This window comes from Paenibacillus sp. DP01 (assembly GCF_044784315.1).
GTDB classification, from domain to species: domain Bacteria; phylum Bacillota; class Bacilli; order Paenibacillales; family Paenibacillaceae; genus Paenibacillus; species Paenibacillus polymyxa.
This window is the reverse complement of the sequence record NZ_CP173059.1, coordinates 3359388-3417058: the sequence shown is the minus strand read 5'-3', so window position 1 is coordinate 3417058 and position 57671 is coordinate 3359388. Positions and strand designations below refer to the sequence as shown.

At 45.9% G+C, this 57671-nt stretch carries 61 protein-coding genes, 1 riboswitch and 1 other annotated feature (2 of these 63 cut by a window edge); of the genes, 55 read left to right on the top strand and 6 right to left on the bottom strand.

Annotated features, from left to right (window positions below; translation table 11 throughout):
* The 3 genes from ACH59B_RS15070 to lipB all read left to right on the top strand — a co-directional run.
* Positions 1–748, top strand: the 3' portion of a protein-coding gene (locus ACH59B_RS15070; protein WP_016822271.1) for an alpha-ketoacid dehydrogenase subunit beta. It extends 239 nt beyond the left edge of the window; only the last 748 of its 987 coding nucleotides appear in the window; its start codon lies beyond the left edge, outside the window; the stop codon is at positions 746–748.
* 89 nt (positions 749–837) lie between these two features.
* Positions 838–2229: a dihydrolipoamide acetyltransferase family protein gene (locus tag ACH59B_RS15065; RefSeq protein ID WP_330707609.1), complete on the top strand. Its 1392-nt coding sequence runs from the start codon at positions 838–840 to the stop codon at positions 2227–2229.
* Between the two features lie 45 nt (positions 2230–2274).
* Complete coding sequence (lipB, locus tag ACH59B_RS15060; RefSeq protein WP_016822269.1) at positions 2275–2973, top strand: lipoyl(octanoyl) transferase LipB; 699 nt, start codon at positions 2275–2277, stop codon at positions 2971–2973.
* 123 nt (positions 2974–3096) lie between these two features.
* On the opposite strand, the gene prli42 is transcribed toward lipB, so the two are convergent.
* Entirely contained in the window at positions 3097–3201 is a 105-nt protein-coding gene (gene prli42 / locus ACH59B_RS15055) for a stressosome-associated protein Prli42 (RefSeq protein ID WP_016822268.1), read from the bottom strand.
* Positions 3202–3286: 85 nt separating this feature from the next.
* Between prli42 and ACH59B_RS15050 the strand changes: the two genes are divergently transcribed.
* Positions 3287–4420 carry a tripeptidase T gene (locus ACH59B_RS15050; RefSeq protein WP_404301967.1) on the top strand — a complete coding sequence of 378 codons (1134 nt, stop codon included), beginning with the start codon at positions 3287–3289 and terminating at the stop codon, positions 4418–4420.
* Positions 4421–4488: 68 nt separating this feature from the next.
* Here the strand turns inward: ACH59B_RS15050 and mciZ are convergent, their stop codons facing one another.
* Positions 4489–4632, bottom strand: a complete 144-nt coding sequence (gene mciZ, locus ACH59B_RS15045) for a Z-ring formation inhibitor MciZ (protein WP_016822266.1) — start codon at positions 4630–4632, stop codon at positions 4489–4491.
* 133 nt (positions 4633–4765) lie between these two features.
* On the opposite strand from mciZ, the gene ACH59B_RS15040 reads away from it, so the two are divergent.
* The 7 genes from ACH59B_RS15040 to ACH59B_RS15010 all read left to right on the top strand — a co-directional run bounded on the left by ACH59B_RS15040 (position 4766) and on the right by ACH59B_RS15010 (position 10387).
* Positions 4766–5377 (top strand): NUDIX domain-containing protein, encoded by a 612-nt coding sequence (locus tag ACH59B_RS15040; protein WP_164964876.1) that lies wholly within the window; start codon positions 4766–4768, stop codon positions 5375–5377.
* 4 nt (positions 5378–5381) lie between these two features.
* Entirely contained in the window at positions 5382–6578 is a 1197-nt protein-coding gene (locus tag ACH59B_RS15035) for an endonuclease Q family protein (protein WP_404301964.1), read from the top strand.
* 200 nt (positions 6579–6778) lie between these two features.
* Positions 6779–7432 carry a stage II sporulation protein M gene (gene spoIIM, locus ACH59B_RS15030; RefSeq protein WP_016822263.1) on the top strand — a complete coding sequence of 218 codons (654 nt, stop codon included), beginning with the start codon at positions 6779–6781 and terminating at the stop codon, positions 7430–7432.
* Positions 7433–7533: 101 nt separating this feature from the next.
* Positions 7534–8031, top strand: a complete 498-nt coding sequence (locus ACH59B_RS15025; RefSeq protein ID WP_016822262.1) for a Fur family transcriptional regulator — start codon at positions 7534–7536, stop codon at positions 8029–8031.
* A gap of 167 nt (positions 8032–8198) precedes the next feature.
* Entirely contained in the window at positions 8199–8441 is a 243-nt protein-coding gene (locus tag ACH59B_RS15020; RefSeq protein ID WP_017427515.1) for a YqzK family protein, read from the top strand.
* 104 nt (positions 8442–8545) lie between these two features.
* Positions 8546–9484 carry a site-specific tyrosine recombinase XerD gene (gene xerD, locus ACH59B_RS15015; protein WP_290402714.1) on the top strand — a complete coding sequence of 313 codons (939 nt, stop codon included), beginning with the start codon at positions 8546–8548 and terminating at the stop codon, positions 9482–9484.
* 78 nt (positions 9485–9562) lie between these two features.
* Complete coding sequence (locus ACH59B_RS15010; protein WP_016822259.1) at positions 9563–10387, top strand: purine-nucleoside phosphorylase; 825 nt, start codon at positions 9563–9565, stop codon at positions 10385–10387.
* Positions 10388–10510: 123 nt separating this feature from the next.
* On the opposite strand, the gene ACH59B_RS15005 is transcribed toward ACH59B_RS15010, so the two are convergent.
* Positions 10511–11722, bottom strand: coding sequence for an O-antigen ligase family protein (locus ACH59B_RS15005; RefSeq protein ID WP_404301961.1), 1212 nt, complete (start codon positions 11720–11722; stop codon positions 10511–10513).
* A gap of 201 nt (positions 11723–11923) precedes the next feature.
* On the opposite strand from ACH59B_RS15005, the gene ACH59B_RS15000 reads away from it, so the two are divergent.
* From ACH59B_RS15000 to ytfJ, 20 genes are all read left to right on the top strand, one after another.
* Positions 11924–13564 carry a glycosyl hydrolase family 28-related protein gene (locus ACH59B_RS15000; RefSeq protein ID WP_404301959.1) on the top strand — a complete coding sequence of 547 codons (1641 nt, stop codon included), beginning with the start codon at positions 11924–11926 and terminating at the stop codon, positions 13562–13564.
* A gap of 223 nt (positions 13565–13787) precedes the next feature.
* Entirely contained in the window at positions 13788–14981 is a 1194-nt protein-coding gene (locus tag ACH59B_RS14995) for a D-alanyl-D-alanine carboxypeptidase family protein (protein ID WP_016822256.1), read from the top strand.
* Between the two features lie 96 nt (positions 14982–15077).
* Positions 15078–15431 carry an anti-sigma F factor antagonist gene (spoIIAA, locus tag ACH59B_RS14990; RefSeq protein ID WP_016822255.1) on the top strand — a complete coding sequence of 118 codons (354 nt, stop codon included), beginning with the start codon at positions 15078–15080 and terminating at the stop codon, positions 15429–15431.
* On the top strand, positions 15428–15883 hold the full coding sequence (gene spoIIAB, locus ACH59B_RS14985; RefSeq protein WP_013310781.1) for an anti-sigma F factor: 456 nt from the start codon (positions 15428–15430) through the stop codon (positions 15881–15883). The genes spoIIAA and spoIIAB overlap by 4 nt, the downstream gene beginning before the upstream one ends.
* An 11-nt stretch (positions 15884–15894) precedes the next feature.
* Complete coding sequence (gene sigF / locus ACH59B_RS14980) at positions 15895–16650, top strand: RNA polymerase sporulation sigma factor SigF (protein ID WP_016822254.1); 756 nt, start codon at positions 15895–15897, stop codon at positions 16648–16650.
* Between the two features lie 178 nt (positions 16651–16828).
* Positions 16829–17470 (top strand): stage V sporulation protein AA, encoded by a 642-nt coding sequence (locus ACH59B_RS14975; protein ID WP_016822253.1) that lies wholly within the window; start codon positions 16829–16831, stop codon positions 17468–17470.
* Positions 17467–17889: a stage V sporulation protein AB gene (locus tag ACH59B_RS14970; RefSeq protein WP_016822252.1), complete on the top strand. Its 423-nt coding sequence runs from the start codon at positions 17467–17469 to the stop codon at positions 17887–17889. The genes ACH59B_RS14975 and ACH59B_RS14970 overlap by 4 nt, the downstream gene beginning before the upstream one ends.
* A gap of 26 nt (positions 17890–17915) precedes the next feature.
* The gene (locus tag ACH59B_RS14965) at positions 17916–19610 is read left to right on the top strand and encodes a spore germination protein (RefSeq protein WP_016822251.1); all 1695 of its coding nucleotides are present in this window, start codon (positions 17916–17918) and stop codon (positions 19608–19610) included.
* Positions 19611–19720: 110 nt separating this feature from the next.
* Entirely contained in the window at positions 19721–21088 is a 1368-nt protein-coding gene (gene lysA / locus ACH59B_RS14960) for a diaminopimelate decarboxylase (RefSeq protein WP_016822250.1), read from the top strand.
* A gap of 162 nt (positions 21089–21250) precedes the next feature.
* On the top strand, positions 21251–21685 hold the full coding sequence (locus ACH59B_RS14955) for a peptidylprolyl isomerase (RefSeq protein ID WP_013310775.1): 435 nt from the start codon (positions 21251–21253) through the stop codon (positions 21683–21685).
* Positions 21686–21940: 255 nt separating this feature from the next.
* Positions 21941–22954, top strand: a complete 1014-nt coding sequence (locus tag ACH59B_RS14950) for a 2-oxoacid:acceptor oxidoreductase family protein (RefSeq protein ID WP_016822248.1) — start codon at positions 21941–21943, stop codon at positions 22952–22954.
* On the top strand, positions 22954–25242 hold the full coding sequence (locus tag ACH59B_RS14945; RefSeq protein WP_016822246.1) for a thiamine pyrophosphate-dependent enzyme: 2289 nt from the start codon (positions 22954–22956) through the stop codon (positions 25240–25242). The genes ACH59B_RS14950 and ACH59B_RS14945 overlap by 1 nt, the downstream gene beginning before the upstream one ends.
* Positions 25243–25461: 219 nt before the next feature.
* Positions 25462–25929, top strand: a complete 468-nt coding sequence (locus tag ACH59B_RS14940; RefSeq protein ID WP_016822245.1) for an IDEAL domain-containing protein — start codon at positions 25462–25464, stop codon at positions 25927–25929.
* Positions 25930–25997: 68 nt separating this feature from the next.
* A riboswitch (FMN riboswitch) is annotated at positions 25998–26170 on the top strand.
* 330 nt (positions 26171–26500) lie between these two features.
* Positions 26501–27166 (top strand): riboflavin synthase, encoded by a 666-nt coding sequence (ribE, locus tag ACH59B_RS14935; protein ID WP_016822244.1) that lies wholly within the window; start codon positions 26501–26503, stop codon positions 27164–27166.
* A gap of 74 nt (positions 27167–27240) precedes the next feature.
* On the top strand, positions 27241–27924 hold the full coding sequence (ribB, locus tag ACH59B_RS14930) for a 3,4-dihydroxy-2-butanone-4-phosphate synthase (RefSeq protein ID WP_016822243.1): 684 nt from the start codon (positions 27241–27243) through the stop codon (positions 27922–27924).
* A gap of 29 nt (positions 27925–27953) precedes the next feature.
* Positions 27954–28418 (top strand): 6,7-dimethyl-8-ribityllumazine synthase, encoded by a 465-nt coding sequence (ribE, locus tag ACH59B_RS14925; RefSeq protein WP_025366264.1) that lies wholly within the window; start codon positions 27954–27956, stop codon positions 28416–28418.
* A gap of 173 nt (positions 28419–28591) precedes the next feature.
* Entirely contained in the window at positions 28592–29386 is a 795-nt protein-coding gene (locus tag ACH59B_RS14920) for a ScpA family protein (RefSeq protein WP_017427525.1), read from the top strand.
* Positions 29355–29963 (top strand): SMC-Scp complex subunit ScpB, encoded by a 609-nt coding sequence (scpB, locus tag ACH59B_RS14915; RefSeq protein WP_019687880.1) that lies wholly within the window; start codon positions 29355–29357, stop codon positions 29961–29963. Before ACH59B_RS14920 ends, scpB begins: the two co-directional genes overlap by 32 nt.
* Positions 29964–30105: 142 nt before the next feature.
* Complete coding sequence (locus ACH59B_RS14910; RefSeq protein WP_404301950.1) at positions 30106–30819, top strand: DUF2953 domain-containing protein; 714 nt, start codon at positions 30106–30108, stop codon at positions 30817–30819.
* A gap of 98 nt (positions 30820–30917) precedes the next feature.
* Positions 30918–31406 (top strand): GerW family sporulation protein, encoded by a 489-nt coding sequence (gene ytfJ, locus ACH59B_RS14905; protein WP_016822238.1) that lies wholly within the window; start codon positions 30918–30920, stop codon positions 31404–31406.
* Positions 31407–31497: 91 nt separating this feature from the next.
* On the opposite strand, the gene ACH59B_RS14900 is transcribed toward ytfJ, so the two are convergent.
* Positions 31498–32220 (bottom strand): hypothetical protein, encoded by a 723-nt coding sequence (locus tag ACH59B_RS14900; RefSeq protein WP_044785218.1) that lies wholly within the window; start codon positions 32218–32220, stop codon positions 31498–31500.
* Between the two features lie 212 nt (positions 32221–32432).
* Between ACH59B_RS14900 and ACH59B_RS14895 the strand changes: the two genes are divergently transcribed.
* From ACH59B_RS14895 to ACH59B_RS14870, 6 genes are all read left to right on the top strand, one after another.
* Entirely contained in the window at positions 32433–33695 is a 1263-nt protein-coding gene (locus ACH59B_RS14895) for a D-alanyl-D-alanine carboxypeptidase family protein (RefSeq protein WP_404301947.1), read from the top strand.
* A gap of 63 nt (positions 33696–33758) precedes the next feature.
* Positions 33759–34502, top strand: coding sequence for a nucleoside recognition domain-containing protein (locus ACH59B_RS14890; RefSeq protein ID WP_044785216.1), 744 nt, complete (start codon positions 33759–33761; stop codon positions 34500–34502).
* 7 nt (positions 34503–34509) lie between these two features.
* Positions 34510–35040 carry a spore maturation protein gene (locus ACH59B_RS14885; RefSeq protein WP_014599983.1) on the top strand — a complete coding sequence of 177 codons (531 nt, stop codon included), beginning with the start codon at positions 34510–34512 and terminating at the stop codon, positions 35038–35040.
* Between the two features lie 78 nt (positions 35041–35118).
* Positions 35119–35877 carry a pseudouridine synthase gene (locus ACH59B_RS14880; protein ID WP_013371714.1) on the top strand — a complete coding sequence of 253 codons (759 nt, stop codon included), beginning with the start codon at positions 35119–35121 and terminating at the stop codon, positions 35875–35877.
* 109 nt (positions 35878–35986) lie between these two features.
* Complete coding sequence (locus tag ACH59B_RS14875) at positions 35987–36703, top strand: response regulator transcription factor (protein WP_013371713.1); 717 nt, start codon at positions 35987–35989, stop codon at positions 36701–36703.
* A 1-nt stretch (position 36704) separates the two neighbouring features.
* Positions 36705–38159 (top strand): ATP-binding protein, encoded by a 1455-nt coding sequence (locus tag ACH59B_RS14870; protein ID WP_044785215.1) that lies wholly within the window; start codon positions 36705–36707, stop codon positions 38157–38159.
* A 204-nt stretch (positions 38160–38363) separates the two neighbouring features.
* Here ACH59B_RS14870 and serA read toward each other — a convergent pair whose 3' ends face one another.
* Positions 38364–39956 (bottom strand): phosphoglycerate dehydrogenase, encoded by a 1593-nt coding sequence (gene serA / locus ACH59B_RS14865; RefSeq protein WP_017427532.1) that lies wholly within the window; start codon positions 39954–39956, stop codon positions 38364–38366.
* Positions 39957–40218: 262 nt separating this feature from the next.
* Positions 40219–40469: a binding site (T-box leader), on the bottom strand.
* A gap of 186 nt (positions 40470–40655) precedes the next feature.
* Here serA and ACH59B_RS14860 point away from each other — a divergent pair.
* Together ACH59B_RS14860 and ACH59B_RS14855 are read left to right on the top strand one after the other, a co-directional pair.
* A complete protein-coding gene (locus ACH59B_RS14860; RefSeq protein ID WP_017427533.1) occupies positions 40656–41243 on the top strand; it encodes a type II CAAX endopeptidase family protein in 588 nt (195 codons plus the stop codon).
* Positions 41240–41581 carry a hypothetical protein gene (locus ACH59B_RS14855; RefSeq protein ID WP_017427534.1) on the top strand — a complete coding sequence of 114 codons (342 nt, stop codon included), beginning with the start codon at positions 41240–41242 and terminating at the stop codon, positions 41579–41581. The genes ACH59B_RS14860 and ACH59B_RS14855 overlap by 4 nt, the downstream gene beginning before the upstream one ends.
* A 147-nt stretch (positions 41582–41728) precedes the next feature.
* Here the strand turns inward: ACH59B_RS14855 and ACH59B_RS14850 are convergent, their stop codons facing one another.
* Positions 41729–42655 carry a polysaccharide deacetylase family protein gene (locus ACH59B_RS14850; RefSeq protein WP_044785213.1) on the bottom strand — a complete coding sequence of 309 codons (927 nt, stop codon included), beginning with the start codon at positions 42653–42655 and terminating at the stop codon, positions 41729–41731.
* 93 nt (positions 42656–42748) lie between these two features.
* Between ACH59B_RS14850 and ACH59B_RS14845 the strand changes: the two genes are divergently transcribed.
* The 16 genes from ACH59B_RS14845 to ACH59B_RS14770 all read left to right on the top strand — a co-directional run.
* Positions 42749–43126 (top strand): hypothetical protein, encoded by a 378-nt coding sequence (locus ACH59B_RS14845; protein WP_013371707.1) that lies wholly within the window; start codon positions 42749–42751, stop codon positions 43124–43126.
* Between the two features lie 196 nt (positions 43127–43322).
* Positions 43323–43937, top strand: a complete 615-nt coding sequence (locus ACH59B_RS14840) for a genetic competence negative regulator (protein ID WP_016822229.1) — start codon at positions 43323–43325, stop codon at positions 43935–43937.
* Positions 43938–44021: 84 nt separating this feature from the next.
* Positions 44022–44717, top strand: coding sequence for a glutamic-type intramembrane protease PrsW (prsW, locus tag ACH59B_RS14835; RefSeq protein ID WP_016822228.1), 696 nt, complete (start codon positions 44022–44024; stop codon positions 44715–44717).
* 263 nt (positions 44718–44980) lie between these two features.
* Positions 44981–46366 (top strand): germination protein YpeB, encoded by a 1386-nt coding sequence (ypeB, locus tag ACH59B_RS14830; protein ID WP_017427535.1) that lies wholly within the window; start codon positions 44981–44983, stop codon positions 46364–46366.
* A 165-nt stretch (positions 46367–46531) separates the two neighbouring features.
* Positions 46532–47191, top strand: a complete 660-nt coding sequence (locus ACH59B_RS14825; RefSeq protein WP_044785212.1) for a flagellar brake protein — start codon at positions 46532–46534, stop codon at positions 47189–47191.
* 129 nt (positions 47192–47320) lie between these two features.
* Positions 47321–48028, top strand: coding sequence for a (d)CMP kinase (gene cmk / locus ACH59B_RS14820; RefSeq protein ID WP_017427536.1), 708 nt, complete (start codon positions 47321–47323; stop codon positions 48026–48028).
* Positions 48025–48618: a 1-acyl-sn-glycerol-3-phosphate acyltransferase gene (locus tag ACH59B_RS14815; RefSeq protein WP_017427537.1), complete on the top strand. Its 594-nt coding sequence runs from the start codon at positions 48025–48027 to the stop codon at positions 48616–48618. The genes cmk and ACH59B_RS14815 overlap by 4 nt, the downstream gene beginning before the upstream one ends.
* Before the next feature lie 118 nt (positions 48619–48736).
* Positions 48737–49963 carry a 30S ribosomal protein S1 gene (gene rpsA / locus ACH59B_RS14810; RefSeq protein WP_013371699.1) on the top strand — a complete coding sequence of 409 codons (1227 nt, stop codon included), beginning with the start codon at positions 48737–48739 and terminating at the stop codon, positions 49961–49963.
* A gap of 147 nt (positions 49964–50110) precedes the next feature.
* Entirely contained in the window at positions 50111–51433 is a 1323-nt protein-coding gene (gene der, locus ACH59B_RS14805) for a ribosome biogenesis GTPase Der (protein ID WP_013371698.1), read from the top strand.
* Between the two features lie 11 nt (positions 51434–51444).
* On the top strand, positions 51445–52053 hold the full coding sequence (gene plsY, locus ACH59B_RS14800; protein WP_044785211.1) for a glycerol-3-phosphate 1-O-acyltransferase PlsY: 609 nt from the start codon (positions 51445–51447) through the stop codon (positions 52051–52053).
* Entirely contained in the window at positions 52046–53086 is a 1041-nt protein-coding gene (locus ACH59B_RS14795) for an NAD(P)H-dependent glycerol-3-phosphate dehydrogenase (RefSeq protein WP_013371696.1), read from the top strand. Before plsY ends, ACH59B_RS14795 begins: the two co-directional genes overlap by 8 nt.
* A gap of 166 nt (positions 53087–53252) precedes the next feature.
* Positions 53253–53528: a stage VI sporulation protein F gene (locus ACH59B_RS14790; protein ID WP_016822222.1), complete on the top strand. Its 276-nt coding sequence runs from the start codon at positions 53253–53255 to the stop codon at positions 53526–53528.
* A gap of 178 nt (positions 53529–53706) precedes the next feature.
* A complete protein-coding gene (locus ACH59B_RS14785) occupies positions 53707–54357 on the top strand; it encodes a hypothetical protein (protein ID WP_016822221.1) in 651 nt (216 codons plus the stop codon).
* Positions 54358–54399: 42 nt separating this feature from the next.
* Positions 54400–54750: a 2Fe-2S iron-sulfur cluster-binding protein gene (locus ACH59B_RS14780; protein WP_016822220.1), complete on the top strand. Its 351-nt coding sequence runs from the start codon at positions 54400–54402 to the stop codon at positions 54748–54750.
* A gap of 424 nt (positions 54751–55174) precedes the next feature.
* Entirely contained in the window at positions 55175–56653 is a 1479-nt protein-coding gene (gene spoIVA, locus ACH59B_RS14775; protein WP_017427540.1) for a stage IV sporulation protein A, read from the top strand.
* Positions 56654–56821: 168 nt separating this feature from the next.
* Positions 56822–57671, top strand: the 5' portion of a protein-coding gene (locus tag ACH59B_RS14770) for a sugar ABC transporter substrate-binding protein (RefSeq protein WP_017427541.1). The gene runs 266 nt beyond the window's last position; only the first 850 of its 1116 coding nucleotides appear in the window; its start codon is at positions 56822–56824; its stop codon lies off the right edge, out of view.

The following is a 57671-nucleotide window of genomic DNA, read 5'->3' as shown; positions in this document are numbered from 1 at the left end:
AATGCAATATTCGGACTTCATGTTGCCAGCGACGAATCAGATTATTAGTGAAGCGGCTAAAATCCGCTACCGCTCCAACAACGATTGGAATTGCCCTGTGGTGATCCGCGCACCTATCGGTGGCGGTATTTTTGGTGGTTTGTATCACTCTCAGTGTCCGGAATCTATCTTTTTTGGCACACCGGGTCTAAAAATTGTTGCTCCATTTACCCCTTATGACGCCAAAGGATTGCTGAAAGCAGCCATTCGTGACCCTGACCCAGTGCTGTTTTTTGAAAATAAAAAATCCTACAAGCTGATTAAGGGTGAAGTGCCTGAGGATGATTATATCGTTCCAATCGGCAAGGCTAATCTACTGCGTGAGGGTGACGATATTACGGTCATCGGTTATAGCCAGCCATTGCATTTTGTTATGCAGGCAGCTGAGGAATTGGAGAAGGAAGAGGGCATTACCGCACATGTTGTGGATTTGCGCACACTCCAGCCATTGGATCGCGAAGCCATTATCGAGGCTGCACGACATACAGGTAAGGTCTTAATCGTTCATGAGGACAACAAAACGGGCGGTATCGGTGCCGAGGTATCAGCTATTATTAATGAAGAGTGTCTGTTCGAACTGGATGCACCGATTGAGCGTCTGTGCGCTCCTGATGTGCCAGCCATGCCGATCAGTCCACCAATGGAGAAGTTTTATATGTTAAACAAGGATAAAGTGAAGGAAGCCATGCGCCGTCTCGCCATGTATTAATATAGAGCAGATTCGGGCGAAAGTATTCCAAAAGAGTAGTGGGGCAGCGATAAAACGCGCCCTTCTATGATGTTAAGGAGTTGAAAAAAATGTCAGACCAAACACAATGGAACGACGTGACCATGCCGCAATTGGCTGAATCACTCGTATCGGCAACAATTGCCAAATGGCTCAAACAACCTGGTGACACAGTAGAGCAATTTGAGCCAATTTGCGAGGTCATTACAGATAAAGTGAACGCTGAAATCCCATCCACATTGGATGGCATTATGGGTGACCTGTTGGCGGAGGAAGGTCAGACGGTAGCGGTAGGCGAGTTGATTTGCCGTATCCAGACGAAGTCGGCTGCACCTACAGCACCAACAGGAGCGGCACCAGCGGCATCAGCATCTCAAGGCAACGTACAAGCACAATCCCAGCAGAGTGCTGGATCGGATCAGTCCATGCGCGGACGTTTTTCTCCAGCAGTTCAAACTCTGGCTGCTGAGCACAATGTGGACCTAAGCAGGGTGCCAGGCACAGGCATGGGGGGAAGAATTACTCGCAAAGACGTGCTGAATTTTGTTCAGCAGGGCGGCTCAGCTCCAACTGGAGTGACTGACCAAACGACTGGGACGACCCAAGGTCAAGGATCTCCTTTTGCAGGAATACAGCAGTCCGCCGCTCAGCATAGTGCACCAGTTCAAAATATGGACCCTACAATTCCGGTGCGCAACAGCGGCATTCATTTAACGGAAGCACCGAAAGTTCCTATGATTGAAGTTGAGGGTGGGAACAATAACAGATCCGAGTATTTTATTGATGTTACACCTATTCGTAGTGCAATTGCCCGTAATATGCGGCAAAGTGTTTCGGAGATTCCTCATGCCTGGACGACGATTGAAGTGGATGTGACCAATCTGGTGATGCTCCGCAACAAGATCAAAAACGAGTTCAAGCAAAAAGAAGGCATCAATATTACGTATCTGGCTTTTCTCATGAAAGCAGTCGTGAATGCAATCAAAGAATATCCGATCATGAATTCGGTGTGGGCAGTCGATAAAATTATCATCAAAAGAGACATCAATATTTCGTTGGCCGTAGGCACGGAGGACTCTGTTCTTACTCCTGTTATTAAAAAAGCCGACCAAAAAAATATTGCTGGTTTAGCTCGTGAAATTGACGATTTGGCACGTAAAACTCGCGAAGGTACACTCAAACTGGACGACATGCAGGGTGGAACGTTCACCGTCAACAACACCGGTTCCTTTGGTTCCATTTTATCTTATCCGGTGATTAACTATCCGCAGGCTGCAATTCTTACCTTTGAATCCATTGTCAAAAGACCAGTGGTCATTGATGATATGATTGCGGTGCGCTCGATGGCTAATCTGTGTCTGTCGCTGGATCATCGTATTTTAGACGGAGTGATTTGCGGACGATTCCTGCAACGGGTTAAAGAAAATCTAGAAGGCTACACCTTGGATACGAAGCTGTACTAATCATCCGAACAGTTAGGTAAATGGACGGAGAGGAAGTGACAGGCCGTGAACAGACGACCGCTTGATGTAACCTATACGAATAGGATGGAATATGCCCATGCTTGGGATGTTCAGAAGGAGATTGTGGGAAAGCTGGATGCGGGGGAGGCGAGAGAAACGCTTATGCTTCTCCAGCATCCGCCAACCTACACCATTGGTTCCCAGAGGCATCCTGAGCATCTGCTCCTCACACCAGAGCAGCTGAAAGAGCAGGGCATCAGCGTCTTTCAAATTGATCGTGGGGGAGACATTACATATCATGGACCAGGGCAACTTGTCGGATATCCCTTACTTGTGCTTGGCAACCGAGAGGCGTTAAATCTGCACGGATACCTTCGAAGTTTGGAAGAAGTGATCATTCAGTTGCTGGCATCTTATGGGATTGAAGGGAGTCGTAAGCCTGAATATACGGGGGTATGGATCGGGAATCTTAAAATTGCGGCCATTGGTGTCAAATTTAACAAGTGTAAGCACCGTCGGGGCTTCGTAACCAGCCATGGCTTTGCCTTTAACATCAAGTCAGGAATACAGCATGAAGGTTTTGAAGGCATTGTTCCATGCGGAATTCAGGAATACGGTGTGACATCATTAGAGGACTGTACACAGCAGTCTTTTTCGGTAGAGCAGATTGCGAGGGAAATTGTGCCGTACTTTGAACAGCAATTTTCATTTGCTGCGCAATGGCAGACGCATTCCTTCCAATAAAAGGTCAGGCGGGCAATTGTGTGATTGACACGGGAGCCCGCCTGTTTGTTTGCTTGTGCAGCAGCTCGTCCACACATAGCTTGTAACGGATCTTGGGTAGCCCAAACTTGAGCGGTGTAGTTGTTATAGTGGCATAATAAACGGCTCAATCACCATGAACAGCGTAGAACCAATCATAGCTGCGAGCATAACGTAGACGAAAAAACGAACCCATTTTTTGTTAGACATGTGTAACTCCTTTAGGATAGGTTTAAGTCATAGATAAGAACATCTATCCGTATTGTAACGTAATCGGGAAAGAGAGGAAAGTTTAATGACAGTAGAGATAGTAAAAGATCGAATCGTACAGGAATTTATGGAACTCGTACAGGTGGACAGTGAAACAAAGCATGAACAGGAAATATCACGTGTTCTGAAAGAAAAGTTTAATGCACTTGGACTGGAAGTCGTAGAAGACGATTCCCGCGAAAGAACGGGACATGGTTCGGGTAATTTGATTGTTACCTGGAAAGCGGAAGGTGTGGAGCAAGCACCCAAAATATTTTTTACCTGTCACATGGATACCGTAACTCCAGGTAAGGGTATCCAGCCGCAGTTGGGTGAGGATGGCTGGATTCGCAGTGATGGTTCAACAATTTTGGGTTCGGACGACAAGGCTGGGATTGCTGCTTTGTTCGAGGCGATTCGTGTCGTGCGCGAGCAGAACATTCCCCATGGTCAAATTCAGTTCGTGATTACGGCTGGAGAGGAATCTGGTTTAATGGGTGCACGGGCGATGAAGCCGGAAGTGCTGGATTCTGACTTCGGATACGCTTTGGATTCGAACGGTGAGGTGGGTTCTATTTGTATAGCTGCTCCCACACAGGCACGTATTGAGATGAGAATTACTGGGAAGTCTGCACATGCGGGAGTCAATCCTGAAGACGGCATCAGTGCCATTCAAGTCGCTTCTAAAGCAATTTCTAAAATGAAATTGGGACGCATTGACAAGGAGACAACCGCTAACATCGGCAGTTTCGAAGGCGGCGGCGCGACGAATGTGGTCTGCGATTTTGTATTGATCCGTGCGGAGGCTCGCAGTATTGTACAGGAAAAGGTTAATCATCAAATTCAGCATATGCGTGAAGCGCTCGAAACCACTACGCGTGAATTTGGTGCCCAGGGAGAGTTCCGTAGTGAAGTCATCTATCCAGCATTCAGCTTTACAGAGCATGATGAAGTTGTACAGGTTGCTCAGCGTGCTATTCAAGGGCTGGGACTGGCAACATCAATCTTCCATTCGGGTGGCGGCTCAGATGCTAATGTATTCAACGGGCTTGGAATTCCAACGGTGAATTTGGCGGTGGGCTACCAGAACATCCACACAACAGAGGAAAAGATCAAGGCCGATGATCTAGTGAAGGTTGCTGAAGTAGTCGTAGCTCTGATCCAAGAAACTACAAAGTAAGACTTACTTTTTACATCTACAATATACGAAAAAGGGTTCAGGCTAAAGAAAGGAACGGTGTTCCTCCTTTAGATCTGAACCTTTTTTGGAACAATTAGCGAAGCAATAGTAGCTGTAGGTCCATATTCCTTTTGCCATTGACGCAGGAGGGCTTGAATCTGCCAGGCTTTGCCGACGATATGGAGAGTGGTTTCAGTCCGGTAGCTTTTCATGTTCTGAAATCTCCTTATAACAGAAGTTTTGATATACTACCCCCAGCATATGTTCCAAGTGGACAAGTTAGACCAATGTTGGAGATAATTAATAATGAAAGAAAGATAGAAGACGAAGGAGGAAACATGCCTGATGAACGACCAAACGAACGAACAAGTGAACAATCCAACAAGCCATGCAATTCGCAAGCCTTATTCCAATCCTGCGCTGGAGGAAAAGACCGTATCCACACAGCCTATCTTTGAAGGAAAGGTCATTACGGTACAGGTAGACACGGTAGAGCTTCCCGACGGCTCAACTGGAAAGCGTGAAATCGTCAAGCATCCAGGTGCAGTGGCAATTTTGGCTCTGCACGAGGGGAAAATGCTGGTGGTGGACCAGTACAGACAAGCTATGGGGCGCTGTGAGGTTGAAATCCCCGCAGGCAAGCTGGAGCGAGGTGAAGACCCGATGGAAGCAGCGGGACGTGAATTGAGAGAAGAAACAGGCTATACAGCCAAATCGTTGAAGCTGCTTCACTCTTTTTATACTTCTCCTGGCTTTGCGGATGAAATCATACATTTGTATGTGGCCGAAGAACTGGAGCGAGGTGAGATGGAACCAGATGAGGATGAATTTCTGGAGCTATTTGAGGTGACGCTGGAAGAAGCACACACACTTATTCGTGAAGGGCGCATTAGTGATGCCAAAACGATTCTGGCCGTCTATGCGTGGCAACTTCGCCAACAAACAGGGAGCTTCTAAGCGGATGGACACCAATATAATAGAACTTAACAACTACTTTGCAGACCTGCATATTCATATTGGCAGAACGGAGAAAGGAGCTCCAGTCAAAATTAGTGGTAGCCGTGACCTAACGTTTGCCAATATAGCTAAGGAAGCATCCGGTCGCAAAGGGATTGGGCTCATTGGGATTATTGACTGCCATGCGCCTAATGTACAGGAGGATATTCGTCGCTATTTGCATACAGGTGAAATGGAAGAAATCAGCGGTGGTGGTATCGCATACAGGGATACAGTGATTCTACTTGGCACGGAGCTGGAAATACGGGCTGAAGGTCGTCCCGAAGCACACGTACTGGCCTATTTTCCTGATCTGGCGGCGATGGAGGATTTTACCCAATGGCTGAGTAAGCATATGAAAAATGTCAATCTCAGCTCACAACGGATCTACGCACCGCCACGTGAGTTGCAGCAGCAAATTTACGGACATGGAGGCATTATGGTGCCTGCGCACGTGTTCACTCCGCATAAGGGCATTTATGGCAGTTCTGCAGCCCGTATGGAGGAACTGCTGGATATGGAGTTCATTAGTGGGGTGGAACTGGGGCTGAGCGCAGATTCATCTATGGCAGGCTTGATTTCGGAACTGGATCGCTTCAGCTTCCTCACGAATTCAGATGCCCATTCACTTGGGAAAATTGGACGAGAATACAACAAATTATCACTGGCGAAGCCGAGTTTTGATGAATTCAGGATGGCTTTGGAGCGACGTGAAGGACGACGGGTGTGTGCCAACTACGGTTTGAATCCCAAACTTGGAAAATACCATCGCTCTTACTGTCAGAGCTGCGGTACGATTATTGATGAGCAACAGATGGCGGACGAACGCTGCCCTAACTGTGGCCATACCAAGCTGGTGCGGGGTGTGCTTGATCGAATCTGGAGTATTGCCGACCGTGAACAGCCCGTAATTTCCTCCCATCGTCCTCCGTACATTTACCAGATTCCGCTGGAATTTATTCCAGGCTTGGGTAAAGCCAAGCTGAACCAGCTGTTAGCAGCCTTCGGAACAGAAATGAATATTTTACATGAGGTTACGCAGGAGGAACTGTCAGGGGTCGTCGGTAAAGTGTTGGCAGAGCAGATTGTGCTTTCACGCGAAGGACGCCTGGCGCTTGTATCCGGTGGTGGTGGAACATACGGAAAAATAGCAAAATCCTAGTAAAGTGTCCTAGTCAAGTCTTGTCTCCGTAAAAGGCATATCAGCGTCTGCTTGTTCATAACCATAAAATATCTCTGCCGTTGGCTTGGCGCATCATTCGTGATGTTAGATTTGCAGCGGAAGCTGCCCCATTCTAGCCATCAGCCGTCGGATTACGGTTGTTTTTTGGACAAACAAGCAGATGAAAGGGGCAGGACTCGATGCAATGGTTTCGTCATACGTTAAAGGACCAGACGTCATATTACGTTTTCTTGGCTGTGCTGTTTCTTGTAGGAGTTGTTTTTGGCGCACTCATGGTAAATGCGCTCTCCCTAGAACAGTTACAGGATTTGTCCCGTTACCTGAAGGATTTTTTTGTGACGGTCAACCAAAACAAGCAGGGCTTTGCTGATTCGCAGGCGGCCTCAACCTTTTGGGACAGCGTATCTCTACATCTTAAATGGGTGGGCCTCATTTGGGTATGCGGGCTTTCGGTCATTGGACTCCCAGGTATTCTTGTGCTGAATTTTCTCAAGGGTGTGCTGATCGGATTTTCTGTAGGTTATATGGTAGGGCAATATTCGTGGAAAGGACTATTATTTTCATTGGTTTCCGTTGCCCCACATAACCTGCTCGTGATTCCGATACTGCTCGTCTGTAGTGTGGCTGCGATGACTTTTTCCATTCATATGATCAAAACTAAAATACTTGCTACTCGACCATCAGACGGGATGTTGCGTCCGTTGCTTTCTTACGCAGGATTGACTGCTGTGATGATGGTGCTGCTTATCGGCAGCGCGTCCTTTGAAACTTGGGTCACCCCGGTTATGATGCAATGGGTCACTCCTATGCTGACGGCTTCCGTGACATCTTGATCTCATTTCAAAATGTTTGACTTTATTTGTATAGACCCCCTATAATAATAGGAGTGAAAAAAAGTGCAGTAGGCAGTAGCTTTGCAGGGGGAGGGAGACACATGGAAGCACGGATCGAAAAAATTAAGCAGCAGCTGCAATCCCAGGGCTACAAACTAACGCCTCAGCGGGAAGCCACCGTCAGAGTTTTACTTGAGAACGAAGATGATCATCTGAGTGCGGAAGATGTATTTATGCTCGTCAAAGAGAAAGCTCCCGAAATCGGTCTGGCAACCGTATACCGTACCCTAGAACTGCTAAGTGAACTGCATGTCGTGGAGAAAATTAATTTTGGCGATGGCGTTGCGCGGTATGATTTGCGCGGCGATACAACCAAACATCACCACCACCATTTGATATGTGTGCAGTGCGGCAGTGTAGATGAAATACTGGAAGATTGGCTTGGACCGTTAGAGGAGCGTTTGGAACGGGAATATAATTTTACTGTAGTGGACCATCGTTTGGACTTCCACGGTATTTGTTATCGTTGTAAGGCGAAGAACGATACGACCGCCCAAAAATCCTTGGGTAAAACCAAGAAAAACAAATCACAGGATTAATAAGCTGACTACCCAAGCTCTCACCGACGAAGACGCGTTCGGGAGAGCTTTTTTGGTTCGGAATTTGCTGTATGGGATCATGTGGTATAAAACAGAATAGCTTGTCATACCCTTCCATAGAGAGCCCTAAATAGGGACTACATTTTGGGAAAAGGCGGCTGATCCACATGGTACTATCATTGCGGAGAGGACTACAATGGCTGCGCTTGCTGATCTTGTTCGGGGTGTTGGCATGTATGTTCTTTTATAGCCTCAGGCTGTTTACAGATTGGATATCACCTGTAGATCATTACCGAATACCGGAAGGACATGCAGTTAAGGTATTTGGCGGACAAACAGTGAATGATGGGTCCGAGCAACGAGTAGCGGTGTTGGAACGTTTACGTTTCTTTTATTGGTATGGTGAGTAGTTTATGTAATCATCTTAATGAGATGATGATATGAAGGTCGCACATGAAGAAGCAGGCGCAACAACGGAATCGCTGTATGCAGGACAAGGAGAGTTTTGGAACTCATGAAAATGTATATTCAACCTTTCGTTCAATATATGGAAGAGGAAAAGGGATTGTCACGCAGCACATTGGAAGCGTATCAACGGGACGTACAGCAGTTTACTGAGTTTGCAGAAAGCTGTGGTCTTGAGCAGCCGGATAATGTACAGCGGTCACATCTAGTGCTGTATTTGGGGCGTCTGAAGGAACAGGGAAAAGCCGCGGCGACAATTTCACGTAGCGTCGCCTCTATACGCTCCTTTTTTCATTTTCTCATTCGGGAGGGAATCGCGATCCATGATCCTTCCGTTCTGGTGGAACTGCCCAAAGCCGCTAAAAAGAAGCCCTCGGTGTTATCGCAGGATGAAATAGATCGTTTACTGGCAGCGCCGGATGTGAGTGCCCCGCAAGGGGGACGAGATAAGGCGATGCTAGAGTTGCTGTACGCGACGGGCATCCGCGTATCAGAACTGATTGCCCTGAACGTCTGTGATGTGCGCATCGATTTGCGCTTTGTGCACTGTGGCGGCGAGGCGGGCAAGGAGCGCGTTGTACCGATCAGTCGTGAGGCATCACAGTGGGCACAAGCCTACTTGGACGAGCAGCGTCCAGCGTTGCTGCGACCCGGGCAGGGTGAAGAGGCTCAAGCAGAGCAGGAAGCCTTGTTCTTGAATGTATCGGGTCAGCGGCTCAGTAGACAGGGCTTTTGGAAAATAATTAAGAAGTACGCTCAGGAAGCAGGCATAAGCAAGGATATCACGCCCCATACGCTGCGACACTCCTTTGCGGTACATATGCTGGAGGGCGGAGCGGACTTACGCTCTGTACAGGAAATGCTGGGTCATGCTGATCTGTCAACGACGCAGGTATATGCGCAGACAGCTAGACGCAACATGAAGGAAGTATATGAAATGCATCACCCGCACGGCGGTAACCGCACTTCTCATGAAAGCAATGATTAAACGTAACGTCGCTTTGCTGTCATAGAAAATGTGATAATGACTATAACTTTACGATTGTACAAGTCAGGAGAGATATGAATGTCAACAGCCAACCAAGCTACAATTCAGGAAGCAGCAGACTATATCCGTGCTAAGAGCGGAATAAGCCCAGAGATTGGTCTTATTCTGGGATCGGGCCTCGGTATATTGGCCGATTTGATTCAAGATGGAGTTAGTATTCCTTATCAGGATATTCCCCATTTTCCCGTATCAACGGTAGAAGGCCACGAGGGGGAGTTACTGTTAGGCACAATTGAAGGTCGCGCTGTTGTCATGATGAAGGGGCGCTTTCATATGTATGAGGGCTACGGTCCACAGCTGACAGCTTTCCCTGTTCGGGTAATGAAGCAACTGGGGATTCAAAGCCTGCTGGTGACGAATGCCGCAGGTGGTGTAAATACTTCCTACAAAGCAGGCGATCTGATGGTCATCTCGGATCATCTGAATTTGACCGGACAAAATCCGTTGATTGGCCCGAACGATGCTGCTCTGGGTGTTCGTTTCCCAGATATGTCGGAGGCGTACAGCCGCCGCTTACGTGAAATTGCCAAACAAACGGCTACCCAACAAGGCTTCAGCCTGCAGGAAGGTGTATATGCCGGATTGCTGGGACCCAACTATGAGACGCCTGCTGAAATCGTTATGCTGCGTACACTGGGAGCAGACGCAGTAGGGATGTCGACCGTGTCTGAAGTTATTGTAGCTCGTCATGCGGGGATTGAGGTACTAGGCTTCTCCTGTATCACCAATATGGCTGCAGGCATTCTCGACCAGCCTTTGTCTCATGGTGAAGTGATGGAGACGGCAGAGAAGGTACGTGAACAATTTTTGAAATTGGTACTGGCGATTATTCCACAAATGTAGATGGAGTATAATTTTCCATTCGAAACGGTGGGCATCTCCAAAGAACCCCATATCCGAGCGCCTTTTAATGGCGTGGGATACGGGGTTCTTTTTACATTCTGCGGTTGAACTGAGTATGATCGCCTAGTGAAGAGGGCGTGTGCTCCAAGTAGCTGTATTCGCTTTTTCTGCTACAGTTAGTCTATGTCGCTCTTGCACTTTGATCACAATGACCATGAAAATAATCCAGTAAATGGCTAATGAGTTTAGAAAACGGCTATCCGTTATATTGTTCAATACGATGAACAGGAAAAAAACAGCTGCCGTCAGCCATGTATACATATCTGTTTTGCCAATTCTGATTTTAAATAAGGTAGTTACGACGAGTATAACCGTTGCAAGTAGTCCTATAAGGCCCACGTCGATCCATAGATCTCGAAAGCCGCTATGGCTGCTCGTCAGATCAAAACGGATGCCGTTCGCATAAATGCTGGGCCGGGCTGCCCAGAAGGAGCCGTAACCATGTCCGAACCAGTAGTGGCTCTGAATAGCACCATCAATTCCCTGCCAGATTTCCGTTCTTCCGGTTAAGGTTGTTGTTTTTCCGAATTCCGAGGCAATCGCATCTCCATAGGTAAAGGTAAGTGCCAAACCCAACAGAACAAGTAAGCAGGAACAGCTAACAAAGAACCCCCGCAACGCGATGCTTCGAATTCTTTTAAATAACAATATAAATAAAATAAATACGAAGAGTGAAGATGTCAGCACCAATGAGGTGGTAGACTGGCATTCGATGAGCAATAAGGCATTGAGTAAGATGAAGCCAATATGTAAGGCTTTGCGTGTGCCCTTGAAAAAATATATGACATGTGAAACAAAACTTAACAGCGAGAGGGTTCCAAGTGTATTTTTATGACCAGAAATTCCCTTCCACAGTCCAGCATGCTCTACACCGCCATGAATGGCAAAGGAAGGAACGAGTACGACGGCAAGTAGATTGAGTACGCTCAGGATACTTAATGTAACGACTAAGAGGCGTATGCAGCCCTGTGCTGTATAATGGGTGACCAGATAGAATCCAAAGGTAGAGAAGGCAAGAAATTTAACAACCATTAGTACAGAAGAAGTTTGCTCTTGTTCAGCCCATAAACAGGAAGCGGCGATGTACATCATAAGTAAGGTCAGCAACGGATTATCAGCTAGGATTGCGATTAATGACTTGAGTGAAGGCAGAAGCATGGTGTAGCTGAACAACAAGATAAGCAGGGAAATCGTGATCACTCTGGGAGACAAACCCTGACAGGCAAAGGGAATCGAGAAAGCCAGTAAACCGGCTACTGTGAGTATGTGTTTCACGGTTTCACCGCCTAGATACGTTATGTATCTATAATATACAAAATGTATCTTCTTGTACAATCATAATAAAATATTTATTTTCATTTTTCGCGACCTAGAGCAAGCCTTATTGTGCATATACTCAGTCCATGCTAAGAAAATGAAGAATTCTTCGGTATAGTCTGAAAGTATTTTCACGTTTTTAACAATGGGGGTGTTTGGGTGGCGGATTTTACAGACCGTTTGAAGTTGAATTTGAGTGGTACGGGCAAAGAGTTAACGCCTCAGCAATTAAATGACAATTTTAAAGCCATTGAAAAAGAATTCATGGAACGCAGTGTAAACGTAAGCTGGTTTGGAGCTGCTGGTGATGGTATTCAGGACGACACGGCAGCTTTGCAAGAATTGATTAACAAGACTCCCGATTACTCCATTCTTCACATCCCCAGTGGTCGATACAAAATAACATCTACCCTTCAGATTCGCAAGCAGGGTGTGCGCATTTTTGGGATTCATAAGGGCAGATACCGACAGGGTAAGGGAGTCACTTCGATTGAATATTATGGTACGGGTCCTTGTTTCCAAATTGGAGACGAAAGTCTGCCATCGTTTAGTGGCTTTCAAAATGTGCAGTTCCATGACTTATCGATCCGGTACGAAGGGACCGACAGAGCCACCTTAAATAATCCGTTTTCGCAGTCAGTGAAGCGCGGGTATTATGGCAAAGGGACTATGGGCATTCAGGACTGGAAGGGCGGCGGCGTTGTCCTGGATAACGTGTTGATTGAGCATTTTGAAACGGCTTTTTGGGGCTATGAAAGTGATGTGAACTTATTTAAATGCACGGAGATAAATTACAATAAAATAGGGATTCACTTGCAGAACAGAAGTTCACAGTTTACAAGCATTGCGCTTTTTACGCTCGGGAACGATACGGCGCTGGATCTGAATAGTTCTAACGGGGCGAGATTCATGGCTAGTCAGCACATTAAGGATGGGAGCTCCAGTGATATTCCCATTTTAATAAATGATTTTATGAATGCAGAATTTTTAGGCTGCTGGTTCGAAGGACTAAGCAGAGAACACAAGATGACAGTACCTTCTTTTATTCAAATTGGTGCTACGAAAGAAACCAAAAATGTTGCCCTGCGCGACTCTATTTTGGCGATAGCAGACAAATACGATGACACCCAATCGGTGTGCAATTATTTTGTGGATGTGGTCATTGGCAAAAAAGTTTTGGTGGACGAGGTGGGCGGATATCCCCGTAATCTCAAACAGCTTATTTGTTTCTCTGGCAGCTCCTCCACACAACAGGTGACACTTCGCTCACATTTGGATTTTAGCTATAGCAATCATCGTTATGACGAGAATCATGGGACAGGGCAAGCTTTGTTGCTCGTAGAAAAATATTCGAATAACGGTATAGAACATTTGAATGAAACCTTTGTCAAAGCCTATCTTGGTTCAAGGCAAAATATCCCTGCAGGTAGCTGGCAGAAAGTAAGGTTTAATCAAATTAATCATGATGAGTTGACCGAATTCGATGGTTCGAATAGCCGATGGCGAGCCAAGCGAGCTGGGAAATACAGAATACAAGTCTACATTTCGACCGATCCCCAAGTAGATGGTAACCGGACACGGCTGGCACTTCACTTGAATGATGAGCAGCTAACTGGAAGTTCTGCCTATGCTTATCTCGATGACAGGGTGATTGGCGGACTGAACTATGGTGCATTGAATGGAGCAATGGAACTTAGACTCGAAGCGAATTCTTTTATTGATATACGGGTATTTAGTCAAAATGCAGTGGATATTTTACCGGGTGGGGGTATTACATATCTTACCGTTAGCCGGATTTAGACGATTTTTATAGGTCATTTTTACAGACGATAGATGTTGTGTCGTATATATATCGGGAAATACGCACCATGCTGGCTCAGCTTGGTGCTATTTGATGTTTTTATTCATATGGAATATTTTTCTTTCATTCTGACGACAATGGTTAGCAGCACGCGAATAGACCGGAGAGATCAGTAAATGGGCTCCGGCTCTTTACGCCAATATGTTGAGGAGGGGACCGATTGTGAAGAAAAAAGTGGTGGCGTTCATCCTGGCTTGTCTGGTAGCCTTGACTGCCGTCCCTGTCGGCGGTTGGGCCGAAGAAAGCAGACCTGAAAGCAAAACCAAAGTAGGTTCAGCAGCTGAGCTGGCTCCCGAGGCCCTTTCGGCGATCTTGATGGATGCAGATACAGGCACAGTCATCTATGAAAAAAACAGTCGTGAAAAGCTTCCTCCAGCAAGCATCACTAAGATCATGACGATGCTGCTAACAATGGAGGCCATTCATGATGGCAAGCTCAAGCTGACCGATAAAGTACGGGCCAGTGAGTATGCGTCTTCAATGGGAGGCTCGCAAATTTTCTTAGAGCCGGGAGAAGAAATGACGGTCGATGAGATGCTGAAGGGAATTGCGATGGCTTCGGGCAACGACGCCTCTGTAGCGATGGCTGAGAAAATTGCAGGTTCTGAACAGGCTTTTGTCGAGATGATGAACGCCAAGGTGCAGCAGCTTGGACTCAAAGATACGCATTTTGCCAATTGCAACGGTTTACCCGTAGAAAATCACTATTCCTCTGCGCATGATATTGCGGTTATGAGCCGGGAACTGTTGAAATATCCGCACATTACGAAATATACGGGAGCTTATCAGGACTATTTGCGCAAATCCTCGGTCAAGCCCTTTTGGCTGGTGAATACGAATAAGCTTGTTCGCTTCTATACCGGAGCAGATGGTCTGAAAACGGGCTATACGTCAGAAGCAAAGTTCTGTCTTTCCGCTACGGCGAAGCGTGATGGCTTACGTGTCGTAGCTGTCGTACTTGGTGAGCCGAACACGAAGATACGCAATAATGAGGTTTCTTCCATGTTCGATTACGCATTTTCTCAATATACAATGAAATCCATATATAAGCCAGGTGAAAAGCTGGGCAGTGTAAAAGTTGAAAAAGGTGTATTGCCAGAGCTGGAAATTCAGGCTGACCGTTCTTACAGTGTGCTGGTGAAAAAAGGCGGCAACAAACAAACGCTGCGTCACGAGCTACAGTTGACCCCAAGCCTTAAAGCTCCTGTCCGGGTGGGTGACCCCGTTGGTAAGCTGGTCGTCTATCAGAATGGACAACGTCTTAAGGAGTTTAATATCACTTCGCCTGTGGCTATCGAGAAGGCCGGCTGGTGGAAATTGTTTAAACGTACCATGTCGAACCTATTTTCTTTGTAGATTTAACGGGGTTTTCTTCTAGTTTTGTCGGAGGGCAGGAATCGTCTGCGACTACGTAGAAATCCTTGTCCAAGACCGGGAGGAGAGTGAGTAAGCATGAACCTGCAAATTGAAATGGAGCATCACCGGGGAGTACTTATTGTAAGGCTGTCTGGTGAACTTGATCACCATACGTCGGATATGGTCCGTATGCAAATGGATGAGGCGATTCAGCGCCGGCAATGCGAGCATATCGTGCTCAGTCTGAAGAATCTTCAGTTTATGGATAGTTCCGGCCTTGGCGTTATCTTGGGACGATACAAACTGATCAAGCAAAAGGGCGGGAAAATGGCAGTCTGTGATGTCAATCCGCCGGTACATCGACTGCTGGATATGTCAGGCTTGTTTAAAATCATGCCCATTTATGACAACGAGGTAAATGCGCTCACGGAACTGGAGGTTGTGTCATGAGAGAAGGCACGGGAAACAATTTCATGAGCTTGCAGTTTGCCGCAAAATCGGAAAATGAAGCATTTGCCCGCGTGGCTGTGGCAGCCTTCATTTCCAGGCTTGATCCCACAATGGATGAGCTTAGCGATTTGAAGACCGTTGTGTCTGAAGCGGTGACAAACAGTATTATTCACGGCTATGACAGTGATCCGTCAGGTGTCGTAACGATTAAAGTCGGAATTGAAGCGGACGTGATCACGTTGGTCGTTGAGGACGCAGGACGGGGAATTGAGGATCTGGAGCTGGCCAAGCAGCCTCTCTATACGTCCAAGCCTGAATTGGAACGTTCCGGCATGGGCTTTACGATTATGGAAAATTTCATGGATGAGTTCGAAGCAGTCAGTGAGCCGGGCGGAGGCACGTCGGTCCGGATGAAGAAAAGGATTGAATCCAAGAAAGCTTTATATAATTAGGAGTTGATCCTATGGAAGCAGGAGGAAAAAAAACTTCGCACAGCTATTTGGAGGATACAGAAGTCAAGCGGCTTATTGCACTGAGTCAATCTGGTGATAATGATGCTCGTGAGACACTGGTCAATAGTAATATCCGGCTCGTCTGGTCTGTCGTGCAGCGCTTTATGAACCGGGGGTATGAACCTGACGATCTTTTTCAAATTGGTTGCATCGGATTGTTAAAATCGGTGGATAAATTCGATCTCAGCTACGAAGTCAAATTTTCAACATATGCAGTACCAATGATTATTGGTGAGATTCAACGCTTCCTTCGAGACGATGGTACACTCAAGGTTAGCCGTTCCTTGAAGGAAACAGCCAATAAGGTCCGTAAAATGAAGGACGAGCTGTCCAAACGGCTCAATCGCCTGCCTACAGTCAAGGAGGTTGCTGATGAGCTGGGAGTGACACCGGAGGATGTTGTTTTTGCGCAGGAGGCCAATAAGCCACCTACCTCCATTCACGAAACAGTGTTTGAAAATGACGGAGACCCGATTACACTTATGGATCAGATTGCCGACGAATCGCAGGAAAGATGGTTCGACAAGCTGGCGCTGAATGAGGCCATTGGCGGATTATCTGAACGGGAGCGATTGATTGTGTACCTGCGTTATTACCGGGATCAGACTCAGTCAGAGGTTGCAAGTCGTCTTGGCATTTCTCAGGTGCAGGTATCACGATTGGAAAAAAAGATTTTACAACTGATCCGCGATCAGATTGCCCAATAATGAAGACAGGATTTTAGTGAGTGAAATCCTTATACTAACGCATTCTAAAGAGTATTCCAAAGCCATTTTAATGGCCAGGAGTACTCTTTTTTGCGTGTGACAAAAGACAATACACAGAATAGGTTTGCTTGCTTCGCCCCATACTAATCGGTAATTACGAGGATAAGGAGGGAATCGGATGAATCATAGTCCGGCTCCTATTGTCTACTTGCGGCTCCGCAGCCGTGTGCGTATGATCCAAGGGCAGGATTTACATTTGGGCGATGTAGCCCACCTGCTGACGGAGCCCGAATGGGAAAAGGATCTGCTTGAGCTTGTTCTCAAGCGGCCGCAGAAGCAGGACGGTAACCTGATACTGGTGGACATGCTACAAATCATATCAAAAATTAGAGATCATATTCCGGGAGTCGTAGTTGAATCTCTCGGGAAACCGCATGTACTTGTGGAACTCGTGGAAAGACCCCGTAAGCCATCCAAAATACTGTTCGTGTTAGTATGGTTGCTGCTGTTTTTTGGCTCTGCGCTGACGATTATGAACTTTCATGCTGACGTTAGCATGATGGAGGTACAGGTTCGGATTGTGGAGATGATTACGGGACAAAAGGATGAGCATCCGTACTTGTTCCAAATTGCTTACTCGATCGGCATCGGCTTTGGCATGATCGTATTTTTTAATCACTTGTTCAAGAAAAAATGGAATGAGGAGCCGACCCCCCTGGAGGTGGAAATGTATCTGTATCAGGAAAATGTGGATCAGTATGTTGTGGCAGAGGAGTATGAAAAGATGGCTCGTTTGCAGACAAAGGATAAGAAACCATGATATTTGTACAGGCTGCACTTCAGATTATTTTGGGTATCGCTGGGGGGCTGGCGGTAGGTAGCGGTGTGATTGCTTTTTTTATTGTGCTGGATATCATGCCGCGATTAGCACAACTCACCCGGACGTATAAAAAATCACGTGCATACGAAAAGGCGATGATTTTAGGTTCAGTGGTGGGAACCGTGGCCGATTTTTGGAACATTTGCTTGCCATTACCGGGCATGTTTACATGGATACCCGGGCTATTTTGCGGAGTGTTTATTGGCTTGCTCGCCGCGGCTCTGACAGAGGTGCTGAATCTCCTGCCCATACTGGCCAAGCGACTCCATATGACTGTATACATGTTCGGTCTGTTAATGGCAATGGTGCTTGGCAAGGTAACGGGTTCCTTATTTGATTGGTTTGTATACAACCGTTAATAGCGAAGAAGAAGGGGGCAAGAGATATGGATCACAGAACGGATCAGGATCAGCAGGAGCATTATCATGGAGACGGAGCAATAGGAAGGGAAAATAAGACTGATGGGGAAAGTTCGGGCTCCTGGAAGCAAAAGCAGGAGCAGGAAGCCGCTCGTCTTAAGCACAAAAAAGAAAGCGAGCGTTCTGATAATGTAGAGGAATCCATTCGTTATTGGCAGGTTGAGGATGATATTTCTCCAAAGATGAAGGAAAATCGTGAAACTCTTAAAATGGTATTGGGTTTGGGAGAGACCTTTGATGTTGTGTTCAGGGAAATGACAACAGGTGGCCGCCATATTGGGTATCTGTTCCTGAATACCTTTGCCAAGGATCAGATCATGCTTGAGGTGCTAAAGCGGCTTACCTATCTGACGCCGGATGACATGACTTCAGCTGGACTCCAAGCGTATTTTGAAAATTTTATTCCACATATACAGGTGGAGAAGACGGATAAGATGTCCGTCGTCATAAACAAGGTGTTGACGGGAATGAGTGCTCTCTTCATGGAAGGCGAGCGTTTTTCTGTTATTCTGGATACTCGTAATTACCCGGTACGGAGTCCAGAAGAACCTTCCTTGGAGAGAGTCGTGCGCGGTGCACGCGATGGTTTTACGGAAACGATGCTTACGAATGTAGGTTTAGTGCGTCGGCGTTTGCGAGACCCCGGACTTAAATTTGAGGCTATGCAGGTCGGACGCCGAACCCGAACAGATGTATGCTTAGGCTACATTGATGATATTGTGGATAAGGTCATGGTGGATACGGTACGAGACAAAATTAAAAATGTTAATCTGGATGGTATTCCTCTGGCCGATAAGCAATTAGAGGAGACAATTATCAATAAAGGTTGGAATCCATATCCATTAGTACGATATTCAGAGCGACCAGATGTTGTGGCTTCGCATATTATGGAAGGAAGGCTCGTTATTTTCGTTGATACCTCACCCAGCGTAATGATTTTGCCTACCACTTTTTTTGACCTGTGCCAGCATGCAGAAGAGAATCGGCAAACCGCTTTTATGGGTAGCTATTTACGCTGGGTGCGTTTTTTAGGCATATTCGCCTCAATGTTTCTGCTTCCGATGTGGCTGCTAATGGTCATCAATCCCGAGTTAAAACCGGCGTTTCTCGATTTTATTGGTCCTCAGAAGGAAGCTCATCTTCCGCTGATTGCCCAATTTATCATTGTGGAACTAGGGGTCGATCTTATGCGAATGGCAGCTGTGCATACCCCGACACCACTGGCTTCCGCTATGGGTTTGATCGCAGCCATTCTGGTTGGCGATATAGCAGTTCAAACGGGACTATTCGTAAATGAGGTCGTCTTGTACATGGCTGTTGCTGCCATAGGGATGTTCGCAACACCGAGCTATGAGTTGGGACTGGCGAATAGACTGATTCGACTATTCCTGCTGGTTGCTGTTGCTATTTTTCACGTACCAGGCTTTGTCGTCGGCACGACACTGATCATTTTGATGCTGACGCTGCATCGGTCATATAATTCTTCGTATTTGTGGCCGTTCATTCCTTTTAATGCTAAAGCGTTAGCTTCCATCTTGTTCCGTATGCCTGTGCTTGATGCGCCTAACCGCCCGTCATTTAATAAAACGAGGGACAATACGCGTATGCCCCATACGGATGCCAACACAGATTCGAACTCAGGCAATGGACAGGAGCATTAATATAAATGATCTGCATAAAAATCCATTGTTCTTGATGTTTTTTTTGCTATACTGGTGTAAACATTCGATGGAATATGACTAGCTTGTTCCAGAAAGAGAGGCGCCAGAACATGTATTTGCATGGAAGCAGTAAAATTAACAGCAATGGACATTTGGAGATTGGTGGATGTGATACCACGCTTTTGAAAGAGCGTTTTGGCACGCCGCTATATATTGTAGACGAACAGTTAGTCCGCCGGCGTTGCCGGGAATTTATAGAAGCATTTCGTGAGACCGGTTTAAAGTTTCAAGTGGCTTATGCAAGCAAAGCATTTTGTGTTATGGCCATGTGCGCTTTAGCTGCTGAAGAAGGAATGTCGCTTGACGTTGTTTCCAGCGGAGAGCTGTTCACAGCGCTGCAAGCAGGATTCCCGGCAGAACGAATCCATTTTCATGGCAATAACAAGACGCCGGAAGAAATTGAAATGGCGTTAGAGGCGCACATTGGCTGCTTCGTCGTTGATAGCAAGATGGAATTGCATTTGTTACAGGCTCTCGCCTCTGAAAAAGGACAACAGGTCAATATTTTACTGCGGGTTACGCCGGGGGTTGAAGCGCATACGCATGAATATATGGCCACAGGTCAAGAAGATTCAAAATTTGGCTTTGACATTGCGAATGGTACAGCCCGTCAAGCGGTGGAACAGGCTATCAAGCTGGATCATCTTAATCTGCTGGGAGTACATTCTCATATCGGTTCGCAAATCTTCGAAGTCAATGGCTTCCAAATGGCTGCCGAGCGGGTCGCAGCTTTTTGCAGAGAGATTAAGGAGCAGCTTCAGTTTTCCTTCAAGGTGATTAATCTTGGTGGTGGATTTGGCATCCGTTATACAGAGGAGGACACACCGCTGAAACTATCCACCTATGTACAGGCTATCGGCGAAGCGGTGAAAACTCATTTTTCTGGACTTTACGATGAGCTTCCAGAAATTTGGATTGAGCCGGGACGAAGTATTGTAGGTGATTCAGGTACAACCTTGTATACGGTAGGAAGCATCAAGGATATTCCGCAGGTTCGTAAATATGTTTCCGTAGACGGCGGAATGACAGATAATCCACGTCCTGCACTGTATCAGGCCAAGTATGAAGCGATGCTGGCTAATCGAGCACAAGATGCGAACGAAGAAACAGTGTCTATTGCAGGCAAATGCTGTGAGAGCGGCGATATGCTTATTTGGGATGTAGAACTGCCTCGCCCGAATAGCGGAGACTTGCTCGCTGTAGCCTCAACCGGAGCTTATAATTACTCCATGGCGAGCAATTATAACCGGATACGCCGACCAGCAGTTGTATTTGTTAACAACGGTGAGGCTGAGCTGGTAGTGCGTCGGGAAACCTACGAGGATATTGTTCGCAACGATGTTTTGCCACAGCGCTTGGTTCGTGATCAAGCCAGCTCAGTGGTTCAGCCCAATGCCAAGATTACGGTTTCGTCCTGATTGTGGAATTCTAAAATCAAGCAGGCCATTGCGTCGGTAATCATAAACCGGGGACAATGGCCCCTTTTTTTGGACAAGGCTTTGCTAAGCGCGCCAATTCATAGTAAACTGGAACTTGATGTTATTTAGTTCTCAAAACAGGTTGAAAAGGAGATACAAACAATGAAAAAAGGTAGAATAGATCTTGAAAACGGCGGTATCGTCGAAATTGACTTTTTCCCAGAAGAAGCTCCAAACACCGTTGCTAACTTTGAAAAGCTGGCAAACAGCGGTTACTACAACGGATTGAGCTTCCACCGCGTCATCCCGGGCTTTGTTGCTCAAGGTGGTTGTCCGATCGGTAATGGTACAGGCGGTCCTGGCTACACCATTGACTGTGAAACAGCTACGAATACAACCAAGCATGCCAAAGGCGTTCTGTCCATGGCTCATGCAGGTCGCAACACAGGTGGCAGCCAATTCTTTATTTGCTACGCTCCACAGCCGCATTTAGATGGAGTACATACTGTATTTGGTAAAGTAACCAAAGGTATGGAATTCATTGATGCTGTAAAACAAGGCGACAAAATGAAAGAGGTTAAAGTATTTGACGTGTAATTTACCATTACATGCATGATTTAAATTTCTTTAAATAGTGTTGTACTTAAGCCGTTCTGTCTTTGGACAGGGCGGCTTTTGTTGTCTTTTGTTTGACGGTTTGCTGATTTTTACAATCACGTAGGTATTACAGTGCGTAAGATCACATTCGAAAAGTAAGTGTTGTGATAGCCTTTTCATAAGAATGCATTTTCCATTTATTTTATATGAGTATTCAAGCTCAGTAAGAGTTGGAAAAGAAGGGGGCTTATCACATTGTCTATTTTAACGCGCACAAATCGACTCGGATTTTTTGAAATCCGGCTGGAATCCATTGGTGGACTCGGCGCTAATCTGGCTGGCAAAATGTTAGCCGAAACCGGGGTGCTTGGTCTAGGGCTGAATGCTTCAAATTTCTCATCCTATGGTTCGGAAAAGAAGGGAAGCCCGGTTAAAAGCTTTGTTCGCTTTTGTGAGCCGGAGGTGGATATTCGGGATCACAGTCCGATTGAGCAACCGCATGTGGTAGGCATTTTCCATGAAACATTATACAAAACGGTAAATGTGATCAGCGGACTGCCAGCGGATGGGATTGTAGTGGTCAATTCCACACGTCCGGCAGAAGAAATACGGGCTGATTTGGGACTGGTATCTGGTACATTAGCAGTGGTCGATGCAATGGGGATCGCACTGGAAGAGCGGACCAAACTAAATACGTCCATGCTAGGTGCCTTGTTCCGTGTCTGTGATTTCCTGGACCCGGAAGCAATGAGATCGGTTATTCGCAGTACCTTTGAAAAGAAAAATCCACAATTAGTGGAACCTAATCTGCGTACGTTTAATCGTGGTTTTGAAGAAATGCAACTACATGTATATCCGGTTACTGCTGATGCGCAGGATCGGGTTTTTGAACGTCCGCAGCCTTTGCTAGGGTACGAAACTCAATTGCTGGGGGGCGTTATTGCAACTCAGGGCAACAGCATGACGAAAGATGTTAGTGGTTCACGTCAGGGTTATGTGCCTGAATATGAAGCTGATAAATGTACCCATTGTGCCAAGTGTGATTCGATCTGCCCGGATTACTGTTTTGTATGGGAAGAGCAAGCAGACAAACGCGGAAGAATGATGCCGTTTTTGCAAGGGATTGATTACCAGTATTGCAAAGGATGTCTGAAATGTGTAGATATTTGCCCATCGGGGGCGTTAAGCTCGCGTCGCGAGCAATGGGGCTGGGCGGAGCAGCATCGTGTTGCCCACCAATTTCCGGTATATGAAGGAGGGCGTGCGTAATGGCAAAACTGGAGGAGGAACTCAAACAGACGGGCGCCGCACAAGTGACAACGTTCGAATCCGGTAATGAAATGGCAGCTACGGCGGCTGCGCAGATCAATTATCATATGATGGGATATTTCCCGATCACTCCATCGACCGAGGTAGCGCAGTATCTGGATCAAATGAAAACGCGTGGTCAGCATAATATTAAACTGGTTGCAGCCGATGGAGAACACGGATCGGCAGGGATTTGTTATGGAGCTGCGGCAGCTGGAGCGCGGGTTGTGAACGCCACCAGTTCGCAAGGTTTCCTGTACATGCTGGAGCAGTTGCCTGTTCAGTCAGGTACCCGTTTCCCTATGGTTATGAACCTGGTGACAAGAGCTGTCAGTGGTCCCTTGGATATTCGGGGGGATCATTCGGACCTGTATTATGGTTTGAATACAGGCTGGGTCATTTTGACGGCAAGTACGCCACAGGCTGTGTATGATATGAACATCATGGCCCTCAAAATCGCAGAGCATAGCGATGTACGGTTGCCTGTAATGGTCGCATACGACGGTTTTTATACATCTCATCAAAAACGTAAAGTGCAATATTTTGCCGATGCAGAGACCGTGCGCGATTTTGTAGGCCCCAATCCGAACCTGAATTATCCGAATATTACGGATTTTGATCATCCTGTCACTGTGGGTGCGCATATGAACGGTGATGACCTGACGAATAATCACGTTCAACTGTCCGAAGCGTTGAAGCTTTCAGAAGGAGTATATGAGCAGGTAGCAGCAGAATATGCTGCTTTATCCGGTCGGGAATATCCGATTTTGGACCTGTATCATATGGAGGATGCTGAGGTTGCGGTATTTCTGCTGAATTCGGCGGCTGAATCGGCCAAGGATGTGGCGGATCAACTCCGTGCGCGTGGCATTAAAGCTGGTGTGATTCGTCCGAATATTATCCGGCCGTTCCCAGCCGCACAACTGCGGGAGGCGTTGCGCCATGTCAAGGCGTTGTTGGTGGGTGAACGTGCAGATTCGTACGGATCAGATGGCGGTAATTTGACGCACGAAATTAAGGCGGCGTTGCAGGAGGACCCACTGAATCAAACCCTCGTATTGAGCCGTATCTTTGGCTTGGGAGGAAAGGATTTTTATGCGGAAGATGCAGAGGCGTTCTTCCAGCTTGCGATTGAGGCGGTAGAGGCTGGACGAGCGGAGAAGCCCTTTGATTATTACGGGATTAATCCGGGTTCAGCGGACAAGGTGATGCCGCAAGTCATGCAGCCACCACGTGGCAATGCATACCGTACGGGTCTGATTCAGGTTACGCCGGATGAGGCGACCGGGAAGCTCAAAGTCAAGGTACCACCTCTGCGTTCGTTAACAACCAAACCACGCCGTCTTACTCCGGGTCATGGGGCTTGTCCTGGTTGTGGAGCCTTGTCTGCACTAGAACTGTTTTTTAAAGGGATTGAAGGCGACATTGTTGTACTGTTCCAGACTGGCTGCGTATATGTGGTGACGACAGGGTACCCATACACATCACACAAGCAACCGATGATCCATAATCTTTTTCAAAACGGGGCCGCTACCCTTTCAGGAGCGCTGGAAGCTTACATGGAGATGAAGCGACGTAATGAAATTGAGATGTCGGATGATCCGACCTTTATCATGATCAGTGGTGACGGCGGGATGGATATTGGTATGGGTTCTGCGATTGGTGCGGCTCTGCGTAACCATAAACTGATCATGCTGGAATATGATAACGAGGGATACATGAATACAGGCTCTCAGCAATCGTACTCCACTCCAATGGGGCATATGACGAGTACGTCGGGTGTAGGGAAAATGCAAAAAGGGAAACAAGGGCATCATAAGGATACTGTGCAAATTATGGCCGCCTGTAACATCCCGTATGCCTTTACAGCAGCCGAAAGTCATCCGCAGGATATGCTGCGCAAAGCCGCCAAGGCTCAATGGTACGCCAACAACGTGGGTACGGCATATGGTAAAATTCTGTGCGCCTGCCCACTCAACTGGAAATCCGAAGACAGATTGGGTACTAGCATCGTGGGCGCCGCAGTCGAGTCTTGCTTCTTTCCTTTGTACGAAATCGAACAAGGGAGCACGACGATTACGTACAATCCGGAAGACAAGGGAAAACGGATTCCAGCCGCAGAATGGCTAAAATTAATGGGTAAAACGAAGCATCTTCTCAAAGAGGAAGCAACGCTGGCTACCTTTGAGCAGGAGATTGAGCGTCGCTGGACTATCCTGAAAAAGAAACATGAAATTTCGGAGTTATAATTCTGTTTTTTGCATAATAATCGTGTAACATTGTTAGCCGCTGTTTCGGCACCGGTTCGATTGAGATTCCTAGCGCTTGCTGCGCCAGGAATCTTTTTTTGCGTTTATGGGTTGAAGCATAAAAAAACAGGTAATGATTTCCGATATAGGAGTGGAGGCCTATAGAAGGTATGTTATAAAGTCTTCTTCTGAATTTTAAGATGCAATGAGGTGCAGGTAATGATTAAGCTGAACACAGTTGAAATAATTGAAATTATAAAGAAGCAAATCCCCAAGGTTATGAACATCACGCCAGTGGAACTCAAGTTTACGGATGATTTTGGACGGGCATCGCTGGCGGCAACAGAACACAAATTCACGCTGACGAACCAGCATTATTCTGCCAAGGTGATGGATTGCGTGTTAGAAACACAAGTGCGCCCTATTTTAATGTGTGAAATTATTTATTTTCTAAAATGCGAGTTTATTGATGGGCATGTGGATGTAAGACTGGATTATGAAGCATGTTCTGAGGGAGAGCGAGGACCTGTTGCTTCAGCTGTCATTACCTTTGATCATGATACGCAGCTTGGAGTCGACGAACTGGCCGATCTGATTGACCTGGCGCTTCATATGAATGATAAAACCTGGTTTGAGGAACTCTCCACTCAATATGTCAAAAGCAAAGCAGGGGCTTCGATTAGATAACTTGCTTTTTTTAGAAGTCGGTGCTAATATACGTAACAAGTTTAATGTTAATTCAATTAAATAAGAGCAAGATCCTTCGGGGCGGGGCGAAATTCCCCACCGGCGGTGATGACATGTTTGTGAATCGCTTCTGCGAACACAGCATGGCTTAGTCCGTGACCCGGATGCTGAACAATCAGCAGAAGGTGGACCTGGTGCAATTCCGGGACCGACAGTATAGTCTGGATGGGAGAAGGATACGAAGCGCATGTGCATGACGTGACATGTGCCAATTTTTAGCATACGTAAAAGTACGTACGGCTTATTTCGTTGTAGGACAGCATCGGACGACAGCTTTTATTAAGCTTTCTTTTCGATAGTGTTCTGAGCGTAATTGGCTGTATTGTCATCATGCTTTCTTTTGGCAGACCTATGATTTCATGTCATTTTAATACATGTATGAACTGCGCTTGTATACTACATATGTGACTCTCATCACCCCCATGACGGATTGAATCCTGACTGGGGGTTATTTGCGCTTACAGCTGATGAATTAGGGATAAACTGAAATGTAGTGGAAAGGAGTGAAAGCATGTTTACCGGATTGGTCGAGGAAGTGGGTCGCATTCAAAGTATTTCCAAAAGTGGTGAAGCGATGGTGCTGGGTATTTCGGGTTCTGTGGTATTGGACGATTTGAAAATAGGCGACAGTGTCTCGGTGAATGGTGTTTGCCTGACGGCAATACAGATTGGTACTAAAGATTTTAAGGTTGATGTGATGCCTGAGACTTTTCGCAGCAGTAATCTAAGGGAACTCAGATCCGGCAGTCGAGTCAATTTGGAGCGGGCGATGGCGGCGAGTGGAAGATTCGGAGGACATATCGTACAGGGACATGTGGACGGGACGGGTACGATTCGCGGAGTGACATCAGAGCAGAATGCGGTAGTGTTCGAAGTTGAGCCTTCTGATCAAGCATTATTTAAATATGTTCTTCTCAAAGGGTCAATTACAATTGATGGTATCAGCCTCACAGTCGCGCAGCGGACGAGAAATAGCTTTGCTGTATCTATTATCCCCCACACCTTAGCCGAAACGGCCTTACAAGCCAAACGTGAGGGAGATACCGTGAATATTGAATGCGATATATTGGGCAAATATGTGGAGCAACTTTTACATTACAGAGGTTCAGCGTCGATGGAGAGAGCCGATCAAGCCCCACTTAGTTTGGACTATTTGGCGAAACACGGCTTTGCCTGATACAGCCTGTTACAGAATAATAGAAAAATTGGTTCAGGAGCATTCGTGACACAAGACATAAGGAGGAGAGGGTTATGGATAGAGGCATCCAAACAAGTGCAACGACAAACATCATGGAGCAGGATGAGTTGCACCACGACGAAGAGATTCGATTGGATTCCATCGAAGAAGCATTGGAGGATTTAAAGAACGGCAAAGTCGTTATTGTAGTGGATGATGAACAGCGGGAAAATGAAGGCGACTTTATCGCTTTGGCTGAAAAAGCATCGCCCGAGGTGATCAATTTCATGATTACAGAAGGTCGCGGATTGGTCTGTGTGCCGATCACACAGCACCGAGCCAAGGCATTGGAATTGCATCCTATGGTAGAGCAAAACACAGATTTTCACGGTACCGCCTTTACGGTATCGGTAGATCATATGAAGACAACAACGGGGATTTCAGCGGCCGAGCGCTCTTTGACTGTTCGTGCCTTAGCCGACGAAGCAATCACGGGCAGCGATTTTCGCAAACCTGGTCACATGTTCCCGCTAATTGCTCGCGATGGTGGGGTCTTGCAGCGTGCCGGTCATACTGAAGCGGCTGTCGATCTGGCCCGACTCAGCGGCTTTAAGCCTGCCGGGGTCATTTGCGAAATTATAAAGGAAGATGGTTCGATGGCCCGCTTACCTGATTTGGTCGTGATCGCCAAGCGACATCAATTGAAGCTGATTAGCATTCAGCATTTAATCGACTACCGTCGTCGTTTGTCATTGTAAATAATTCAAAAAAAGAGAGGTTGATAAGCATGGCACGTTTTCTGGAAGGTAATCTCGTATCGAATGGTTTAAAGTATGGTATTGTGGTGGGCAGATTTAATGAATTTATTACAAGCAAACTGTTGAGCGGTGCACTTGATGCACTTCAACGACATGGTGCACAGGAAGATGAAATTGATGTAGCGTGGGTGCCGGGTGCATTTGAAATCTCGCTTATCGCACAAAAAATGGCCGCAAGTGGAAAGTATGATGCTGTCATTACGCTTGGCACGGTTATCCGTGGTTCTACTTCACACTATGATATCGTCTGCAATGAAGTGGCCAAGGGTGTGGCGGCAAGCAGTCTGAAAACGGGTGTCCCTATTATTTTTGGTGTAGTGACTACGGAAAATATTGAGCAGGCCATAGAACGGGCAGGTACAAAGGCTGGTAATAAAGGTTGGGATTCTGCGCTGGCTGCGATTGAAATGGCCAATCTCGGTAAGCAGTTCTAATGATATAAATGGCTGAAAGAACGGCATAAACTGCAAAGTGGAAAAGGGATTAGATTGTTAAGCAAGGCGATGACGTATATACTACAGAAAGAGGGATTGATAACGTAGAGCATAAGTGCTAATGGGGAAAGGTATTGTTGAATGATGATTGGAGTAAGGCAGGGGGAAGCACATTGACAGTCGTAAATTACAAGCTGGAAACATTCGAGGGTCCGCTGGATCTACTGTTGCATCTGATTGATAAAGCCGAGATCGACATTCAGGATATCCCGATTAGCGATATTACTGATCAGTACATGGCTTTTTTGCACAGTATGCAGGAGCTGGAGCTGGACATTACAAGCGAGTTTCTAGTGATGGCGGCGACGCTCTTATCCATTAAGAGTAAATTGTTGCTTCCCAAGCCACCTGTGATGGAATATGACGATTTGGATTTTTATGAAGAAGAAGACTATGATCCACGCGAGGAACTGGTTCGCAAGCTGGTGGAGTATCGTAAATACAAAGGGATTGCTCGCCATCTGAGCGAACGGGAGTGGGAACGTAGTCTGATTTATGGCAAGGAGCCGGAAGATTTGAGCGCATTCCTGCCAACCGAACCCGCAAATCCGGTGCATGGGCTGCATGCGAGCGATTTGGTCGCGGCCTTTCAGCGTGCATTGCGCAAAGCTGAACGACGTACGACGGTAACCCGTGTTCATCGGGACGAAATTTCAGTCAAGGACCGTATCCGGCAAGTTATCGGGGCGTTAGAGAAGGTGGGGAATGGAGGACGGCTGCTGTTCTCCAAGCTGATGCATGAGGATATGTATCGGCATGAGGTGGTTGTAACCTTTTTGGCTATCCTTGAATTGATGAAAATGAAGCAAATCTTCTGTTATCAGGAGAAGCTTTTCGATGATATTGTAATGGAGTGGAGAGGGGATTTACGGGTTAATGGATTATCTGAAGCTGAAATCAATTATTGAGGGGCTGCTGTTTCTCGCGGGAGAGGAAGGGTTGTCCACCAAGCAGATCGCCGACATTGTAGAACAGCAGCAAGAGCTGGTTGAAAAGTGTCTGGAGGATATGAAACAGGATATGGAGCAAGGAGGAAGAGGCCTGCAGCTTGTCCGTATTGCTGGTCATTATCAGCTTGCAACTTTATCCGAACATGCACCTTATTTTGAAAAGCTCGCCTACTCTCCGGCACGTGCCTCATTGTCTCAAGCTGCTTTGGAGACACTGGCCATTGTGGCCTACCGCCAGCCCATTACAAGAGTTGAAATCGAAGAGATTCGAGGTGTCAAATCCGAGCGGGCCATACATACACTGGTCAACAAGGAGCTCATTGAAGAGAAAGGTCGAGCTGAGGCCATCGGACGACCAATATTGTACGGAACGACGAAATCATTTTTGGATTATTTCGGTCTAGGCTCTCTTGAAGATCTACCGCAACCGGAGCAGTTCGAGGATTCAGACAATTTAGAAGAAGAGACACAGCTATTGTTCGAGCGTCTGGAGAGTAGCCAGCCTACGGAGAACGATTCGGATCCGGAATCTTAAATTCAAAAAATTCAAAAGACAGCCAGTCCTTACGTCGTTGAGGGCTGGCTGTTTGGCATTTTAAGATGCATGATTTCCCGCTGAAAGGTCATACTATTTTTGCCATGATATTCTATAGCAAAAAGGTAGGGAGGACTCGCCAGTGTGGAAATGGATCAGTATCGCCATCATCATCGTTATATTCATTGTACTGGCTATTCTGCTCTCTCGTATTCGATTGAAGCTGGAAATTGCCAAGCATGACAATGATGATCGGGCGCATTTAGAGATCAGATTTCTATACGGGTTGATCAAAATGGATTACGATATTCCAGCCATTCTCATTACAGGTTTGAAAAAAGGGCTTCTCTATCGGCTTGACCGCAATAAAAATATACATAAAACGGATGCTTCTGTGGATAGCGGAAATATTGACACCGAAAAAATCAAGCAATTTATACATGATATACGGGTTTTGCTCAAGGGTACACAATCCTTACAGCGATGGCTGAGACATACATTGGCTCATGTAACAGTGTCGAAAATGGAGTGGTCTACCAATATTAGTCTGGCTGACGCAGCTTATACAGCGACCTCAACTGGTATGTTGTGGGGGTTAAAAACGAGCTTGATCGGTTTTGCTTCCAGCATTGTGCGCATGGAATGTACCCCAAAGGTGTTTGTGGTGCCTTATTGGGTGGATCGGCTACGTTTTACTACCATCTTGAATTGTGAAGCAAAAATATCGTTCGGTTATTTAATCTTTTCCATGCTCAGATTATCTTTCCGCATATGGCGCGTTCCGGGAGGCATAGAGGCATGGAAGCGGGTTATTTCCAAAGCTCCTGAGAATCATCAAGCCAACAGTAAAGAATAAACAGTGTAGAGGATTGACATACATATTTCCTGAACCTTTGCGCACAATAGCGAAAGAAAAGCAGTCTACGCTTGAGATAAGCAGAGGAGGAATAAAACATGTCAGATCATCCGATTCAAGGGCTCATGCAAACCGCGATGGAGAACATCAAGGCCATGGTGGACGTGAATACGATTGTGGGAGACGCAGTGGAAACACCCGATGGTTCCGTTATTTTGCCAATCAGTAAGGTAGGATTTGGCTTCGCAGCCGGCGGAAGTGATTTTAACGTAGATGAAGAGTCGCTTCATACTTCCTCATCGGGTAATCATAGTGGGAAGGAAGTACATCCTTTTGGTGGCGGTAGCGGTGGTGGTGTATCTATACATCCCATTGCCTTCCTAGTTGTCGGCAAACAGGGAGCACAAATCGTTCCGTTGGACAATCAAACGCATCTGTTTGAGAAAATCATCGACTCCACACCATACCTGATCGATAAGGTGCAGTCTATCTTCCAGAATTCAGGCAGCAACATGCAGACTCCACCTCCACAGGTACCTGCAAATGCTAATACGGATCAAAGTCAATCTGGACCGGCTTACTTGTAAAAGTTATTGAAATTAAAAGTGTTCTCTTAAGAAGGTATCCCAAAGCCAAAGAATGGCCTAGGAATACCTTCTTTTTAGTATGCACTCGGCCCTATTCCTGAATATACTGCCTTCCGCCAATGACAGCATGTATACAGTGACTGAATTCTTGGTAATAAAATGTATTCACTGATAGTTCATTTTCTCGGTTTTCTTCGGGTGCGAACTGTGATAGGTAAACGAAGTCAGGGTAGATCACTTCATTTGTCAAATAAGCAGATACCGTGGCATCGGGGCGACGATGTCGATTAAGCGAATCAATAATACCTTGAGCCGGCAAGATGCCAATCCCATGGCCATAGAATGAATCTTCCTTCAATTTGACGACATTTTCTCCCTTCCATTCCAATGAATCTGACGACACATCTGGATTGTTGAAATACAGGATGTCCCCAGGTACTGCTTTATGGCTGCCTTGCTGTTGTATAAGCCTGAGATCACTGTCATATTGCCAATCATACAACAGCATATCTGCAAAAATCTGATTAAACTCACTTTCTAGAATGGAATCCAGTACTCCTTTGTACAACACAATAACCATTGCTGTTGCACATTCAAAAGCGTATTGTTGACCATTTATAAAGATATCTCTGATCCCCTGCGCCGGAGTGACGCCTGCTTTGATCCGAAAACCGCCTTTTTCCGTTAACTCCCAAAATTGCGGGTTGCAACGCGCGGTAGCAAAAGTGGCAAAGGATACACCACTTTGATGTAATGCTTGTGCGGACTCTACAATCCGCGATCTTAAAATCATTTCAAACTGTAATCTCTGCATGTTGTATCCCCCCTCGATTTCATATTTAACGTTAGTAACTAATATTATATGTGTTCAGGGTTGCAAGTTGCTTGGTTAACGTAGAAAGAAAGCAAAACAGGAGCGGCTAATGACTGTCCTGTATAAGGAATTTTCTGTTATAAAGGTGGACATACTTTGAACAGCTTGGACATAGAATGGTACAAGACTTGCTCAAAACCGGAGGAATCCAAATGTTAAAAAAAAAACAACATATCCATGTGGACCACATCCATTATAAGAATAAGGCATGCGCATTTGTTTTGCCGCTAGCGCTTATGCTTATTTTGTCATTGCCGCTTACATTGCTGAGTCCACAGCCTGTTCTGGGAGCAATGAGAACAGAAGCAACACCGCCCACGTTAGGAACTCATGCCCAGGCTGCTTCTTTAATTGATGTCACTTCAGGACGGATCATATATTCAGCCGAAGGTGACCGGGAGCTCCGTATAGCTAGCCTAACCAAAATTATGACCGCGATTGTAGCCATTGAACATGGACGCTTGCAGGACCGAGTAAAGGTGAGTTCAACGGCGTATGCCAAAGAAGGATCATCGCTTTTTTTGCAGATGGGTGAACAAATGACGCTGGAAAATATGCTGTATGGCTTAATGCTCCGTTCTGGTAATGATGCAGCTTCTGCCATTGCCGAGCATGTGGGTGGAACAGAAGAGGGATTTGTCCATTTAATGAATGACAAAGCGGTTCAGCTTGGGCTAAACCATACACATTTTGCTAATCCTCATGGGCTGGATGCCGACGGACATTATTCCTCAGCCAACGATATGGCCCGGCTCACCGCTTATGCGCTGCATAATCCAACTTTTGCCCGTATCGTAAAAACAGAACTGAAAAAAGCACCGAACCCCAACGATTCCTGGGACTACTCATGGCATAATAAAAACAAAATGCTGCGGCTGTATGAGGGAGCTGACGGTGTAAAAACAGGCTTTACTAAAAAAGCGTTTCGCTGTCTAGTCAGCTCGGCCACACGTGAGGGGCGTCAGCTGGCTGCTGTTACCTTGAATGACGGGGACGATTGGAATGATCATGCCCGTATGCTTGATTACGGCTTCCGCTATTATCCCCTCATTCCGATTACGGACAAGCAGCAGCCTATTGAGGGTTACCCCCTCTTGACAGGTGCGAGTTTTTCTTATCCTTTACATGAGGGTGAGAAGACTCAATTGCACAAAAGACTGGTATTGTTTAAAAATTCCGCTTCGGCAGATAGAGCTGACGTGTCTTTTGGTTTACGAGGACGGATCGAATTTTTACTGGAAGGTAAATTGATCGGTTCCGTTCCTGTATATGAAAAAGGTAGTAAGCTGCCTGCTCAAACTATTGTGCAGCCACAGCAGGAGGCTCCGACTGCACAAGTTCCTGCAAACCATACTCAACAACGAGGTTGGACGAGCAAATGGAATGAAATTCTTGAAAATCTGTTCGGAGCATAAGGCAAGTAGGCTTGATGTTATAAAGCTGCGGTGTCACATCATTGGGAAAAGGGGGAATCAGTCATGATTCATCTCATATGGGTGGCTTTGATTTGTATAGGATTTGTATTTGCAGCCGCACAGGGAAATATAGAGGTGGTGACGAAGGCAGCTTTTGACGGGGCAACTACGGGTGTTACAGTATGCTTTGGACTGATAAGTGTGCTGGTATTCTGGATGGGTATGATGCGGCTGGCTGAAGACGGTGGGCTCTTACAGAAAATATCTAAGCTGCTTTCTCCTTTGGTCGCCTTTCTCTTTCCTGATGTTCCTCGTAATCATCCCGCTATGGGCTACATTTTGTCCAATATGAGCGCCAATCTACTCGGACTGGGGAATGCAGCAACACCAATGGGGATCAAGGCGATGCAAGAGTTACAAACACTCAATCCTGATAAGCAAACCGCTACACCCGCCATGTGTACGCTGCTCGCGCTGAATACAGCCAGCATTACGCTTATTCCAACAACGTTGATCGCCATTCGGCTAAATTTTCACTCCGCACACCCGGCTGAAATCGTCGGAACGACACTGGTGGCGACTGCAATAGCTACCTTTGCCGCCATTGCGGCGGATCGTTGGTATCGTAGTCGAGAATTGCGTCGCCGTCCTCCAGCGAATCCGCCGTCCCAGACTTCCTTGGCGCCACGTACCTCGCCTGCACCAACATCTGTAGTTTCTTCACATGTACCGCCCGTATCTTCACCTGCCGTACCGCGAACGGGAATCACAGCTACTAAGGGCAGGGACACCACTTGGAAAGGATGAGGGAGGCATGCTGAATTTTATTAACCTCGTTTCGACTTGGGCCATCCCGGTTATTCTCGCTTTTATTCCTTTATATGCATATGCCAAAAAGGTCCCTGTCTACGATTCTTTTGTAGATGGAGCCAAAGACGGCTTTTCTACCGCCATCAGCATTATTCCTCATCTTGTAGGCATGATGGTGGCGATTAGCATTTTTCGAGCATCCGGCGCTTTGGACTATGTAATATCCTGGGTAACCCCGTGGATTAAAAACTGGGGCGTACCTGGCGAGGTGCTGCCTTTAGGTTTGCTCCGTCCATTGACGGGCACGGGTTCACTCGCGTTCACGACGGATTTAATTCGCACTTATGGTCCCGATTCCATGATCGGTCGGATTGCTTCAACGATTCAGGGCAGCACAGATACGACGCTGTATGTATTAACTGTATACTTTGGTGCGGTAGGTATCCGCAATGGACGATATGCCTTGAAAGTGGGACTATTTTCAGATGTGGTTGGTTTTGTGGCGGCTATTGCCATTTGTTTGCTTGTATTTTGAATTTTGCATCGTTTTTTGAACGGGGGTTGTGATTTTGCTCATGGATGGGTATCATTAGCATGAGGTGAATTAGCGAACATGGAAAGATTGCAGAAAATATTGGCCCAAGCCGGTGTAGCTTCCAGACGTAAATGTGAGGAGCTTATTCAGGCGGGCAGTGTGGAAGTTAACGGGGTTACCGTAACTGAGCTGGGAACGAAAGCAGACCCTGATCAAGATATGATTACAGTAAAGGGACGCCCGATCAAAACTGAGAAAAAAATCTATTTGATGATGAACAAACCCAAAGGGGTCATTACAAGCGCTTCCGATCCGGAAGGTCGCAAAATTGTGTCTGACTATCTGAAAGGCGTCAAGGAACGCGTATATCCGGTCGGACGTCTCGATTACGACACCGAAGGGTTGCTGTTGCTTACCAATGACGGAGAGTTCGCCAATCTGCTCACCCATCCCAAGCATCATGTGCCGAAGACGTATGTGGCTACAGTCAAAGGCGTTCCGCACGGTACTGAGCTGGATAAGCTGAAAAAAGGAATCGTGCTGGAGGATGGCATTACTGCACCGGCCGAGGTAGAATATAAGGATGTAGATCCGGACGGTAAGGAATCTGTGATCCAGATTACCATTTATGAAGGCAGAAATCGCCAGGTAAGACGGATGTTTGAGGCCATTTCGCACCCAGTTATCAGACTCAAGCGGATTGCCTTTGGGGATCTATTGCTGCAAAACTTGAAGCGTGGTCTCACCAGACCCCTAACCAAGGACGAAATCAACCGTCTCATTCAACTTGCCAAATCAGACAACACGAAAAAGAAACGGACAGGACGGGGGTCATAACCCCGGCCTTTTTGGTGTAAAGAGGCTGTTGGATGAGAGTAAAGTTTGACCAAGCACGGGAAAATAGTAAAATAGAGAGAATGCTTTTTTTAGCGAAGGGGCTGGGAATATGTCAGAACAAAGCAACCGCATATTAATTGTAGATGATGAAGAACGCATTCGCCGCCTTCTGCGGATGTATCTGGAAAAAGAAGGATACGAAATTGAAGAAGCTGAGGATGGTGAGATTGCTCTCCAAAAAGCGACTGCAAGCGATTACAGTATTATTTTGCTCGATGTGATGCTTCCGGGTATGGACGGGATTGAAGTGTGTACACGTCTACGTCAAACCAAATCTACGCCTGTGATTATGCTGACAGCCAAAGGTGAGGAAGTGAACCGCGTGCAAGGCTTCGAAGTTGGAGCTGATGATTATGTGGTCAAGCCCTTCAGCCCGCGAGAGGTCATTTACCGGGTAAAGGCAATTTTAAGACGATCGTCGGAGACGGCTTTTTTAACGAAAGAGGCTGTGCCAAGCAATAGTATTGTTTTTCCAAATCTTATTATTGAGCATGATGCCCACCGGGTAACTGCAGGCGGAATTGAAATCAGTCTAACGCCTAAAGAGTACGAGCTATTGCATTATTTGGCGGTGTCGCCAGATAAAGTCTTCTCACGCGAAGAACTGCTGAAAGATGTTTGGAATTACGAATTCTTTGGTGATCTCCGCACTGTGGATACGCATGTGAAACGGCTTCGTGAAAAGCTGAATAAGGTATCGCCAGAGGCAGCGGCTATGATTACGACCGTATGGGGCGTAGGTTATAAGCTGGAGGTTCCAAAATAACGTGAACTTCTGGAGATCGCTGGTAGGCAAGCTGTGGATCACCATCATTTGTCTTGTAGGTTCTGTGCTTATTTTTCTGGGGCTTTTTTTATTGCCATATATCAATAGAAATTTTGCGGCGCATGAATCGACGGAAATCAAGCATTTATTCACCTATACATGTATTGTCGGATTTTTATTGACGACCTTTTTTGCTCTATTTCTTTTTACTAAAATCACACAGCCTATGCAGCTGTTGATTCAGGCGGCGAATGCCATCCGTGAGGGAAGGTATGATACTCGGCTTTCGCTGGTGACCAGCGATGAGATTGGAGAGCTGGCGAAAACTTTTAACCATATGTCTACGGAACTGGAAGCGACGATCCGCAGTCTGAATGAGGAGAAAAACCATTTATCCAGTGTACTGCGAAGTATGTCTGATGCCGTAATTACCTTCGATAGAAGTGGACAAATCATCTTGACGAATCCGCCTGCACAAAGTTTGCTGGATATTTGGAAAAAGCTGGAGTGGCAGGAGCGTGATTTGGAGGAATTCGGAGCTTCTGTGCCTGAGCCTTTGTTGCCTTTGTTCCATACGGTTATGGACAGAGGCGAGGATGTCGGAGACTACATCCATGTCAAGAAAGGCTCGTGGTCAGTACAAATGGCGCCGCTGTATACAGATAACGCTATTCGTGGTGCAGTAGCTGTACTTAGAGATATTACGGAAGAAGTAAAACTTGAGAAGATGCGCAGTGATTTTGTAGCCAACGTATCCCATGAAATCCGTACACCCTTATCTATGATGCAGGGATACAGTGAGGCTTTGCTGGACGGCATGGCAGGTTCACCGGAAGAGTCCGAGGAGCTAGTACAGGTCATCCATGATGAATCATTACGTATGGGAAGGTTAGTCAAGGATCTGCTCGACTTGGCCCGAATGGAGGCAGGTCATACAGATATGTACCGTCAGGAAGTGGATATGAATGAACTGATCGAGCGTGTTCACCGGAAATTTACGGTTCGTTCCAAGGAACGAGGACTGACACTCGATTATTATGAGCCAGGTCAACGCTTAGTGTTGCCTGAGGCAGATGAAGACAGACTGGAGCAGGTGTTGACCAATTTACTGGATAATGCGTTCAGACATACGCCCTCTGGGAAAAAAGTTACCATTGCGGCGGATCAAATTCTAGGAGAACGGAATGAGTTAATCCGCATTCGGATTAAGGATGAAGGTGTGGGCATTGCCAGTGAGGATCTACCTTATATTTTTGACCGCTTCTACAAGGCAGACAAAGCGAGAGTACGTGGTGAAGACAAAGGGACTGGGCTGGGGCTTGCTATTGTTAGAAACATCGTAGAGGCTCACGGAGGCTCTGTCTCAGCTTCTAGCGTACTGGGAGAAGGGACGGAATTTACTATTTTGTTGCCGATCTCCAATAAAACAAGGCTGGGCTCTGTAACAAGCTTATAACGATGGCTCATATATCCCAGTTTGCAGGCATCCTCGGAAGAGGGTGCTTTTTGTTGAAAAATCAACATTTATCTTGTTCAACGTGGAACATTCTGTTTCAAGATGGATGCTTCTATGTTAGATAAGGGTATAAGAAAAGGCGCCTCGGTAGCCGGCGCCTCTCTTTATAAATAAAACCAAGGAATTTTTCAACACTGACTGGAACTAATCCAGTACTACTTCTTGGGCAGTATTCAGTTCTGGTAAGCCTACGAGTTGAATCAGCACGTCTTTAGGCACAGCTTTGTCAACGGTCAGGATCATGATGGCTTCACCGCCAACAATTTTACGACCTACTTGCATAGAAGCAATGTTGACGCTGTTCTCCCCAAGCAAGGTGCCGACACGGCCGATAATGCCGGGTTTATCATTGTGTGAGATAAGCAGGAAATGAGCCTCCGGTGCCACATCTACCGGGAACTGGTTCAATCGAACAATACGTTCACCATAGCCTGCTAGCAGGGTGCCGGAAACACGTTGTTCTTCGCCGCTTTGTGTTTTGAGCGTAACGGTAATCAGGTTGGTGAAGCCCTTGGTGGCAGGCGCCTGAGAGACGATGAGATGGACGTCACGTGTTTTGGCAAGATGCACAGAGTTCACGATGTTCACATCGCTGCCCAGATGACGGCTAAGTACACCTTTCAAAATATAACGTGTGAGCGGCTGTGTATCCACAGAAGACAAATCGCCAGCATAATCTACCTGAATTTCACGTACAGCCTGATTGGTGATCTGAGCGGCAAAGCTGCCCAGCTTCTCTCCAAGCGAGAAATATGGCTGCAATTGCGTCATGACATTGGATGGTACTGGAGGCATGTTGACCGCATTTTTAAACGGCTCATCACGTAAAATATGCAGCACCTGCTCAGATACGTCGATCGCCACGTTCTCCTGAGCTTCGACGGTCGATGCACCCAGATGTGGTGTAACGATAATTTTTGGATGGCTCAGGAACGGATGATCCGGTGCTGGTGGTTCCGACTCGAATACGTCAAAGGCTGCACCGGCAACGATACCTTCATCAATGGCTTCAACAAGAGCCATTTCATCGATAACTCCGCCTCGGGCACAGTTGATGATGCGCATTCCTTTTTTCATCACTTCAAACTGCGGACGAGCAATCATATGCTTGGTTTCTGGTGTTAATGGCGTGTGTACGGTCATGAAATCTGCGTTGCGGATAATTTCGTCCACGCTGGCCAGCTTGATGCCCAGCTTCTCAGCACGTTCTTCAGTCAGAAACGGATCATAACCAAGGATGCTCATGCCAAATGCTTTGGCGCGTTTAGCCACCTCACTGCCGATACGTCCCATGCCGAGAACTCCAAGTGTTTTGTTACGTAGTTCGACACCGAGGAATGTTTTACGATCCCATGTACCACCGATGGTTTTAGCGTAAGCCTGTGGAATATGGCGAGCCAGTGCCATCATCATGGCAAAAGTGTGTTCACATGTCGTAATTGTATTGCCGTCAGGAGCATTAATAACGATAATCCCGCGTTGTGTTGCTGCTTCAAGGTCGATGTTGTCCACGCCGACCCCGGCACGTCCGACAACCTTGAGGTTTTTACCTGCCGCCATGATGCGTTCGGTTACCCGGGTTTGGCTTCGGACGAGTAATGCGTCATAGTCACCAATAATTTGAACCAATTCATCCTCGCTGAGACCTGTGTTCTTGTCCACCGTGACATCGTCTGCATCCATCAGTTGCTGAATGCCCAGGTCACTGATTGGATCGGATACTAACACTTTAAACATTTGGTTTCCTCCTCAAAGTTAACTTCTTTTATGGACAGGATGTACTTCGAACTGAAATACATTCCATAAAGAACATGAAAAAAACTTGAAATGCTTCTAAAAAGTACAGGAGAGCGGTCTAAATACTAGTGTGATAACGCATTGACGCAGAAAAGGAATAAAATAGTATTTTGCACCAAACTGATAACCAAAGGCCTTATGTGGAGTTGCTTTACGGTTTTCGGGCATCAAAAAAACTCCCGAATCACATACTATCTCCATAGTAAGGGACGAGAGTTATCGTGGTACCACCCTAATTCGCAGCCATTTCGCAATGGACTGCCTTCAGCGGTCATATAATGACCGAAAGGATAACGGTTTTCTGCCGATTGCATCTAATGTCGGAAAATGATTACCTAGACCTCGATGCAATAACTCAGGAGCGCTGAAAGTAGTTACTTCGCCACCGGCTTCCACCCAAACACCGGTTCTCTGAGGACGAAATCAATACCTTTTCTCCATCATTGTTGTTGTCGCTAATAATTTTTTCATAATGTATCATGGCTTACATGGGCATGTCAATAGGACATGCGGCATGTGTGGATAGACGACTAGAAACATAGCTACAGAATGCGGAAAAATTAAGATTTAAGTCTTCTTGAATCCGCCCGACTTTTTGGCTATGATGCTAAAGAAGACTAAGCAGAGGACTAACTAACTATGAAAAAGCTTAAAGTGAAATGGAAAAGAGCGCAAATTCATCAATTGAATGACCGCTTGCTGCTTTACAATTTGTATCTAACTCAGGGGCTGACCCTGCTGATTGGCGTAATCTGGATTATATTTCAGAAAAGAAATGTGTTTGAACTGTTTGCATTGCCCAACACGCTACATGTCTTATGGTGGGGATTGGGTTTGGCAGCCGCTATGCTATTAGTGGATTTGCTGCTGTCTCGGATCATGCCTGAGGATGCCATGGATGACGGTGGTATTAACCAAATGCTGTTTCAAAATCGACCGGTTTGGCATATTATTTGTATAGCTGCTATCGTTTCCATCTGTGAGGAACTTTTGTTTAGAGGTGCGATTCAGTACAGCTTTGGTCCTTATTGGACAAGCATTTTGTTTGCGGTTATTCATATCCGATATTTACGGCACTGGATTCCCACGGGCTGGGTTTTCCTTAGCAGTTATGGATTGGGATATATATACGTGCAGACAGGCAGCCTGTGGGCACCGATCATTTGTCATTTTGTGATTGACCTTATATCTGGCTTAGCGTTACGTTTTCGGAGGTATGAAGAATGAATCAGGAACTTAGCAGAGTGCAGACCTATGGTAGCCGCCGAAATGGCCGCAAAGGCAAGGAAGAGGACAGGCCAAAGCCAAAACCGGTTCGCTCCCGTGCTTCACGGCCCATGCCAGAATTGGCAGACGTTGCCGCTGCACCAGAAGTTGCTGTGACAATGGAGGAGGACACTCCTGCCAGTGAGTACCGAACACGGACAGAGATGTTTCCGTCCCGCCGTATTCGGGTGAGTAAGTGGTTTTTGAATTTTTTAAGCACTCTTTTTGTGCTCATTACAGCAGCACTACTATGGTGGGGAATTAAGGGTGCACCACCCATTAGTGAAATGCTTTGGTGATATAAAGGCATTGTGATAGCTTTCGTCTAGTACGTGCGTGCAATATTATGCTAAAAAGCCTCCAACTCCCACAAAATATGCGGAGAGGGGGCTTTTTACATCATTTAATTTTACATCATCTACATTTGACCTATGAGCAAGTGATAATTAACTGGTAGGAATCTCAATGCTTTGTGGATCGACAAATTGATAGCCCTTCTGCTCAAGGCGCGTCAATAGACTGTCCAGTGCCTCCGCTGTCCATGGCAGTTCATGCATCAAAATATTGCTGCCTGGATGAAGTTGTTCTGTTACATTTTTGAGAAGAGTTTCCGTTTTATGAGGTTGGTTTTTTTTCATGGTCCAGTCCAGAGAACCTACGGACCATGTCATATACAAGAGCCCATTTTCCTTAGCAACCTTGCGACCTACGTCTCCACCAGCACCATGAGGCGGACGGAAGAATACGGGGGCTTGGCCTGTAGTGTCTTTAACGATTTTTTGTACTGTTTCAATCTGTTTTTTAACCTCAGCCTCAGACTTGTTCTTTAGAACGAAGTGGTCCCAGCTATGGTTGCCAATGGGCTGTCCACGGTCATGGATAAGCTTGAGCAACTCAGGATGTTCTTTTACACGATAACCGTTTACGAAGAAAATCGCTTTTGCCTTGTGCTTATCCAATATATCTATGATTTTGTTAATCATGACCGCTTCCTTCGGGCCATCGTCAAAGGTCAGCAATACCACTTTTTTTTCGACACCTTGTTGATTAGGAATAACATTGTAAGCTTTGTCCAAGTGATACATCTTGTTAGTGGTAACCGAAGTTGTTGGAACTGTAGTCTCGTTGCTCTTAACGGCGGTTTTGTCATTTTGTGTATTTGTTGTACTCACTGATTTTTGCTCATCACTGTCTGCTTGCTTGCTGCTTCCTTTGGGGGAAGATTTACTGCTCTGATCTTTGGCACTGTTACTTAAATCAGAAGTTACTGAATCCTGATGGTTACTGGAATCCGCAGATTCCGGCTTCGTCGCAGTGCAAGCACTAAGCAGCAGACATGCTGTTAGCAAAATGGCTGCTGTTTTTGTACCCATTAATTCATCTCACCTTCCTGTATTTATACCGTATGAGTTTGTCTCTGCTGACGAACACTATGCTTGATTCTACCACAAAGGGAGGTTCTAATTGTGAAAACATCTTCATTTTTCCTGGGAATCGTCTTGGGGGCTGTCGCAAGCTCTCTGATCTCTCGTAACCGCAATGCGTTGGGCTTATCCATGGACATGGGCGGAAAAAAAGGCGGAAATTTGGTACAGAAAGCTCGTACAAAAATGATGGACGCCGCATTTCCAGGCATGGGTGATATTGCGCTGAATACACAAGACACCCACAAGGATCATGATCATCGTTCACAAGCAGATAAAACCGTTCATAACGCCCAAACTGCCAAGAGCAAAGAAGAGAATATGAAGTTGATTAAAGAGTTTATTAGCACAAGTCCCGATGTTAAACGTGAGGTCGAGCAAATACTGAAAGAAACTCATACAGCCGTACCGGGATTGTAACCCGAAACCTCTATTCCGAATCATTTTGCGGCTTTTTTGTTAAAGCCGTTCAAATGATTCTTTTTTTTATCATTTTTATTCGTGCATTTACGATTATAAAATGATAACATGATTACATAGAACCATTTTCATCACAGGCATCATATTTGAATCATAATCTGCTAATAACACTCGGCTGCCAGGAGGAGGGTCCAGTATGAAAATAGAAAGATTAAGTCAGGACAAGATACGGATTTTCCTTACCTTTGACGATTTGAGCGAACGGGGTATCCAAAAAGATGATATGTGGCAAGAAATTCCAAGAGTTCATGAGCTGTTTACTGAAATGATGGATCAGGCATACAGCGAACTGGGCTTCGACGCCACGGGACCGTTAGCTGTTGAAGTCTTTGCGCTTCCTGCTCAGGGAATGGTTGTTATCGTCACTCGGGGAAAATACGATCACCAGCAGTACGGTTCGGGTCCCGATGAGGAGCTTCCAGAGGAAGTCTACGAAATGGAAGTCACAATGGAGCACAGTGATTCCATCGTTTACGCGTTTAGCGATTTCGAAGTACTCATAGAAGCGGCTCATATGCTCCGCAGCAACACTACGGAAGCAGGTAAGCTGTATCATTATAGAGGAAAATGGATTTTGCATTTGGAGCCAGAAGAAGTAGAAGAGTCCAAGCTTGCGGCCTTAATCGCGATTCTGGCTGAATTTGGAGAAGGTTCATCCGTAACACCAGCTATGCTGGAAGAGTATGGAAAGCTGATCATTCCTGAACAGGCAGTTGCTGTCATCTGCACCCATTTTGACAGCCGTTCTTGATTTGGTTTAGAAAGTGATAATGAAGTTAATTTGTCGGCTCTGCGCTGAAAGCAGAGCCGACTCATTTTTATGGAGGGATGATCGGTGCTTCTGTTTTCTGTTTTAGCGGCAGCTACAGCGCCGGGTCTCGCCTTATTGATGTATTTTTACTTAAAGGATCGATATGATTCGGAGCCTCTGCACATGGTTATTAAAGTATTTTTGCTCGGTTTTTTGGTGGTGCTTCCGGTCATGATTTTTCAACGTGGGTTGCTGCTTTGGCTAGGAGATGACACTTTAATTCAGGTGTTTGGTATTTCCGCTGGAGTGGAAGAGTTTTTTAAATGGTTCCTGCTGTATCACATCATCTATAACCATACGGAGTTCGACGAGCCTTATGATGGTATATTGTATGCGGCCGCAGTCTCACTCGGGTTTGCCACAGTTGAAAATCTGTTATATGCCTGGGCGGGGCATGCTTCGATCAGCATGATGTTAATGAGATCGTTGCTACCGGTATCCGGTCATGCGATGTTTGGCGTTATGATGGGCTACTATATGGGGAAAGCCAAGTTTTCGAAAGACCTGAAGAGTAAATATATGCTGCTTCTGTCATTAGTGCTTCCATGGTTTTGGCATGGAGTGTATGATTTAATTTTGACGAAATTTTCACACGACTGGATCTGGTTTATCATTCCGCTGATGGCATTTCTATGGTATGGAGGGATGGCAAAAATCAGTCGAGCGAATAACCGTTCTCCTTTTCGGATGTTAAAACGGGAAGAAAAGGTTAATATGTAACGAAATGGGACACACTGATCTGACAAACCTGTTAGAGAAAGAGGTGTCTTTTTTGCGTATAAAAGTAAGAATTCATTGTAAAAGATGCGGAGAACGTTTTGTACTGAGAGGGCGAATGGAGCAAGGACAGATTCAGACCGGCTTTAAACGCTGTATTTGCGATAACTGTGAGTTTATTGTTGAAGTCATGGAAAACCATGCATAAGAGAGCTTTCTTCTTGTCACACTATCGGTAGTGTATTTGAAGAAAGGAGACTCCCAATATGTATAAACGACTTAGTGCCGTATTGTTCCCGGTGGTTACCCTGATTATGATAGGAGCATTTGTGTGGGGTTATCAGCAAAACCAGATGAGAAAAGAGGTGTCTTCTCAGGCAAATAGCATGTCGATTAAAGCGGAAAATCAATACCAGCGTGCATTTCATGATTTGTCGTTTCATATGGATCAGTTGCATTCCCAACTCGGTAACGCGGTTGCTGTCCATACTACTTCACACGCGATGCACCGCAAATGCTTGATGAACGTGTGGAGGATTGCAAGTGAAGCCCAAAACGAGGTTAATCAGTTGCCTCTCAATGTAATGCCTTTTAATCATGCTAAAGATTTGCTGTCACATCTATCTGCATTCTCGTATCAGACCGCTGTTCGTGATCTGGATCACGAGCCTTTAAACGAGAAAGAAATTTCGAATCTAAAAACGTTATATAACAATTCCAAGGAAATTTCGAAAAACATGCATGAGGTGCAGCAAAAGGTTATTAGCAAAAACTTGCGCTGGATGGATGTTGATATGGCGGCAGGTTCTCAAACTGGACCGAAGGACAACACCATTATTGATGGCTTCAAAACCGTGGACAAAAAAGTAGAGAACTACAAAGAACTGGATTGGGGACCGTCTGTTGCGAGCATTTATGATAAGCGCTCAGTGAAAAAGTTGAGTCTCCCGGCGGTGGATGCTGGACAAATTAAGCGTAATGCCGCTGAATTTACAGGAAAACCAGAAAGTCAGATTCGTGTGAACGAAAATGGCAAAGGAACAGAATGGGCGTCTTATACGGCTACGCTGTTAAATAAGCAACAGCCTGTAGCCACTATGGATTTTACGAAAAAGGGCGGCAAGCTCATTTCTTATCATGACATGAGAACAGTAGGTCCTAAAAAAGCAACTCGTAATGAAGCGGTTCGCTATGCAAGTGAGTATCTTGAACAAAAGGGCTACAAAGGAATGAAGCCCGTAGCATATGATGAAAGCGGGAATTTAGCCAATATTACATTTGCAAGCCAACAAGGGGATGTGATTATCTATCCAGAAAAAATCACAGTCAGATCAGGCTTGGATAACGGACAAGTGATTGGTTTCCAATGCAGCGATTATGTCTATGAGCACAGTCACCTCCGTCGCATTCCTCAGGCAAAATTGAATTTGAATGAAGCACGAGCGAAGTTGAATCCTGAGTTTCGCGAAACTTACCACCGCAAAGCACTAATTGAAAATGAACTGTCAAATGAAGTTCTGTGCTATGAATTTGGCGGTAAAATCAACGGTTCCATTTATCGAATTTACATTAACGCGAACACGGGAATGGAAGAAACGATTGAACAGGTAAAAGATTCAGATGAACCACAAGTTACGGCAAGTAATGCCTAGTTGATTACACTGAAATGAATCTATAGTCACTCTAAACCTCCTTTATTAAGGAGGTTTTTTGTGCTTTAGTCATGGTTCTAGCAAATATAATGCTTAATATAGGCACAAAGTCGTGGTATTATATACCTTAATTATAGTTTTGAATGGACAAGGATGGTGAATCGTTTGTTTCCGAAAATTAACGATGTGTTATACATACAAGTTGCTGGTACCGATCAGAAGGAGGAATCTTTTGAATATAAGTCACGTATTGCGGAAGAGGACCCACAGAACTTTCTAATCGAAATTCCCATGTCACAAACAAGCGGGAATTTGAAAAAGCTGTTTCTTGGGGAAGAACTGTCCATATTTTTTATGAGCGAGGGTGGGATTAAAAACTATTTTAATACCCACGTTACAGGCTTTAAAGAAGACGTCCTCCGGATGGTTCGCATTCACAAGCCTGCTCCCGACAGCATCAGCAAAATTCAGCGTCGAAACTTTCTCAGGGTAAAGGCCAACTTGGAAATTGCGGTTAAACATGGTGCAAACGAATCTAGATTTGTAGCAGAGACGCATGATGTAGGAGGTGGAGGCGTATCTTTTCAGACTCAGGGTTCACATCATCTTGAAGAAGGAGAATCATTGTCTTGCTGGATTTTGGTTCCATATAAAAACGGCACTCAAGAACATGTTCCGTTCCAATCCGAAATTGTACGCATTCAGCAGATGGAAAATGGCCGCAAACTCATTATGTTGAAATATGAGAAAATCGCTGACCAGGAGCGCCAAAAACTGATTAAATATTGTTTTGAAAGACAGTTGGAGTTCCGGGGGAAATCGTAAACATCCGAAGCTTTTCTTTTTTAGTAAACCTGTCGCTTATTTTGCATCGCCTATAAATGTGTGGTATAATTTTCACGTCGCAGGCAATGCCTGCTTTTTTCTTGAGGTTAGGTTAGGAGGAATTCCCTGTTGGCAAGGCAACATGCATCTTCAATTAACAAAATAAATGTAGCCATTGATGGACCTGCTGGCGCAGGGAAAAGTACAGTGGCCCGCTTGGTGGCGAAAGCACTTTCCTATGTATATGTAGATACCGGAGCCATGTATCGAGCAGCAACATGGTACATGATGTGCAAAGAAATTCCTGCAGAAAATGTACAAAAAGTGCTTCAGCATGTACCTGAGCTGGTGATTGAATTAGTACCGGACCCCACAGGCCAAAAGGTTTATTGTAACGGGGAAGATGTAACCACTGTGATTCGTTCGATGGAAGTGACTAGCAATGTGTCACAGTATTCGAGTATTGCTGGTTTACGTACACGCTTGACCGAATACCAGCGTGAAATGGCTGCGCGTAAAGGTGTCGTCATGGACGGACGCGATATTGGAACAACTGTGCTTCCCGATGCGGAAGTCAAAGTGTTCATGACCGCAAGTGTTCAGGAACGTGCCTCACGTCGTTTTAAAGAACTGAGCGAAACTGATGATATCACTCTGGAACAGCTTGAACGTGACATTGCGGCACGTGATAAGTTTGATGAGGAGAGGGAGGTATCCCCGCTTCGTTGCAGTGAGGACGCCATCGTGCTTGATACGACTCATATGGGCATCCAGGATGTCGTAGATACGATCGTATCTTATTGCTTAACGGAGAAGGATGGAGAGATCAGCCAATGATATATACTGTATGCGCCAGTATTTTGCGTCTCATTTACCGCGTTCTGTTCAGGCTTGAGGCGGTAGGCAGGGAAAATGTTCCTGCTGAGGGTGGAGTGCTGTTGTGTTCTAATCATATTAGTAATCTTGACCCTCCTACAGTTGGCATTTTGCTGAAGCGAAAGGTTCACTTTATGGCCAAAGCAGAGCTGTTTAATGTTCCTGTACTGGGACCACTGATCGACAAACTGGGAGCTTTTCCAGTTAAACGTGGTGGTGTGAGTAAGGAATCCATTAAGCTGGCATTGAACATTTTGCGTGAAGGTAAGGTTATGGGGATTTTTCCCGAAGGCTCCAGAGGAGCTGGGGGAATTGGTAAAAAGGGTGCTGCCAGTTTTGCACTGCGTAGTGGAGCGGCTGCCGTTCCGGTCGCCATTATTGGTGATTACAAGCTTTTCCGTAAAACGAAAGTGATATACGGTAAACCTGTTAATTTGGACGGTTACCAAAAGGGTACCTATGTCGAAGGAGATCCTCTTGAACTGGCAACAGAAGCAATTATGTCACGTATTCGCACAATGAAGGAAACGGGTAAGCCTACGAATGATTGAACGGCTTGCATGAATTGTGTCTAAGCTTGGAAAACTAGAACAAAAATGTATTTTGTTTTGAACTCTGCTATGCGCAGGTTTAAATAAATGGTTTTTTTGAATTGAGGAGGGTATTGACATGTCGGAAGAAATTAAAAATCAAGAAGCTGCTGAAGCGGCAAATCAAGACGAGCTCGATCAAATCGTTTCCCTGAAAAAAGGTGACACCGTTAAGGGTACAATTGTGAAATTGGAAGATAACCAAGCGGTAGTAAGCATTGGATATAAATACGATGGAGTTATTCCAATTCGCGAATTGTCTTCTGGTCTGGACAATGCAGAAGAAGCAGTACAAGTAGGCCAAGAAGTTGAAGCTAGAATTATCAGCATCGACGACGGCAAGGAAAAACTTGTTCTGTCCAAACGTGCAATCGACAGTGAAAATGCTTGGGAAAAGTTGGAGCAACTGTTCGAAAGCAAAGAAGTATTTGAAGTTGTTGTGAATGATGTTGTTAAAGGCGGCATCGTAGTAGACGTGGGTCTGCGAGGATTCATCCCTGCATCCATGGTAGAACGCCATTTTGTTGAAGATTTCAGTGATTACAAAGGCCGCACATTGCGTGTTGTTGTAAAAGAACTGGATCGTGAAAACAACAAAGTGATCCTTTCCCAAAAAGACGTTCTGGAAGCAGAATTTGAAGCTAACAAGCTTAAAGTAATGGCTGAGCTGAAAGAAGGACAAGAAATCGTTGGTACGGTTCAGCGTCTTACTCAGTTTGGTGCTTTCGTAGATGTTGGCGGAGTAGATGGTCTGGTTCACGTATCTGAAATTGCTTGGACTCATGTTGATAAGCCTTCTGATGCTGTTTCCGAAGGAGATCAAGTGAAAGTGAAAGTCTTGAAAGTAGATCCTGAAAAAGGAAAAATCAGCCTGAGCATGAAAGCTGCACAGCCTGGTCCTTGGGAATCGGCTGCTGGACAATTCAATAACAATGATATCGTAACTGGTGTTGTTAAACGTCTGGTTAACTTCGGTGCATTCGTTGAAATCGCTCCTGGTGTGGAAGGTTTGGTTCATATTTCTCAAATTTCCCACAAACACATTGGAACTCCACAAGAAGTTCTGGAAGAAGGACAAGAAGTTAAAGTTAAAATTCTTGAAATGAATCCTTCCGAAAAACGTGTTAGTCTGAGCATTAAAGAAACTGAGGAAGCTCCTGAAGCTGCTCCAAAAGCAGAAAGAGCACCACGTGCATCTCGCGCACCTCGTGAGGAACTGAATAATCCTAACGTTTCCCTCAACAACTCCGGACTGAGCATTACGCTTGGCGAGCGTTTTGGCGATAAGCTGAACAAATTTAAATGAGTTTAAATCAATACATTTTATAATAAGCATAACGTACACCATCGGCGGACCCAGAGGGTTCGCCGATTGTTGTTACGTCACTATATCGCCAATAGGTATGTTTTTTGCTATGATGATAGCGGAAGAATTGACAGGAGGAGTGAATTTATGGCAAGACCCGTTGTGGCTATCGTTGGTCGTCCGAATGTGGGTAAGTCCACGATTTTTAATCGGATTATCGGGGATCGTCTGTCCATCGTGGAAGATAAACCGGGAATCACTCGTGACCGTATTTACGGTATATCAGAGTGGAATGGTAAGTCCTTCAGTATTATTGACACCGGCGGCATTGAGATTGATGGTGAGGATGTTATTTTGAAGTCCATCCGTATGCAGGCCGAACTTGCAATAGAAGAAGCAGATGTTATTGTATTCATGAGCGATGCAAAAGCAGGAATAACGCAAGCGGATGAAGAGGTAGCTCAAATGCTGTATCGTTCGGGTAAACCGATCATCGTAGCGGTAAACAAGGTGGACAACCTCAGTCGCGCTGATCTGATCTATGAGTTTTATTCTTATGGATTTGGTGATCCAATTGCTGTTTCTGGTAGTCATGGTACAGGGATCGGTGATCTGTTGGATGCAATTACGTCCAATTTACCTGAACTAGAAGAAGATCATTATGATGAAGACGTTATACGTGTCGCTTTGATCGGACGTCCGAATGTAGGTAAATCTTCACTCGTTAATGCCATTCTAGGAGAAGAACGGGTTATCGTTAGTGACATTGCAGGTACAACGCGTGATGCAATTGACACGCCTTTTGAAAAAGACGGTCAAAAGTATGTACTGATTGATACGGCAGGTATGCGTAAACGTGGTAAAGTATACGAAACGACAGAAAAATATAGTGTAATGCGTGCGATGCGTGCGATTGAGCGTGCAGATGTTGTACTGGTCGTTATTAACGGCGAGGAAGGCATCATTGAGCAGGATAAACACATTGCTGGCTATGCTTATGAAGCGGGTAAAGCCTCGTTGTTTGTCGTTAATAAATGGGATGTCGTAGATAAAGACGATAAAACGATGCATCAGTTTGAGACTAAAATCCGTGATCACTTTCTGTTCATGACCTATGCTCCGATTGTGTTCTTGTCTGCAAAGACAAAGCAACGTCTGCAAAAGTTGCTTCCAGTTGTACAGCATGTGGCACAGCAGCATGTCATGCGTATTCAGACACATCTGCTGAACGATGTCATTTCCGATGCGGTTGCCATCAATCCACCGCCAACAGACAAGGGCCGTCGTCTACGTATTAACTATGTGACTCAGGTTGCTGTTAAACCGCCTACGATGGTTGTATTCGTAAATGATCCAGAGATAATGCACTTCTCTTATGAGCGTTATCTGGAGAACAAAATTCGCGCCGCCTTTAATTTTGAAGGAACTCCAATTCGAATATTTACACGGCGCAAGTCTGACGAAAGTTAGGAGCGAATAGGTTGATTTTACAGATCGTTGCCATCGTACTCAGTTACTTGCTTGGCTCTGTCAGCTTTAGTTTGCTGTATGGAAAATTAAAAGGAATCGACATTCGCCAGCATGGAAGCGGCAATGCCGGTGCGACGAATACGCTGCGCGTGCTTGGAAAAGGCCCAGCTATTCTGGTACTGCTGCTGGACGTACTTAAAGGGGTTATTGCGGTGCTGATAGGGCACTGGTTGGGTGGAGAATCATCCTGGTTACCGGGTTTGTGTGGCATTGCGGCGATTGCGGGCCATAACTGGCCGGTATATTTTCACTTTCGCGGAGGCAAAGGGATTGCGACTGCCATTGGTGTATTGGCATCTCTTGCCTTGATGCCGGCATTATATGCCGGAATCATTGCGATACTTGCCATCGTAATAACGCGTTATGTATCCCTGGGATCACTAATTTTTGTCATTTTGACCCCTTGGATATTACTTGTACTTGGTTTTGCTTGGCCGTTATTTTGGACGGCTCTAATCATTTGCCTGTTCGCTGTGTGGAGACACCGTACTAACATAGTCAAGTTGGCACGGGGAAATGAGAATAAGCTTGGCTCCAAAGGAGGAGATCGTCTTGTCTGAGAAAATAGCTGTGCTGGTGGCAGGGAGTTGGGGAACAGCCTTAGCTTCCGTACTTGCGACCAATAACAACGATGTCTCTGTCTGGACGAGAAGCGAACAACAAGCTGCTGAGATCAATGAGAAGCATACGAATGAGCATTATTTACCAGGCTCTATTTTGTCTGATCGCATTTCAGCTACAACGGATATGCAGACTGCGGTATCTGGAGCTAAAGCGGTGATCATCGTATCTCCTTCGTCTGCCGCTCGGCAGGTTGCACGTAGTCTGAAGGCTCATTTCACCAAGGATATGCTGGTAGTACATGCCATTAAGGGTTTTGAAACAGAGACACTCAAGCGTATGTCCACGGTGATCTCGGAAGAACTGGAAATCGCGGAGGATGATATTGCCGTGCTGTCAGGCCCGAGTCATGCGGAGGAAGTGGTGAAGAAATGTCCTACAACGGTTGTTGTAGCTTCTTCCAATGAGAAGGCTGCTCAGGCTGCCCAGGGGCTGTTCATGAACTCTTATTTCCGCGTCTATACAAACCGTGATTTACTCGGTGTAGAACTGTCCGGTGCTTTAAAAAATATTATTGCACTGGGCGCGGGAATGTCGGATGGACTTGGCTTCGGTGATAATGCCAAAGCGGCTTTGTTGACCCGTGGCTTGGCTGAGATTACCCGTGCCGGAGTTGAGATGGGGGCTAATCCATTAACCTTTGCCGGACTCGCTGGTATAGGCGATTTAGTTGTGACTGCAACGAGTCGTCACAGCCGCAACTGGCGTGCAGGTTCATTATTGGGACAGGGCCAACAGCTTGATGCCGTACTGGAATCTATGGGAATGGTCGTAGAGGGGATTCGTACGACAAAAGCAGCATACGCTATCTCACAAAAATTGGGTGTGCAAATGCCTATTACAGAGGTGTTGTATGGAGTGCTGTTTGAAGGACGTGACGTCCGCAAAGCCGTTGAGGCATTAATGGGTCGCGATCCGAAAACCGAGATGGAAGTCATGCCGCTTCAAACTTGGGAGCAATGGCATTCATAAGAGTACAGAGGAGCTTCTAAAGTATAAAGGTTGTCTCATGAGTAGATCTTTCTACGATGAGATAGCCTTTTTTAGTTAGGCGTTTGGCATGTCTTTTGTATGCTTAATCACCTTTTGTCTCCGTCACTCATAGACTGAGTTGAGCAATGGCGGAGGAGGGGAGATTGTGAGTAAAAACTTTCCGAAAGATGCATTGAAGGCCATTAACAAAAAAGGCGGCAAAAACATATCCGAAAATGCAGTGAAAAAGCTGGCAGGCACGGTAAAGCCGGACACGCTTCAAAGTGAAGCGCAGTTGCGTCAGCTTATAAAACAGGTGTCTGCGATGGCTAACATTCCGGTATCGGAAGATACAGTCAGGGATATTGTCGGAGCCGTCAAAAAGAGTGGAATGAATCCTTCCAATATGGAAGCGTTAATGAAAATGATGATGAAAAAATAAAACACTGTCCGTATGATGGCTCGTTTTATTCACCGTGAACCGGGAAGGTTCGCGGTTTTTTTTATATTTTGAGGCAGTAAAGTGCTTTTTCAGTACACAAAATGTCGAACTGCCATGTCGAACATGTTATAATGATGCCCATCAGGAAACGGGTGGAAAGACAGCAAAGGAGGAAACGATGTTGAAGGAGGCAATATCATCAGTGTTAGTGGACAGGCTTCCTCACGATCTGGCAGTTGCGCTGGGTAGCTTGACTGAGAGCTGGTCAGCGGTGTCGGTTCCGTGGATGCTGGGGGGAAGCTGTGCACTACTTGTGCAAGAAGTTGAACTGGATCGTCTTCCTCGGGACATTGATATTTATGCGGATATTCATGCCGCAAAGCTATTACACGCGCACTCGCCAGGTGTGAGTATAGATCAACAGCAGGTTGACCGTAGCGGATCTTACGTTTCTTTGCTAAGCCACTATGAGCTGGAGGGATTTCCAGTCGAATTGGTGGGAGGGTTTGAGGTTTTATGTGATGGAGCTTTATATCGCTTAGAGGTCGAGCGGCTACTCTGGTCGGCTGGAATTCAGCTTGATCTGGAAAATACCTCATTGCGTTTGATGCCTCTCAGTCACGAGTTGCTATTCAATCTGTTGCGAAATCGTCCTGACCGCTATCAAGCGATTGCAGATGTCATGAAGCGAGACCCACAACAACACATAGGGATACTAACACAGCTATTGGTCCGTAACATTTGGAATAAGGAGCAGTTGGGCAAGCTTATAGAGCTTCTCCCTTGGCCAGAACTTCACTCCTTAATCGGGATGAGTAATGAAATATAGGTTGCGTGCGTATTAAAAGAAAAGGTGAATGGAGGACCGTTCATGAATGTGCAGATTACGTTCAAGCCGTCAGGCAAGCGCGTACAAGTCGGTCAGGGCACGTCATTGCTCCAGGCTGCCCGTAAAGCAGGTGTATACATTCCCACACGTTGTGATGGAAAAGCAGCCTGTCTGATGTGTAAGGTAGAGATAGCACCGGAACGGGCTGAGCTCGCAGGTCGTCCTAATGATGCAGAACAGCGTAAGCTGGGACCTTTACTGAATGAAGGAATACGTTTATCCTGTCAGGCCCGCGCTCAAGGTGATGTAGAGGTAACCATACCGGAGGATAGACTCAAGGCAGCTATTAGGCGGCAACTGGAGCGTCAGGCACTGGATGACGAACTGTGGTAATATCGATTTTAATAATTAGAACAAAAAACAAAGGATATTTCTCAACGGCTAGAACCGGTCAGAGAAATATCCTTTTTTTATTAAGGTCTAGCAACAAAGTCATGGGGAAATCTTGCTGTGCATATATTAGGTGAGTGGACCCAAACGTAAAATATCGTTCCTGCAATGATCACGGTGACGTAATCTATTTTTAAAAAACTAAACATATTTTACGGAGGGGATACATATGATGGTATCAGTCCAAATGCATGTACGAGTTTACGCCGTTTCGCCGATTCCATCAGTCTCCTGAATCTCGGCGGCGGACGACTTCCGGGCATTTTAAAGGCTGTTCTGCCGCATCTGGGATCAAGCAGTTGGTTGAACACGAAGCGGATGCTCTTTAAGCATTTTTCCTTCGGAGACTTTTGAGGAGGGGATTTCATTGGAGAAAGTGGACATTTTTAAAGACATTGCCGAACGCACCGGAGGAGACATCTATCTTGGGGTCGTCGGCGCAGTCCGAACAGGAAAATCAACGTTTATCAAGCGGTTTATGGAAACGATTGTACTGCCCAACATTACGAGTGAGGCGGACCGTGCCCGCGCCGTAGACGAGTTGCCGCAAAGTGCGGCAGGGAAGACGATCATGACGACGGAACCTAAATTCGTACCGAATAATGCCGTCCAGATCAAAGTAACGGAAGGACTGGACGTGAATGTACGTCTGGTTGACTGTGTGGGATATGCAGTAGAAGGTGCAAAAGGCTACGAGGATGAAAATGGTCCAAGGATGATCTCTACACCATGGTTTGAAGAACCCATTCCTTTTCAGGAAGCGGCAGAAATCGGTACACGTAAGGTTATTCAAGAACATTCGACACTTGGTGTGGTAGTCACCACAGACGGCACCATTGCTGAAATCCCGCGTAGCTCTTATGTAGAGTCGGAGGAACGCGTCATTGAAGAGTTGAAGGAAGTTGGCAAGCCATTTGTTCTGGTAATCAACTCCACGCATCCACGCAGTGATGAAACACTCCAACTTCGCAGTGAACTGGCTGCCAAGTATGATATTCCAGTCATGACACTCAGCGCGGCGACCATGACGGAAGATGATGTTACGGGTGTACTTCGTGAAGTATTGTATGAATTCCCGGTGCATGAGGTGAATGTGAACCTGCCGAGCTGGGTTATGGTATTGAACGAAAATCACTGGCTGCGTAGCAACTATGAAAATTCCGTTCGTGATACGGTTAAAGATATTCGACGTCTGCGTGATGTAGATCGGGTGGTCAGCCAGTTTATGGAGTATGAGTTCATCGATAGAGCCGGATTAAGCGGTATGAATATGGGGCAGGGCGTAGCGGAAATTGATTTGTATGCGCCTGATGAGCTGTATGACCAGATTTTGGTTGAAGTCGTTGGGGTAGAGATTCGTGGCAAGGATCATTTGCTACAAATGATGCAGGATTTTGCCCACGCTAAACGTGAATATGACCGCTTTGCCGAGGCTCTGGAAATGGTCAAGACAACAGGTTATGGTATTGCAGCTCCGTCACTGGCCGAGATGGCACTGGACGAACCGCAGTTGATTCGACAAGGTACAAGATTTGGCGTGAGGCTTAAAGCGACAGCCCCTTCCATTCACATGATTCGTGTCGATGTGGAATCGGAATTTGCTCCGATTATCGGAACAGAGAAGCAAAGTGAGGAGCTCGTACGCTACCTGATGCAAGATTTTGAGAATGATCCAATCAAAATATGGGAATCTGACATTTTCGGACGTTCGCTGCATTCTATTGTGCGTGAAGGTATTCAAGGCAAGATTGCCATGATGCCGGACAATGCACGCTACAAGCTTCAAGAAACGCTGGGTCGCATTATTAACGAAGGTTCTGGTGGTCTTATTGCTATAATTCTTTAAGGCTAAGCTATAACTAAAAATGTGTAAGGGAAATACCGTAGAGAGCTGACTGCTCTTTGCGGTATTTTTCTATATTTAATAAAACCTATTTACATACTTGGTTTAACGCGATATATTAAGTATCAAATTTAAAACATATTAGTGCTTGGAACGAGGGGGAAACAAATCATGTATATCCAAAAAGGGCTCCAAAAAAACAAGAAGCTAGGGCTCGGAGCCATCATGCTGCTGGTGCTGATTATACTGGTCACAGCATGTGGCGCGCCGAAAACAGAAAGCGGCGCTCAAGGGACAGGCACTGCAGGAACGAATACAGGAGATGGAAAAACAGATAGTTCGAATCTAAAGGGTAAACGGGTTGCTTTGATCATGGAGTTTAATACAGGTACGTTTTCGCAGCAGTATGTTCAAGGTGTGGAAGATGAGGTTAAGAAATTTGGCGGTACGCTGACGAAGTTTGTTGCCAATAACGATAAGGCTAAAATGGCTTCTTTGCTAGATAGTGCGATTAACCAGCAGTTTGATGTTATTTTGACTGACCACGGTGACGCATTGCTGGAGCCAGGACTCAAAAAAGCAATTTCCCGCAATATTCCAGTTATCGTGTTCGATGCTGCGGTCAATGTTCCGGGTGCGGTAGTGCTTTCACAGGATGATCAAAGCATGGCGGAGCTGACGCTTGAGCAAATGAAAAAGGACATCGGTGGCAAAGGAAACATTGTGAAGGTATGGGTTGCTGGGTTTGCACCAATGGAGCGCCGTCAGGTTGCTTATGACGCATTTTTGAAAGCCAATCCAGATATTAAAGAGATTGCAACTTTTGGTTCGGCTCAGAATCCTGCTTTGGATACGCAAGCCAAAATGGAAGCTGTGCTAAAGCAATATCCTAAGGGTGAAATTACAGCAGTGTGGGCGGCTTGGGATGAATTTGCCAAAGGTGCAGCTCGTGCGATACAACAAGCTGGGCGTACGGAAATTAAAGTTTATGGGATTGATATGAGTGATGAAGATTTGCAAA

What these genes read in the sequence shown, in the direction of transcription:
- ACH59B_RS14970 (WP_016822252.1), top strand. Translation starts at nt 17,467, where the DNA reads ATGATATTTGTACAGGCTGCACTTCAGATTATTTTGGGTATCGCTGGG.
- der (WP_013371698.1), top strand. Translation starts at nt 50,111, where the DNA reads ATGGCAAGACCCGTTGTGGCTATCGTTGGTCGTCCGAATGTGGGTAAG.
- ACH59B_RS15010 (WP_016822259.1), top strand. Translation starts at nt 9,563, where the DNA reads ATGTCAACAGCCAACCAAGCTACAATTCAGGAAGCAGCAGACTATATC.
- ACH59B_RS15050 (WP_404301967.1), top strand. Translation starts at nt 3,287, where the DNA reads ATGACAGTAGAGATAGTAAAAGATCGAATCGTACAGGAATTTATGGAA.
- spoIIAB (WP_013310781.1), top strand. Translation starts at nt 15,428, where the DNA reads ATGAGAGAAGGCACGGGAAACAATTTCATGAGCTTGCAGTTTGCCGCA.
- scpB (WP_019687880.1), top strand. Translation starts at nt 29,355, where the DNA reads ATGGATTATCTGAAGCTGAAATCAATTATTGAGGGGCTGCTGTTTCTC.
- ACH59B_RS14860 (WP_017427533.1), top strand. Translation starts at nt 40,656, where the DNA reads ATGAAAAAGCTTAAAGTGAAATGGAAAAGAGCGCAAATTCATCAATTG.
- rpsA (WP_013371699.1), top strand. Translation starts at nt 48,737, where the DNA reads ATGTCGGAAGAAATTAAAAATCAAGAAGCTGCTGAAGCGGCAAATCAA.
- ACH59B_RS14815 (WP_017427537.1), top strand. Translation starts at nt 48,025, where the DNA reads ATGATATATACTGTATGCGCCAGTATTTTGCGTCTCATTTACCGCGTT.
- ACH59B_RS14850 (WP_044785213.1), bottom strand. Translation starts at nt 42,655, where the DNA reads ATGGGTACAAAAACAGCAGCCATTTTGCTAACAGCATGTCTGCTGCTT.
- ACH59B_RS14780 (WP_016822220.1), top strand. Translation starts at nt 54,400, where the DNA reads ATGAATGTGCAGATTACGTTCAAGCCGTCAGGCAAGCGCGTACAAGTC.
- ACH59B_RS15035 (WP_404301964.1), top strand. Translation starts at nt 5,382, where the DNA reads ATGGACACCAATATAATAGAACTTAACAACTACTTTGCAGACCTGCAT.
- ACH59B_RS14840 (WP_016822229.1), top strand. Translation starts at nt 43,323, where the DNA reads ATGAAAATAGAAAGATTAAGTCAGGACAAGATACGGATTTTCCTTACC.
- ACH59B_RS14955 (WP_013310775.1), top strand. Translation starts at nt 21,251, where the DNA reads ATGAAAAAAGGTAGAATAGATCTTGAAAACGGCGGTATCGTCGAAATT.
- ACH59B_RS14880 (WP_013371714.1), top strand. Translation starts at nt 35,119, where the DNA reads ATGGAAAGATTGCAGAAAATATTGGCCCAAGCCGGTGTAGCTTCCAGA.
- ACH59B_RS14900 (WP_044785218.1), bottom strand. Translation starts at nt 32,220, where the DNA reads ATGCAGAGATTACAGTTTGAAATGATTTTAAGATCGCGGATTGTAGAG.
- ypeB (WP_017427535.1), top strand. Translation starts at nt 44,981, where the DNA reads ATGTATAAACGACTTAGTGCCGTATTGTTCCCGGTGGTTACCCTGATT.
- ACH59B_RS15040 (WP_164964876.1), top strand. Translation starts at nt 4,766, where the DNA reads ATGAACGACCAAACGAACGAACAAGTGAACAATCCAACAAGCCATGCA.
- prli42 (WP_016822268.1), bottom strand. Translation starts at nt 3,201, where the DNA reads ATGTCTAACAAAAAATGGGTTCGTTTTTTCGTCTACGTTATGCTCGCA.
- ACH59B_RS14855 (WP_017427534.1), top strand. Translation starts at nt 41,240, where the DNA reads ATGAATCAGGAACTTAGCAGAGTGCAGACCTATGGTAGCCGCCGAAAT.
- ACH59B_RS14785 (WP_016822221.1), top strand. Translation starts at nt 53,707, where the DNA reads ATGTTGAAGGAGGCAATATCATCAGTGTTAGTGGACAGGCTTCCTCAC.
- lysA (WP_016822250.1), top strand. Translation starts at nt 19,721, where the DNA reads ATGTATTTGCATGGAAGCAGTAAAATTAACAGCAATGGACATTTGGAG.
- ACH59B_RS14945 (WP_016822246.1), top strand. Translation starts at nt 22,954, where the DNA reads ATGGCAAAACTGGAGGAGGAACTCAAACAGACGGGCGCCGCACAAGTG.
- serA (WP_017427532.1), bottom strand. Translation starts at nt 39,956, where the DNA reads ATGTTTAAAGTGTTAGTATCCGATCCAATCAGTGACCTGGGCATTCAG.
- sigF (WP_016822254.1), top strand. Translation starts at nt 15,895, where the DNA reads ATGGAAGCAGGAGGAAAAAAAACTTCGCACAGCTATTTGGAGGATACA.
- ACH59B_RS15025 (WP_016822262.1), top strand. Translation starts at nt 7,534, where the DNA reads ATGGAAGCACGGATCGAAAAAATTAAGCAGCAGCTGCAATCCCAGGGC.
- ACH59B_RS14885 (WP_014599983.1), top strand. Translation starts at nt 34,510, where the DNA reads ATGCTGAATTTTATTAACCTCGTTTCGACTTGGGCCATCCCGGTTATT.
- ACH59B_RS14940 (WP_016822245.1), top strand. Translation starts at nt 25,462, where the DNA reads ATGATTAAGCTGAACACAGTTGAAATAATTGAAATTATAAAGAAGCAA.
- spoIIM (WP_016822263.1), top strand. Translation starts at nt 6,779, where the DNA reads ATGCAATGGTTTCGTCATACGTTAAAGGACCAGACGTCATATTACGTT.
- ACH59B_RS15065 (WP_330707609.1), top strand. Translation starts at nt 838, where the DNA reads ATGTCAGACCAAACACAATGGAACGACGTGACCATGCCGCAATTGGCT.
- ACH59B_RS14965 (WP_016822251.1), top strand. Translation starts at nt 17,916, where the DNA reads ATGGATCACAGAACGGATCAGGATCAGCAGGAGCATTATCATGGAGAC.
- spoIIAA (WP_016822255.1), top strand. Translation starts at nt 15,078, where the DNA reads ATGAACCTGCAAATTGAAATGGAGCATCACCGGGGAGTACTTATTGTA.
- ACH59B_RS14875 (WP_013371713.1), top strand. Translation starts at nt 35,987, where the DNA reads ATGTCAGAACAAAGCAACCGCATATTAATTGTAGATGATGAAGAACGC.
- xerD (WP_290402714.1), top strand. Translation starts at nt 8,546, where the DNA reads ATGAAAATGTATATTCAACCTTTCGTTCAATATATGGAAGAGGAAAAG.
- ACH59B_RS14895 (WP_404301947.1), top strand. Translation starts at nt 32,433, where the DNA reads ATGTTAAAAAAAAAACAACATATCCATGTGGACCACATCCATTATAAG.
- ACH59B_RS15020 (WP_017427515.1), top strand. Translation starts at nt 8,199, where the DNA reads ATGGTACTATCATTGCGGAGAGGACTACAATGGCTGCGCTTGCTGATC.
- ribE (WP_016822244.1), top strand. Translation starts at nt 26,501, where the DNA reads ATGTTTACCGGATTGGTCGAGGAAGTGGGTCGCATTCAAAGTATTTCC.
- ACH59B_RS14975 (WP_016822253.1), top strand. Translation starts at nt 16,829, where the DNA reads ATGAATCATAGTCCGGCTCCTATTGTCTACTTGCGGCTCCGCAGCCGT.
- ribE (WP_025366264.1), top strand. Translation starts at nt 27,954, where the DNA reads ATGGCACGTTTTCTGGAAGGTAATCTCGTATCGAATGGTTTAAAGTAT.
- ribB (WP_016822243.1), top strand. Translation starts at nt 27,241, where the DNA reads ATGGATAGAGGCATCCAAACAAGTGCAACGACAAACATCATGGAGCAG.
- ACH59B_RS14890 (WP_044785216.1), top strand. Translation starts at nt 33,759, where the DNA reads ATGATTCATCTCATATGGGTGGCTTTGATTTGTATAGGATTTGTATTT.
- mciZ (WP_016822266.1), bottom strand. Translation starts at nt 4,632, where the DNA reads ATGAAAAGCTACCGGACTGAAACCACTCTCCATATCGTCGGCAAAGCC.
- ytfJ (WP_016822238.1), top strand. Translation starts at nt 30,918, where the DNA reads ATGTCAGATCATCCGATTCAAGGGCTCATGCAAACCGCGATGGAGAAC.